Origin of the sequence: Streptomyces uncialis, assembly GCF_036250755.1 — a bacterium.
Lineage (GTDB): Bacteria > Actinomycetota > Actinomycetes > Streptomycetales > Streptomycetaceae > Streptomyces > Streptomyces uncialis.
On the sequence record NZ_CP109583.1, the window covers coordinates 3,506,628 to 3,564,298 of the forward strand.

At 70.5% G+C, this 57,671-nt stretch carries 48 protein-coding genes and 3 pseudogenes (2 of these 51 cut by a window edge); 23 read left to right on the forward strand and 28 right to left on the reverse strand.

Features of this window, described 5'->3' with window-relative positions:
- A protein-coding gene (locus OG711_RS14260; protein WP_073784449.1) for a fibronectin type III domain-containing protein crosses the window boundary here: on the forward strand, nt 1-611 show its final stretch. The gene continues 718 nt to the left of window position 1, outside the view; 611 of the gene's 1,329 nt are visible here — the last part of the coding sequence; the start codon falls outside the window, past its left edge; its stop codon occupies nt 609-611.
- Nucleotides 612-678: 67 nt separating this feature from the next.
- Here OG711_RS14260 and OG711_RS14265 read toward each other — a convergent pair whose 3' ends face one another.
- Complete coding sequence (locus OG711_RS14265; RefSeq protein ID WP_329559399.1) at nt 679-1,638, reverse strand: LysR family transcriptional regulator; 960 nt, start codon at nt 1,636-1,638, stop codon at nt 679-681.
- Between the two features lie 77 nt (nt 1,639-1,715).
- On the reverse strand, nt 1,716-2,141 hold the full coding sequence (locus tag OG711_RS14270; RefSeq protein WP_329559400.1) for an ATP-binding protein: 426 nt from the start codon (nt 2,139-2,141) through the stop codon (nt 1,716-1,718).
- Nucleotides 2,142-2,340: 199 nt separating this feature from the next.
- Here OG711_RS14270 and OG711_RS14275 point away from each other — a divergent pair, with 199 nt between their 5' ends.
- The 4 genes from OG711_RS14275 (at nt 2,341) to OG711_RS14290 (ending at nt 4,903) form a co-directional block, all read left to right on the forward strand.
- Nucleotides 2,341-3,192: a helix-turn-helix domain-containing protein gene (locus tag OG711_RS14275; protein WP_266508340.1), complete on the forward strand. Its 852-nt coding sequence runs from the start codon at nt 2,341-2,343 to the stop codon at nt 3,190-3,192.
- A gap of 7 nt (nt 3,193-3,199) precedes the next feature.
- The gene (locus OG711_RS14280) at nt 3,200-3,421 is read left to right on the forward strand and encodes a DUF397 domain-containing protein (protein WP_266508342.1); all 222 of its coding nucleotides are present in this window, start codon (nt 3,200-3,202) and stop codon (nt 3,419-3,421) included.
- A gap of 28 nt (nt 3,422-3,449) precedes the next feature.
- Nucleotides 3,450-4,235 carry a Mut7-C RNAse domain-containing protein gene (locus OG711_RS14285; protein WP_329559401.1) on the forward strand — a complete coding sequence of 262 codons (786 nt, stop codon included), beginning with the start codon at nt 3,450-3,452 and terminating at the stop codon, nt 4,233-4,235.
- Between the two features lie 62 nt (nt 4,236-4,297).
- Entirely contained in the window at nt 4,298-4,903 is a 606-nt protein-coding gene (locus OG711_RS14290; protein ID WP_266508346.1) for a lipoprotein, read from the forward strand.
- A gap of 78 nt (nt 4,904-4,981) precedes the next feature.
- On the opposite strand, the gene OG711_RS14295 is transcribed toward OG711_RS14290, so the two are convergent.
- The 8 genes and pseudogenes from OG711_RS14295 to OG711_RS14330 form a co-directional block, all read right to left on the reverse strand.
- Nucleotides 4,982-7,471 carry a galactose oxidase-like domain-containing protein gene (locus OG711_RS14295; RefSeq protein WP_405673456.1) on the reverse strand — a complete coding sequence of 830 codons (2,490 nt, stop codon included), beginning with the start codon at nt 7,469-7,471 and terminating at the stop codon, nt 4,982-4,984.
- A gap of 261 nt (nt 7,472-7,732) precedes the next feature.
- Nucleotides 7,733-8,935 (reverse strand): annotated as a pseudogene (locus OG711_RS14300) (glycosyltransferase); the annotation flags it as partial.
- Nucleotides 8,932-10,569, reverse strand: a complete 1,638-nt coding sequence (locus OG711_RS14305; protein ID WP_329559403.1) for an ArnT family glycosyltransferase — start codon at nt 10,567-10,569, stop codon at nt 8,932-8,934. The gene OG711_RS14305 and the pseudogene OG711_RS14300, both read right to left, overlap by 4 nt.
- On the reverse strand, nt 10,566-11,855 hold the full coding sequence (locus tag OG711_RS14310) for a glycosyltransferase (protein ID WP_073784429.1): 1,290 nt from the start codon (nt 11,853-11,855) through the stop codon (nt 10,566-10,568). Before OG711_RS14310 ends, OG711_RS14305 begins: the two co-directional genes overlap by 4 nt.
- 239 nt (nt 11,856-12,094) lie before the next feature.
- Nucleotides 12,095-14,362, reverse strand: a complete 2,268-nt coding sequence (locus OG711_RS14315; RefSeq protein ID WP_329559404.1) for a thioredoxin domain-containing protein — start codon at nt 14,360-14,362, stop codon at nt 12,095-12,097.
- 268 nt (nt 14,363-14,630) lie between these two features.
- Nucleotides 14,631-14,957: a thioredoxin TrxA gene (trxA, locus tag OG711_RS14320; protein WP_329559405.1), complete on the reverse strand. Its 327-nt coding sequence runs from the start codon at nt 14,955-14,957 to the stop codon at nt 14,631-14,633.
- A gap of 197 nt (nt 14,958-15,154) precedes the next feature.
- Nucleotides 15,155-15,757, reverse strand: coding sequence for a hypothetical protein (locus OG711_RS14325; RefSeq protein ID WP_329559406.1), 603 nt, complete (start codon nt 15,755-15,757; stop codon nt 15,155-15,157).
- On the reverse strand, nt 15,754-16,698 hold the full coding sequence (locus tag OG711_RS14330) for a YVTN family beta-propeller repeat protein (RefSeq protein ID WP_329559407.1): 945 nt from the start codon (nt 16,696-16,698) through the stop codon (nt 15,754-15,756). Before OG711_RS14330 ends, OG711_RS14325 begins: the two co-directional genes overlap by 4 nt.
- A gap of 1,505 nt (nt 16,699-18,203) precedes the next feature.
- Between OG711_RS14330 and OG711_RS14335 the strand changes: the two genes are divergently transcribed.
- Nucleotides 18,204-18,452, forward strand: coding sequence for a hypothetical protein (locus OG711_RS14335; protein ID WP_329559408.1), 249 nt, complete (start codon nt 18,204-18,206; stop codon nt 18,450-18,452).
- Nucleotides 18,453-19,115: 663 nt separating this feature from the next.
- On the opposite strand, the gene OG711_RS14340 is transcribed toward OG711_RS14335, so the two are convergent.
- Nucleotides 19,116-21,206, reverse strand: a complete 2,091-nt coding sequence (locus OG711_RS14340) for a SpoIIE family protein phosphatase (RefSeq protein WP_329559409.1) — start codon at nt 21,204-21,206, stop codon at nt 19,116-19,118.
- 642 nt (nt 21,207-21,848) lie between these two features.
- Between OG711_RS14340 and OG711_RS14345 the strand changes: the two genes are divergently transcribed.
- Nucleotides 21,849-23,234 (forward strand): beta-propeller fold lactonase family protein, encoded by a 1,386-nt coding sequence (locus tag OG711_RS14345; RefSeq protein ID WP_329559410.1) that lies wholly within the window; start codon nt 21,849-21,851, stop codon nt 23,232-23,234.
- A 504-nt stretch (nt 23,235-23,738) separates the two neighbouring features.
- On the opposite strand, the pseudogene OG711_RS14350 reads toward OG711_RS14345, so the two are convergent.
- Nucleotides 23,739-23,894 (reverse strand): annotated as a pseudogene (locus OG711_RS14350) (DUF255 domain-containing protein); the annotation flags it as partial.
- 119 nt (nt 23,895-24,013) lie between these two features.
- Here OG711_RS14350 and OG711_RS14355 point away from each other — a divergent pair.
- The 3 genes from OG711_RS14355 to OG711_RS14365 all read left to right on the forward strand — a co-directional run bounded on the left by OG711_RS14355 (nt 24,014) and on the right by OG711_RS14365 (nt 26,837).
- Complete coding sequence (locus OG711_RS14355) at nt 24,014-25,234, forward strand: acyl-CoA dehydrogenase family protein (RefSeq protein ID WP_329559411.1); 1,221 nt, start codon at nt 24,014-24,016, stop codon at nt 25,232-25,234.
- Nucleotides 25,235-25,631: 397 nt separating this feature from the next.
- Nucleotides 25,632-25,934 (forward strand): thioredoxin domain-containing protein, encoded by a 303-nt coding sequence (locus OG711_RS14360; protein WP_073784401.1) that lies wholly within the window; start codon nt 25,632-25,634, stop codon nt 25,932-25,934.
- A gap of 582 nt (nt 25,935-26,516) precedes the next feature.
- Nucleotides 26,517-26,837, forward strand: a complete 321-nt coding sequence (locus tag OG711_RS14365) for a hypothetical protein (protein ID WP_329559412.1) — start codon at nt 26,517-26,519, stop codon at nt 26,835-26,837.
- Between the two features lie 470 nt (nt 26,838-27,307).
- On the opposite strand, the gene OG711_RS14370 is transcribed toward OG711_RS14365, so the two are convergent.
- Nucleotides 27,308-28,117, reverse strand: coding sequence for a transposase family protein (locus OG711_RS14370; RefSeq protein WP_266510418.1), 810 nt, complete (start codon nt 28,115-28,117; stop codon nt 27,308-27,310).
- A gap of 247 nt (nt 28,118-28,364) precedes the next feature.
- Here OG711_RS14370 and OG711_RS14375 point away from each other — a divergent pair, with 247 nt between their 5' ends.
- The gene (locus OG711_RS14375) at nt 28,365-29,420 is read left to right on the forward strand and encodes an IS630 family transposase (protein ID WP_329559413.1); all 1,056 of its coding nucleotides are present in this window, start codon (nt 28,365-28,367) and stop codon (nt 29,418-29,420) included.
- 118 nt (nt 29,421-29,538) lie between these two features.
- Here OG711_RS14375 and OG711_RS14380 read toward each other — a convergent pair whose 3' ends face one another.
- Nucleotides 29,539-29,769 carry a hypothetical protein gene (locus OG711_RS14380; protein ID WP_143201183.1) on the reverse strand — a complete coding sequence of 77 codons (231 nt, stop codon included), beginning with the start codon at nt 29,767-29,769 and terminating at the stop codon, nt 29,539-29,541.
- Nucleotides 29,770-30,202: 433 nt separating this feature from the next.
- Here OG711_RS14380 and OG711_RS39125 point away from each other — a divergent pair, with 433 nt between their 5' ends.
- Complete coding sequence (locus tag OG711_RS39125; protein WP_405673463.1) at nt 30,203-30,859, forward strand: hypothetical protein; 657 nt, start codon at nt 30,203-30,205, stop codon at nt 30,857-30,859.
- A 55-nt stretch (nt 30,860-30,914) separates the two neighbouring features.
- On the forward strand, nt 30,915-33,449 hold the full coding sequence (locus OG711_RS39130; RefSeq protein WP_405673466.1) for a DNRLRE domain-containing protein: 2,535 nt from the start codon (nt 30,915-30,917) through the stop codon (nt 33,447-33,449).
- Nucleotides 33,450-34,601: 1,152 nt separating this feature from the next.
- On the opposite strand, the pseudogene OG711_RS14390 reads toward OG711_RS39130, so the two are convergent.
- The 3 genes and pseudogenes from OG711_RS14390 to OG711_RS14395 form a co-directional block, all read right to left on the reverse strand.
- Nucleotides 34,602-35,354 (reverse strand): annotated as a pseudogene (locus tag OG711_RS14390) (transposase family protein).
- A gap of 44 nt (nt 35,355-35,398) precedes the next feature.
- Nucleotides 35,399-35,611, reverse strand: coding sequence for a transposase (locus OG711_RS39135; protein ID WP_399505299.1), 213 nt, complete (start codon nt 35,609-35,611; stop codon nt 35,399-35,401).
- Nucleotides 35,612-35,665: 54 nt separating this feature from the next.
- A complete protein-coding gene (locus OG711_RS14395; RefSeq protein ID WP_073784395.1) occupies nt 35,666-36,073 on the reverse strand; it encodes a RidA family protein in 408 nt (135 codons plus the stop codon).
- Nucleotides 36,074-36,153: 80 nt separating this feature from the next.
- Here OG711_RS14395 and OG711_RS14400 point away from each other — a divergent pair, with 80 nt between their 5' ends.
- From OG711_RS14400 to OG711_RS14415, 4 genes are all read left to right on the forward strand, one after another.
- Complete coding sequence (locus OG711_RS14400; protein WP_329559414.1) at nt 36,154-36,804, forward strand: TetR/AcrR family transcriptional regulator; 651 nt, start codon at nt 36,154-36,156, stop codon at nt 36,802-36,804.
- Between the two features lie 131 nt (nt 36,805-36,935).
- On the forward strand, nt 36,936-37,241 hold the full coding sequence (locus tag OG711_RS14405) for a hypothetical protein (protein ID WP_329559415.1): 306 nt from the start codon (nt 36,936-36,938) through the stop codon (nt 37,239-37,241).
- 21 nt (nt 37,242-37,262) lie between these two features.
- Nucleotides 37,263-37,487 carry a hypothetical protein gene (locus tag OG711_RS14410; protein ID WP_329559416.1) on the forward strand — a complete coding sequence of 75 codons (225 nt, stop codon included), beginning with the start codon at nt 37,263-37,265 and terminating at the stop codon, nt 37,485-37,487.
- 218 nt (nt 37,488-37,705) lie between these two features.
- Nucleotides 37,706-37,957 carry a hypothetical protein gene (locus OG711_RS14415; RefSeq protein ID WP_329559417.1) on the forward strand — a complete coding sequence of 84 codons (252 nt, stop codon included), beginning with the start codon at nt 37,706-37,708 and terminating at the stop codon, nt 37,955-37,957.
- A 60-nt stretch (nt 37,958-38,017) separates the two neighbouring features.
- Here the strand turns inward: OG711_RS14415 and OG711_RS14420 are convergent, their stop codons facing one another.
- The 3 genes from OG711_RS14420 to OG711_RS14430 form a co-directional block, all read right to left on the reverse strand.
- On the reverse strand, nt 38,018-38,332 hold the full coding sequence (locus OG711_RS14420; RefSeq protein WP_073784386.1) for a hypothetical protein: 315 nt from the start codon (nt 38,330-38,332) through the stop codon (nt 38,018-38,020).
- Nucleotides 38,333-38,567: 235 nt separating this feature from the next.
- On the reverse strand, nt 38,568-39,050 hold the full coding sequence (locus OG711_RS14425; protein ID WP_073784384.1) for an SAM-dependent methyltransferase: 483 nt from the start codon (nt 39,048-39,050) through the stop codon (nt 38,568-38,570).
- A 75-nt stretch (nt 39,051-39,125) separates the two neighbouring features.
- Nucleotides 39,126-40,514 carry a Tat pathway signal protein gene (locus OG711_RS14430; protein WP_329559419.1) on the reverse strand — a complete coding sequence of 463 codons (1,389 nt, stop codon included), beginning with the start codon at nt 40,512-40,514 and terminating at the stop codon, nt 39,126-39,128.
- 266 nt (nt 40,515-40,780) lie between these two features.
- Between OG711_RS14430 and OG711_RS14435 the strand changes: the two genes are divergently transcribed.
- Complete coding sequence (locus OG711_RS14435; protein ID WP_329559420.1) at nt 40,781-42,046, forward strand: ATP-binding protein; 1,266 nt, start codon at nt 40,781-40,783, stop codon at nt 42,044-42,046.
- Nucleotides 42,047-42,195: 149 nt separating this feature from the next.
- On the opposite strand, the gene OG711_RS14440 is transcribed toward OG711_RS14435, so the two are convergent.
- Both OG711_RS14440 and purB read right to left on the reverse strand, forming a co-directional pair.
- Complete coding sequence (locus OG711_RS14440; RefSeq protein WP_073785523.1) at nt 42,196-42,591, reverse strand: GNAT family N-acetyltransferase; 396 nt, start codon at nt 42,589-42,591, stop codon at nt 42,196-42,198.
- Nucleotides 42,575-43,861 (reverse strand): adenylosuccinate lyase, encoded by a 1,287-nt coding sequence (purB, locus tag OG711_RS14445; RefSeq protein ID WP_329559421.1) that lies wholly within the window; start codon nt 43,859-43,861, stop codon nt 42,575-42,577. Before purB ends, OG711_RS14440 begins: the two co-directional genes overlap by 17 nt.
- A gap of 249 nt (nt 43,862-44,110) precedes the next feature.
- On the opposite strand from purB, the gene OG711_RS14450 reads away from it, so the two are divergent.
- From OG711_RS14450 to OG711_RS14470, 5 genes are all read left to right on the forward strand, one after another.
- Nucleotides 44,111-45,532 (forward strand): amidase, encoded by a 1,422-nt coding sequence (locus OG711_RS14450; protein WP_329559423.1) that lies wholly within the window; start codon nt 44,111-44,113, stop codon nt 45,530-45,532.
- On the forward strand, nt 45,532-47,034 hold the full coding sequence (locus OG711_RS14455; RefSeq protein WP_329559425.1) for a glutamine synthetase family protein: 1,503 nt from the start codon (nt 45,532-45,534) through the stop codon (nt 47,032-47,034). The genes OG711_RS14450 and OG711_RS14455 overlap by 1 nt, the downstream gene beginning before the upstream one ends.
- Before the next feature lie 183 nt (nt 47,035-47,217).
- A complete protein-coding gene (locus OG711_RS14460; protein ID WP_073784376.1) occupies nt 47,218-48,012 on the forward strand; it encodes a DUF3050 domain-containing protein in 795 nt (264 codons plus the stop codon).
- A gap of 73 nt (nt 48,013-48,085) precedes the next feature.
- Nucleotides 48,086-48,421 (forward strand): 4Fe-4S dicluster domain-containing protein, encoded by a 336-nt coding sequence (locus OG711_RS14465; protein ID WP_073784374.1) that lies wholly within the window; start codon nt 48,086-48,088, stop codon nt 48,419-48,421.
- On the forward strand, nt 48,418-50,397 hold the full coding sequence (locus tag OG711_RS14470; RefSeq protein WP_329559426.1) for a hypothetical protein: 1,980 nt from the start codon (nt 48,418-48,420) through the stop codon (nt 50,395-50,397). Before OG711_RS14465 ends, OG711_RS14470 begins: the two co-directional genes overlap by 4 nt.
- Nucleotides 50,398-50,476: 79 nt before the next feature.
- Here OG711_RS14470 and OG711_RS14475 read toward each other — a convergent pair whose 3' ends face one another.
- The 6 genes from OG711_RS14475 to OG711_RS14500 all read right to left on the reverse strand — a co-directional run.
- On the reverse strand, nt 50,477-51,214 hold the full coding sequence (locus OG711_RS14475; protein WP_073784369.1) for an antibiotic biosynthesis monooxygenase family protein: 738 nt from the start codon (nt 51,212-51,214) through the stop codon (nt 50,477-50,479).
- A 68-nt stretch (nt 51,215-51,282) separates the two neighbouring features.
- Nucleotides 51,283-52,809, reverse strand: coding sequence for an FAD-dependent monooxygenase (locus OG711_RS14480; RefSeq protein ID WP_266508416.1), 1,527 nt, complete (start codon nt 52,807-52,809; stop codon nt 51,283-51,285).
- Nucleotides 52,796-54,292, reverse strand: coding sequence for an FAD-dependent monooxygenase (locus OG711_RS14485; RefSeq protein WP_329559427.1), 1,497 nt, complete (start codon nt 54,290-54,292; stop codon nt 52,796-52,798). The genes OG711_RS14480 and OG711_RS14485 overlap by 14 nt, the downstream gene beginning before the upstream one ends.
- A complete protein-coding gene (locus OG711_RS14490; RefSeq protein ID WP_329559428.1) occupies nt 54,289-55,248 on the reverse strand; it encodes an aromatase/cyclase in 960 nt (319 codons plus the stop codon). Before OG711_RS14490 ends, OG711_RS14485 begins: the two co-directional genes overlap by 4 nt.
- 28 nt (nt 55,249-55,276) lie before the next feature.
- Entirely contained in the window at nt 55,277-56,836 is a 1,560-nt protein-coding gene (locus tag OG711_RS14495) for an FAD-dependent monooxygenase (protein WP_329563810.1), read from the reverse strand.
- A 166-nt stretch (nt 56,837-57,002) separates the two neighbouring features.
- Nucleotides 57,003-57,671: the 3' portion of a methyltransferase gene (locus tag OG711_RS14500; RefSeq protein ID WP_073784362.1), read on the reverse strand. Its footprint extends 360 nt past the window's final position; 669 of the gene's 1,029 nt are visible here — the last part of the coding sequence; its start codon lies beyond the right edge, outside the window; its stop codon occupies nt 57,003-57,005.

Here is a 57,671-nt window from a genome sequence, read left to right on the forward strand (position 1 = left end):
CACCCACCACGCTGAAGGCCGCGCCGCACCCGACCGGCATCAAGCTGACATGGAAAGCGCCGACTTCGCCGATCGCGTACGACCTGTCGAAGTACCTGATCCACCGGAACGGCCGACTCGTCGACGAGGTCTCCGTCCGTCAGACATCCTTCATCGACACCGGGGTCAAGCACGGCACCTCGTACACGTACACGATGACCACCGTGGACCGTGCGGGCCACCCGTCCGCCCCGTCGGCTCCTGCCCCGGGTACCGCGCCGTCCACCGGGCTGGCCCCGGCGGCCGTCGAGGAACTGACGGGGGTGATGGACGGCTACGAGATCCTGCTGTACTGGGCACGGAGCCCGGAGGACGATGTCAGCCACTACAGCGTCTACCGCGGTCTGCTCGTGGACGGGGTGTGGCAGTACGAACGGTGGAGCGATGTCGGCCACTACGCGTGGGACGACGATCCGTACCGCGGCTACCACCAGGAGGTCTACGATCCCCAGGGCGGGCCCGTCCGCTGGGCCGTGGTCGCGGTGGACGAAGCGGGCAACTCCCGTTTCGACAGCGGCGAGACGTTCTCCCACGTCGACGTGATCGAACCGCCGCCGCTGCCCGAGGAGTGAGGCGGACCCGCTCCGCACGGTCCCGGCCGGCCCGCGGCCGTCCCTTCCCAGCGGGGACGGTGGGCCGTCAGGGCCGGGGAGTCTCCTCGTCGCGGCGTGGCGCCCGGGCCCAGGACGGTAGCCACGCCGGTTCGGGGAGGGGTGACAGGGTCGCGAAGTGCTCGATGACCGGGCGGAGTCCGGGGTGGGGGTTCGCCCGCAGGTGCATGAACGAGAGCGGGTAGACGAGCGCCGGGTTCACGATCGGGATACGTCGCAGGTCGTGGCCGGGCGGCCAGAGGTAGCGGTCACGCGAGCCCACGAAGGTGGCCACGTCCGAGGAGTCAGCGAGGATGTCGAGAAGCACCTCGTTGCCGAAGTTCGGTCCCGCGGCGTCGATCCGGAGATCGAACTCCGTGGCGAGCTGGTCGTAGAAGTCCGACCACTCGCTGCGCGGCACGATGCCCGGTACCCAGATCCGGTGCTTGCGCAACTGCGCCGGGGTCAGGGTGCGCGCGGCGGCGAGCGGGTGGCGCGGGCCGACCAGGAGTTCCAGCGGGGAGCCGAACGCGTGGATCATCCGCACCTCGCGCGGCAGCGCGGCCGGGTCGGTGACCGAGCGGAACGCGGCGTCGAGCTCGCCCGCCTCGACGGCGGCGACCACCACACGCGGATCGTCGGCCCTGAGCGTCACCACGTCGAGGTCGGTCCCGGGGTGTGACCGCCAGTAGTCGTGCAGGACGACGGCCTGCGCGGACCGCAGGCCGAGCACGTCGATCCGCAGGGCCCGCGAGCCCGGTCTGATCGCGGTGACGGCACGATCGGCACCCGTGACGATGTTCCGGGCGTGCGGGAGGAAGACCTGGCCGTCCAGTGTCGGCTCGACCCCCCGGGCGGTCCGGTCGAAGAGCCGCACATCGAGTTCGCGTTCAAGGGCCGCGATCCGTTTCGACGCGGCCTGCTGGGTGACGCCGAGCTCGTCCGCCGCGTGCCGCAGCTGTCCGAGTTCGGCCGCGCGGACGAACGTCCGTACTGCCTCGGTATCCATCGCCCGAGCGTAGGGGCGCCCAACCGGTGGTTGTGGCTCGCCCGGGAGCCGGTTGTCCGGCCCCGCGACGGCTCCGGTCAGCCCTTGCCGTTCAGCGCGAACCACACGGACTTGCTGACAGGGTCGAACCCCTCGTTCACACTGACCCCCCACCGGTCGGCCAGGCAGTCCACGAGCATGAGCCCCCGCCCGCCCTCGGCCGCGTCCCCGGGAAATGACCGGGGCGGCACGGGCCGCCGTCCCGGTTCCCGGTCGGTCACCCGCACGGTCACCGCCTCCGGGGTGATCGTCGCGTCCAAGGTCAGCAGCGCGGCACCGGTGTGCTGGAGCACATTGGTCACCACCTCGGAGACGAGCAGCCGCACGGTGTCGGTGAGCTCCCCGTGCCCGTTCGTCACGAGCAGCGCCCCGACCAGGTCCCGGGTGACCTTCACGGTCGTCCCGGTGTTGGGAGCGGTGAAGCGGTAGCTGTGGCGTGGGGGGTCGAGGGGTGGTGCGGACATGCGTTCTCCCGGTGATCGTTCACGGCCGACTCGGGCCCACCGACGGACACTTCCCCATGAGACGGGACATCCGGCGGGCACCACGGACAGTAGGACTCACTAGTGATACGGCACAATAGTGAGCCCACGATTGCCCACGGAGGAGTGACACGGGCAGAGTTGGAACCCGGACCATGACCACGAGAGACGAGGGAACAGGGTGCCGCCGAGAGGCCAGCCAACGGCACGTCAGACGCGGATCGGCGCGGAACTGCGCAAGCTGCGTGAGGCATCGGGCATGACGAGCGCCCAGGCCGCCGCGTCCCTCGGCTGGGAGAGACCGCGCGTCAGCCACATCGAGTCGGGCCGCCACGGCGTCAGCGGCGAACGGGTACGGCACCTGGCGGCCCACTACTCGGCCCGGGACACCGCGTACGTCGACGCCCTCGCGAAGATGGCCGACGACCACACCAAGGGCTGGTGGACCGCGTTCCGCGACGAACTGTCCGCCAGCGCCCTGGACCTGGCCGAGTTCGAGCACCACGCCGTGTCCCTGCGCACGGTGGAACTGCTGATCGTCCCCGGCCTGCTCCAGACCGAGGAGTACGCGCACGCCGTGTTCAGCGGTGCGATCACGAAACGGCCACCGGCGGCGATCGACGCCGCGGTCAAGCACCGGATGCAGCGCCAGCAGATCCTCGACCGGCCTGAACCACCGGAGCTTGAGGTGTTGCTCCATGAGGTGGGGCTGCGCATCCGGTACGCGGACAGCCATGTCATGCGCCGCCAGCTGCGAGCACTTCTGGATTCCGCCGACCGCGACAGAGTGATCGTGCGCGTCATTCCCTTGTCCGCAGCCGATGTCACGGCGTCGGTCCAGCCATTCACGCTCGCGGGCGGACCCGTGCCGCAGCTGGACTCGGTTCTGGTCAACAGCTCGTTCGCCGGACAGTATCTGGACGCCGGCGCCCAGGTCGGGAAGTACCGCGCGCTGCTCGATAGCATGCGGCACATGGCGCTCGACGTCGATTCGTCCCGACACCTGATTCACGCGGCCACGAAGGAAATCTGAATCCATCATGGAACACACAGAAATCCACTGGCAGAAGTCCTCGCACTCCAGCGGGGGCGACGAAGGTCAGTGCATCGAGATAGCCACCGAGGGCGACACCGTCCTCCTCCGTGAGAGCGACACCCCCGGCACCGTCGTCACCACCACCCCCGAGAAGCTCCGCGCCTTCCTGCTCGGGATCAAGGCGGGCGAGTTCGACCACTTCACCGAGGCGCCCCCCGAGGGGTGAGTCGTCGGGCCGGTGAGATCCTGGCCCCGTGAACGCGCACCCCGGCTCCGCCGAGATCACCGTCCAGGTCGCCCCCGGGCTGGCCCTGTTCGTGCCGCACAAGCGGCGGGGCGGGGCCACCGGGCTCAAGGTGGACGGGACGTCCAGCCTCGGGCATGTCGTGGAGTCGCTCGGGGTGCCGCTGACCGAGGTGGGTTCGCTCGTCGTCGGGGGGCGGGACGTGGACGTGTCGTACGTGCCGCGGGGCAGGGAGTCCGTCGAGGTGCGGGGCGTCGTCCGGCCGCAGGACGTACCGGGGGCGCCGCTGCGGTTCCTGCTGGACGTGCACCTCGGGACGCTGGCGCGGCGGATGCGCGTGCTCGGGGTCGACACCGTGTACGAGGCCGTCGACATCGGGGACCCGGCGCTCGCCACCCGGTCGGCCGCCGAGCGGCGGGTGCTGCTCAGCCGGGACCGGGGACTGCTGCGCCGCCGGGAGCTGTGGGCGGGCGCCTATGTGTACAGCGACCGGCCGGACGAGCAACTGCGCGATGTGCTGGGCCGGTTCGCGCCCCGGCTGCGGCCGTGGACCCGGTGCACCGCGTGCAACGGAACCCTCCGGGCGGCGACCAGGGACGAGGTCGCGGACCGGCTCGAAGGCGGCACCCAGCGGTCGTACGACGTGTTCGCGCAGTGCGCCGACTGCGGCAACGTCTACTGGCGGGGCGCCCATCACAGCCAGTTGGAGCGGATGGTGGCCGACGCGCTCGCCGAGTTCGGGCCGGACGGGGCCGGGCGGACCACGACCGGAACCGAACCGCTCCCGCACGGCTGAGCGTCCTTGTCCACGATCGACCACGATCACCTCATCCGTACGCGTACCAGGGGGACCTTCCGATGGCCAAGGCAGCGAGACGCTTCGTCCGGGGCACGGCTCCACTCGCCCTGCTGACCGTGCTGCTCGCGGGCTGCGGCGGCGCGTCGGACGCGGAGAAGTCCTCCGGGAACGAGGCCACCGGCGGGAAGGCCACGGTCGGGGGCGCGGGCTCCCCCTGCGCGCTGCCGGTCTCGTTCGAGCTGGTGAAGGACTGGGAGGCGGGCGCCACCGACGCCGCTTCGGCGGCTCCGAACCCGCGGGGAACCGTATCCCTCGTCTGCGAGATCGGCGGCAACGCGGCCGGGACCCCGGGGCTGTTGCGCGTCTGGGCGGGCGGGACGGAGAAGGACCCGGAACGCGCGCTGAAGGAGTTCGTGGACGGGTTCACCCTCCGGCCGGTGACGGCCGACCACAGTGGCTTCGCGGCCGGTGGGCTCCAGGGGGCGGAGGTCGTGTACGCGGAGAAGAGCGGGACGGAGAAGGCCATGGCGAACCGGTCGCGGGCGTTCGCCGTGGGCACGGGGAAGGGCGTCGTCATCGTCCACCTCTGGGGGAGCGCCGACGCCGAGGCGGGGCTGCGCACCGCGTACGAGCTGGCGAAGCGGACCGTGCGTCCGTCGGGGTGAGCCGCCGGGTCGTGTGCGCGACGAGGGGGGCCGTGTCCGCGACACGGCCCCCCTCACCCTCAGCGCGACACGTTCCGGTCAGCGGCCCGCACGGGGCCTGCGGAGGTCCGCCTTTCCGCAGGCGACGCCGTCACGGCTGGGGTCGAGCCGCAGCGGGTCGTCCTTGCCGTTGACGCGCAGCCGCCCGTAGTCGTGGCGGGCGAGCCACTCGCAGCGGGACACGGTCGTCCGCTTGACCTCCGGCGGGAAGTTGGTCGGCACACAGACGTTGGCGGAGCCGTAGTGCCGGTCGCAGCCGGACACCGTCGGGCCCACGTCGTGCGAGGAGCGCTTCTTGCCGGGGCCGCGCGGCTTCGCCTTGAGCTCGTCCGCGAACTCGTGGACGTGCGCGGACGGACCGCCGTCGGACGCCCCCTGGCGCGCGGTGGAGCTCATCGCCGCCGGGCCGTCCAGCCGGACCCACTTCGCGACCGACGGAACGCCGTTCGCGTCGACGCCGAACAGCATGTACCAGCCGGGCGGCGCGAGGTTCGGGTTGCTCGTGACGTTCAGGTCGATGTTGTTGCCGTCGACGGTCAGGGGCAGGTCCACGAACCGCTGGTTGGGGTCGGAGGAGTGGGTGACCGCCGCCGGGCGGATCAGCTCGGCCTTGACGATCGGACGGTCCACGGTGATCCGCTGGGTGTCCCCGTAGTTCCACTCGGTGTCGATGACCGACGTGATCTGCGGGCGCGGGCCCTTCAGGAGGTACGGCGGGGTGTAGATCGACACGTTGTGGTTGTAGCTGTTGTTGCCGGGGTTGTCGCCGGTCGACATCACCCGGCCGTCGGGCAGCAGGAACGACGACGAGTGGTAGCCCCGGGCCTGCGGGTCGGTCGCGACCTTGTCGAAGGTCTCCGTCGCCGGGTCGAAGATCGACGCCGAGTACACGGGGTCCGCCCGGTTGTGCAGGGAGCCGCCGGTCTCCAGGACCTTGCCGTCCGGGAGGAGGACCGCCGACAGATACATCTTGCCCTGGTCACCGGTCTGCGGGACCTGTCCGGCGCCCCGGTCGACGGTGCCCTGCGGCAGCGGCGGCCCGGCGACATAACGGGGGTTCGGGTCCTTGAGGTCGATGATGTCGGTGAGCCGGTTGGCGTCCGGGTTGGAGTCGATGTTGCCGCCGCCGAGGGTGAGGACCTTCTGGTCCTGCGCGGGCGGCAGCAGCACGCTCGCCGACTGGTCGCGCTGGTCCTTGTTCTGGAGACCCGGCACATCGGTGACGGTATTGGCGTCGTAGTCGTAGACCGACGCGCCGGTGCCGGGGGTGCCGTTGCCGAAGACATGGCTGCCGGAGTAGAAGAGACGGCCGTCCTGCATCAGGATCATCGACGGGTACAGGCCCCAGTACGACCAGGTCTGGTTGACCTGCCAGGTGGGCAGCCAGCGGTTCTGGGCGGCCGACCAGCGCTCGGCGGTCACCGAACCGGTGGAGTCCTCCTTGAGCCCGCCGAAGGAGAGCACGTCGCCGTTGCCGAGGGCGGTCGCGGACGGGTACCAGTGGCCGTCGTTCATGTCGTTGGTCTTCACGTACGACTCGGTCGCCGGGTCGAAGACGTAGCTGTCCTTGTAGCCCTTGTACCCGTGGGAACCGTCCGCCGCCGGATAGGCCATGTTGCCGCTCATGATGAGGACCCGGCCGTCCCTGAGCTGGACGTGGCCCGCGCAGAACATGTCCTTGGGCGTGGGGATCGTGGTGTACGTACCCGCCTGCGGGTCGTACAGCGCCGAGGTGAACGTCCCCGCCTCGAACATCTCCTCGCTGTTGCCCGAACCGGCGATCAGCAGCACCTTGCCGTTGTGCAGGACCACGGAGTGCATGGAGCGCACCGGGTTCTGCGTCGGCAGCACCTCCCACTTGCCGTCCGCGCACTCCTGCGCGGTCCCGGTGCACTCCGGGTCCGGCGGGGTGACGGTGACATCCCGCATCGTGTAGTCGTCGGTGGTGACGGAGCCCGTGCCGTACACGGACACGCCCCAGGTGATCTGGTCGGTGCCCGGCGGGATCTCCGGGGTGCGTACCTCGGCGTGCTCGTACCCGGCGGCCACCGGCAGGGTCCGCAGATCCGTCCAGTACTGCCAGCCGGCGGTGGCGTCCCGGCGGAACAGCGTCACCGAGGTGTCCGGGGTCGTCGACTTGTACCAGAAGCCCAGGTCGTACTGCTTGCCCGGCTGGACGTTCGGGGCGCAGGCGGCGTTCTCGGTGATCATCGCCTTGCGGTCGCCGTCGGCGCGGCGGGTCAGTTCGACCTTCATCGCCTTGGTGCCGGTGTGCGCGTCCGCGACGGTCTCGAACGTGAAGTCGTTGTCGCCCCATCCGGACTTCGCCCAGCAGTGCGGCATGTCGGAACCCGCCGCGCCCGCGGTCTCGAAGCCGGGGTTGGTGAGGAGGTTCGCGGCGGACGCGGGCGGGGGCGCGGCGAGCAGGAGCCCGCCGACTATGGCGGCCACCCCGATGAGCGCGGTTCTTCGCCGTCTCGGGGAGCGGGCGCGTCCGGCTGGCCTCAGGCGCGCGGGGATGAGGGTCATGGGCTACTGCCTTCCGTGCTGGGCCGGGCGGCTCGTTCCGTGGGGGTGGGGGGCGTCCTCGGTGGGGGCGATGCCTTCGGTGCCGGTGGTGTTCTCGGTGCCGGTGGTGCCTTCGGTGCCGGTGACGGTGGTGCCTTCGGGACCGGTGGTGGTGCCGGTGGTGGTGGCATGGCCGTCGCGGCTGTCGTGTCCCGTGGGGCCCGTGCGTCCCGTACGACCAGCGCGTCCCGTACGACCAGCGCCTCCCGTGCGCCCGGCGCGTCCCGTACGACCAGCGCCTCCCGTACGACCGGCGCGTCCCGTGCGGTCGCGGGCGGGCAGGTAGATCAGGGCCTCCGTACCGGCGAAGCGCAGCACGAACGTGGTGACCAGGGCCAGTGCGGTGGCGGGCAGCACCGCCATGTGCCACTGGCCGACGAGCAGCGCGATCAGCGGGATACGGAGCACGAGGTCGGCGTTGGCTATCAGCGCGAAGCGGGCCGTGCGGTCCGCCCAGTGGCGGTGGCCGCGGCGGTCGCGGAACAGCAGCAGCTCGATGAGGAGGAAGTTCCAGGCCACCCCGGCCTGGTTGGCGACGATCTCGGCGGGCAGGTAGTGCATCCCGGCGGTGGTGAGGCCGTGCAGGGCGAGCAGATTCGGCAGGAACCCGGTCAGTCCGATCAGCCCGAAGACGATCATCCGGGCGAGCCGCGAGGAGGTCCGCAGGGCGAGGAGGTGGCGCAGGAAGCGCAGTCCCTCCCTGGCCGTCGACTTGGACTCGCCCGCGTAGCGGTCCTGGAACTCGAAGGGCACCTCGGTGACCCCCGGCGGGCGGAGGCGGACCGCGAGCTCCAGCAGGATCTTGTAGCCGAGGGGCTGGAGCGCGTCGGCGGTGACCGCGGTGCGGCGGATCGCGAAGAAGCCGCTCATCGGGTCGCTGATACCGCGCAGTCCGCGCGGGAAAAGGCCCTTGGTGAGCCAGGTCGACAGCCGGGACACGGCGATCCGGTAGCCGCCCGCGAGTCCCGCGCGGCTGCCGCCCTCGATGTAGCGGCTGGCGACGACGAGGGTGGCGCGGGAGCGTTCCCCGGCGGCGACGAGTTCGGGGACGAGGGCGGGCGGATGCTGGAGGTCGCCGTCCATGACGACGACCCACGGCGAGGTGGCGGCCCTGATGCCCTCGACGACCGCGCCGCCGAGGCCGCCGGTGGGCCGCTCCCGGTGGATGAGCGTGACGGGGAACGGACAGTCCTGCGCCGCCTCGGTGATCACCTCCGGGGTGTCATCGGTGGAGTCGTCGACGAAGACGACCTCGCAGGGCAGCGCGGCCGGTACCGAGTCGGTGACGCGGCGCAGCAGTTCACGGATGTTCGCGGACTCGTTGAAGGTGGGGACGACGATGGTCACGGCACCTGGTTCGGGCCCGGGGTCGTCCTCCAGCCGGGCGTCCAGGTCGCCCGGGACCGTGCCCTCGTGGCCGTTCATCGTGTGCCTCCCGCGATCTTCCGGATCTCGACACGGTCCTCGCCCGCGCCGAAGACCTTGACGAGTGCGGAGTGCTCCAGCGCCGCTTTCACGTTGGGCAGGTTCACCGCGTCCCGCCGTACCGTCGGGGACGACACGACGTAGTCGAGGTCCCGCCAGCCGCGCGGCATCGTCTTCGTCACGGCCGGGTCGAGATCCGCTTTGTAGAACCAGACGGCTCCCAGGCCCGGTTGGTATCCGGCGTGCACAAGATCCAGCCACAGCGCGTCGTCCACGAGGACGCGGGTGCGGGCGGGGTCGGGGACCTCGTTCGCCATCCAGTGCGCGGCCTGCCGGTAGGGGGCGTTGGCGTCGGTGGTGAGGGCGATGCGGTTGCCCTCGTACCAGCGCGGGAGGACGAACGCGACGGCGGACGCGGTGAGCACGGCGGCGGTGGTGAGCCGCAGTCCCCGTACGCCCTGCTTCTCGCCGGGGCGGCGCCAGGTGCGCAGCAGCGCGTGGGCGACGCTCGCCGCGCCCCCGGCGAGCACCAGGGCCAGGAACGGCAGGGCCTGGACGACGTACATGGCGGGGAGGTAGCCGGAGGGCCGCATGGCGACCAGGGCGAGGATCGCGACGGACGCGGCGGGTCCGGCGAGGGCCCGGGCGGTGACCGACCAGGGGTAGGTGACGAGCAGCAGCAGCGCGCCCGCGAGTCCGCCGACCGGCAGGACGCGGTCGTAGTAGAGCCAGGACCGCAGGACGCCGTGCGAGCCGGAGCCCTCGTCGAGGATGAAGCCGGAGCCGGGGCGGCTCATCTGGTAGGTGATGCCGTCCCAGAGGGAGACATGGCCCGGACCGGGCAGCAACTCGCCCTTCAGCAGGGCGAACAGCGGGTACGACAGGCCGATCAGGGCGCACGCGGTGATGGCGCCGGTGAAGGCGAACTTACGGGTGTCGCGGTGGCTGTAGCGCCACATGGTGAACATCAGCGCGGGCAGCAGCAGGAGCATCGTCTCCTTGCTGAGCACGCCGATCGCGGCGGCGATCCCGGCGGCGAAGTGGTGCCACAGATGGCGGCTGGGGGACGCGGCGAGACAGAACGCGAGGAGTATCCACAGGACGGCGATGTTGTCGAGGTACATCTGCCGCTGGAGGATCACGGACAGCGGGGACAGCCCGAACAGCGCCATCGCGAGCGCGGCGGACCAGCGCGGCAGCCACAGTCGGCGGGCGAGGACGTACAGCAGGACGGAGCTGGCGGCGCTGATCAGGAGCATCGCGAGCCGCATCACGCCGACGGTCATCGACTCGGGGGCGATCTGCGCGGGCAGCCAGGTCAGCGCGGCTATCTGGAGCCAGCCGACGGGCGGATGGTCGTACCAGTAGGTGTAGTGGGCGAGGCCCTCGCCCTGCTGGACGGCCCACGCCTGCGCGAGATAGGTGCCCTCGTCGTCGCTGAACGACGGGTACTGGGCGATGTTCCAGCCCTGGACCAGGACGATCAGCGCCAGCAGCGCCGCGCACACGGCGAGGTCGGTGCGTGAACTCCGGAACCGGACGACGGGCCGGTAGGTCATGACGGGGCGCCGGGGCGCGCGCAGGCGTCGCGCGGGGACAGGGGCAGTGTCCACCGCGGTGAGGGTGGAGGTCACGCGTGGGCGTCCTCTCGGGGATCGGCGTGGCGGGGGTCGGTGGCCGGGCCGGTCGCGAGATGGGCGCCGACATGGCTGGTCAGCTCCCAGTCGTGACGGCCGCGCTGCTCGCGCCAGACCGCGCGGATCGCGGCGCCCGCGAGGAGGACCTGGTAGAACGGCCCGCCGACGATGAGCTTGATGTAGTGCGTGACGCGGACCCGCAGCCCGTACTGCTTGCCGAAGTCGTGGAGTCCGACGACCTCGAAGACAAAGGTGACCAGGGCGGTCACGGCGGGCAGGAAGGTGAGGAACGCGATCCCGACGGGCACGTCGAGGAAGATCGCGACGGCCGCGTTGACGGGGATGACGACCCCGGAGAACGCCTGGAGGAACGGCGTCATCAGGGTGTAGCGGGCGAGCATGCGCTGACCGGCGGTGGGGAGCTGCTTCCAGTCCTTCTTCCGGTAGACCTGGAGGAATCCCTGGTTCCAGCGGGTGCGCTGCTTCAGCAGCGACATCAGGGTGCCGGGGGTCTCCTCACGGGTGACCATGTCGGAGTCGTAGGCGACGACGACCTTCTTGCCGACGCTGGAGAGCCGTACCCCGAGGTCGCAGTCCTCGGCGAGGCATTCGGGGTCCCAGCCGCCCGCTTCGCGCAGCACGGTGGTGCGGACGAAGACGGTGTTCCCGCCGAGCGGGATGAACCCCTTCTGGGCGTGCAGATGCAGCCGGGAGCGGAACCAGAAGAAGTACTCCAGGCAGTTGCGCAGGCTGTACCAGCTCGAATGGAAGTTGATGAGCTGCACACCGCCCTGCACGACGTCCGCGCCGGTCGCGCGGAACGCGTGGTCGACATGGGTGAGCAGTTCGGGGTGGACCTGGTCCTCGGCGTCGAAGACCCCGACGATGTCGCCCCGGCACGTCGGCAGCGCGGTGTTCAGCGCCTTGGGCTTGTTCTTGGCCTCATGGGTGTCGACGACGACCCGGACCCGCGGGTCGCGTTCCTCGGCTCGGCGGGCGACCTCGGTGGTGTCCGGGTCGTCGTGGCCGACGATGACGATGATCTCGAAGTCGGTGTGCCCGGACTCCAGCAACCGCTGGATGGTGTGGTCGAGCACCGCCTGTTCATGGCGGGCCGGCAGCAGCAGCGAGAACGACAGTCCGGCCTCGCCCTCGGGCCTGCCGAAGCTGGTGGCGGCGAGCGTCTCCGGGGTGCGCCACGCGTGCATCTGCCACCAGAGCGTGAACGCCGCCATCCAGAACAGCGCCAGCGAAACGGCGGCGATGAACACGGACGTGAGCAACAGATCCCCCCAGATCCCCCTCGGTCGTACGACACGTCGTCGTACCCCCCAACCGATGTGGAGAGAGTAAGAGGGTTATATGACGATGGGGTGCACGACCGAGGAATGGCCTGAATCCGATGGCCTGGTTCCGTCCTCCGATGTTTGGGGCACAGGAGGGAGGGATTCCGGTCGCGACAAGGAGGACGTGCGCTCAGCGCCGCCCCCGCCGAGGCGGGGGCGGTACGAGGGGGGACTTCTCAAGTTGACCGAATATCACCGTCGTTGACGTCTACACGTACCCCGAGCGCGTCCGCGAGAAGGGTGGGATCGGTGGTGGGCGCGTCACAAGTGAAGTCCCGGCAGACGTACGCCGCCGCACGCCCCCGCACCAGTACCCGATCGGCGAGCAGCGGGAGTTCGACCTCGCGCACATCAACACGCTTACGGGAAGGGGGTTTCGGGCCTTCGGCGACACCTTGAGCGGTCCCGCTGGGGGTGGGGGCGGACTCGGGTGCGGGTCCGGGTGCGGGTCCGGGCTCGGACGTGGTCGGGGGCTCGGGCTCGGTTGCGGGCGGTGCGGGCTCGGTCGCGGACTCGGGCCCGGACGTGGTTGCGGGCTCGGGTGCGGACGGTACGGGCTCGCCGACCGCGACGACGGCGCCGGGTGCGGTGCCGAGCAGCGCCGTACGGTGCAGCAGCTCCCGCAGCGGATCACCCTCCGCGCCGACCACGGCCACCTCGCGCGGCCCGTCGAGCGCGGCTTCCGCGACGGCGAGGCCCCAGCCGACGAACCGGGGCACCTTCGGACCGAGCGCCTTGACGACCCCGAGGGCCCGTTCGGCGGCGGTGCGGTGCGGTTCGGAGCCGGTCTGCGCCGCGTACGACAGCAGGGCACCGGCCGCCGCGGTCCAGCCCGAGGGCGTGGCGTTGTCGGTGGGGTCCTGGGGGCGCCGGATCAGCTGCTCGGCGTCCGACGCGGTGTCGTACAGCGCGCCGCCCTCCCCCGTGAACCGGGCGAGCACATGGTCCAGCAGGAAGCCCGCGAATTCCAGCCACACACCTTCGCCGGTCACCGACGCCAGCGTGAGGAACCCTTCGGCGACATCGGCGTAGTCCTCCAGGACACCCGCGTTGGAGCCGGGCCGGCCGTCCTTGGAGGTGCGCAGCAGCCGCGCCGCGTCGTCCATGTGCAGCCGTACGAGGACATCGGCCGCGCGGACCGCGGCCTCCACCAGGTCGGGGCGGTCGAAGTAGGCGCCGGTCTCCGCGAGCGCGGCGATGGCGAGCCCGTTCCAGGCGGCGACCACCTTGTCGTCACGGGCGGGGGCGGGGCGCCGCGAGCGGGCGTCGAGCAGCCGCTCCCGTACGGAGGCGACGCGCTCGGCGTCGACCACCGTCTCGGTGAGGGGCAGTTGCAGGACGGACGCGCCTTCCTCGAAGGTGCCCTCCTCGGTGACGCCGTAGTACGTGGCGGCGAGCTCGGCGTCCTGCTCCCCGAGCACCTCGCGGAGTTCGGCGGGGGTCCATACGTAGTAGGCGCCCTCGACGTGCCGGCCCTCGGCGTCCTCGCTGTCCGCGTCGAGCGCGGAGGCGAACGCGCCGTGTTCGGTGCCCAGTTCGCGGACCATGAAGTCGGCGGTCTCCAGGGCGACCCGCCGGGCCGACTCCGAGCCGGTGGACCGCCACAGATGGGCGTACACACGGCACAGCAGTGCGTTGTCGTACAGCATCTTCTCGAAGTGGGGGACGACCCACTCGCGGTCCACGGAGTAGCGGGCGAAGCCGCCGCCGAGCTGGTCGTAGATCCCGCCGCGCGCCATCCGCTCGGCGGTGTCGAGCGCCATCTGGAGCGCGCCCTCCGCGCCGGTGCGGGCGTGATGGCGCAGCAGGAACTCCAGCACCATGGACGGCGGGAACTTCGGGGCGCCCCCGAATCCGCCGTACCGCTCGTCGTACTCCCGGGTCAGCCCCAGCAGGGCCTGCGCCTGCTCCTGCTCCCCGGGCCGCTCGCCGTCGCCGAGCCCGATCTCGCGTTCCCCGAGGTCCCGGGCGATCTTCGCGGCGACCTCGGCGACCTCACCGCGCCTGCCCTCCCACGCCTGGCGCACCCCGTCGAGCACCTGCCGGAACGACGGCATGCCGTGCCGGGGCTCGGGCGGGAAGTACGTACCGAAGTAGAACGGCTCCGCGTCCGGCGTCAGGAACACGGTCATCGGCCAGCCGCCCTGCCCGGTCGCGGCCTGCACCGCCTCCATATAGACGGCGTCGACGTCCGGGCGCTCCTCCCGGTCCACCTTCACACTCACGAAGTGCTCGTTGAGCAGCGCGGCGGTGGCCTCGTCCTCGAACGACTCGTGCGCCATCACATGGCACCAGTGGCACGCGGAGTAGCCGACCGACAGCAGTACGGGTACATCACGCCGCCGGGCTTCCTCGAAAGCCTCCGTCGTCCAGGGCCACCAGTCCACCGGATTGGAGACGTGCTGGAGCAGGTAGGGCGACTGCTCGTCGGCCAGTCGGTTCATACCGGCATCGTCGCATGATCCGGACCCTCCGGCCGAGCTTTGCGGGGCCAGGGTCGCCGGGTCGGTTCGCTGTGGGAAGGCGACTGGCCGAGAACGAACGGATCGGTCGTCAGGGTCCGCCGTACATGCCTTCGAGCCCGCAGAGGGGCGCGGGGTGTGGGCGGGCCGCCGGGACTCCCGGTCCGGTAGTGGTCGATCGACTCGAAGGCTCCCCGACGTGACGGCGCCTGCGGATCATCGCCGCCGGCACTTCTTCCCTGTGCTGCTGTCAGAGGTTCGCGTCGATGAACTCTGTGAGCTGGGACTTCGACATGGCGCCGGCCTTGGTCGCGGTCACGATGCCGTTCTTGAAGACGAGAAGGGCCGGGATGGCCCTCACGTCGTACTGAGGTGCGGTGGCCGGATTCTGGTCGATGTTCAGCTTGGCGACGGTGAGCCTGCCGGTGTACTCGGCGGCGATCTCGTCGAGGATGGGCGCCAGTATCTTGCACGGCCCGCACCATTCGGCCCAGAACTCGACCAGCACGGGCCCTTCGGCCCGCAGCACGCGCTCCTCGAAGGAATGGTCGGTCAGTTCGGTGACGGTACCGCTCATCAGACCTCATCTCGTCGTTTCCTGGAGTACCCGCCCCTCCGGGGGGCGCGGCCCGCGCACTGCGCGGGGCGGTTCCGTAGTCGGGAATCGTTCACCGAGGGGCCGGGCGGTGCCGTGGTGCTCTGCCCGGCCCCTCGGCCGTTCCGCACCTGGATTCATCACGATGGGCGCGGGGGTGGCACGTGGTGTTGGGGTGGTCAGGTGCAGTTGATGATGAGGGAGGTGGTGGCGGTGCAGGTGCGGGTGGCGGTGTCGTTGGCGGGGTTGGGGTCGGTGGGTGCGGAGGCGGTGCGGGTGGCGGTGACGGTGTAGGGGCGGCCGAGGGTGAGGAGGGCGACGGGGAGGGTGAAGTGGCGGGTGACGCTGTCACCGGCGGGGAGATTGGTGAGGGTGCAGGTGACCTTGCCCGCGGTGGGGGTGCAGTCCGGGCTGGTCGCGGTCAAGGAGCCGGGCAGGGTGGCGGTGACCGTCGCCGAGGTAAGAGTGGCGGGCCCGTCGTTGGTGAGCGTGAGGGTGTAGTTCACACGTCCGTTGAGGAGGCCGGGGACCGGGGTCGCGGCCAGGGCGACGGCGAGGTCGGCGTCGGGGGCCGGGAGTGCGCCGACGGCGATCGCCACAGGGCCCTGGCCGACGGTGACGGTTGCGGTGACGGTGTTCGTACCGGTGTCGATCACCGAGACCGTGCCGGCGTATGCGTTGGCGGTGTAGGCGCGGGAGTCGTCCGGGGTCAGGGCGACTGACTGGGATCCGTTCCCGACAGGGACGGTGGCGGTGATGGTCCGGGTGCCGGTGTCGATCACCGACACCGTGTCGTCGACGAGGTTGGCGGTGTAGGCGCGGGCCCGTCCCGGGACAAGGTCACCGAGCGGGGCAGATTCCCGGTCGGGATCGTGCCGGTGACGGTATGGGTCGCCGTGTCGATCACCGACAGCGAGTCGCCGTAGGAGTTGGCGGCGTACACGGTGGAGCTGTCCGGGGACACCACCACCGATGCCGGGCTCCTGCCGACGGAGACCGTGCCGGTGACGGTGTTCGTGGCGGTGTCGATCACCGACACCTGGTTGGCGTCGGAGTCGGCGGTGTAGGCGCGGGTCCCGTCCGGGGACACCGCGACCGACTGGGGTGCGTTCCCGACCGGGACGGTGGCGGTGACGGTGTTCGTCGCGGTGTCGATCACCGACACCGAATCACCGATGTAGTTGACGGCGTACAGGCGGGAGTTGTCCGGCGAGACCTTCACCGATGCCGGGCTCCTGCCGACGGAGACCGTGTCGGTGACGGTGTTCGTGGCGGTGTCGATCACCGACACCGTGTCGTCCAGGTAGTTGGCGGTGTAGACACGGGTCCCGTCCGGGGACAGGGTGACCGACTGGGGTGCGTTCCCGACCGGGACGGTGGCGGTGAACGCGTTCGTGGCCGTATCGATCACCGACCCCGAACCAGCGTTGATATCGGCCGTGTAGGCGTACACCGGCGGCGCGGCGGCCCGCACCGGGGCCGACGCGGCGGACGCTGTCAGGGGGCAAGGCAGCCTGCGGCGACCGTCAGTACGACGGCGAGACGGGACAGCTTCCGGACGGCAGGGGCTGAGACGGGAGTGGCAGGCAACAGGGAACTCCTCGTTGATACGGACGGCCCCACCGCCCCGGGGCCTGGGCGGTGGCGACGCGGATGGTCGGCCGGACGGCAACGGGGCCCCGTCCGAGCCCGGACATACGGCTGGGCGGGTACGCGTCATCATTGGGGGAACCGACAGCCCGCACGGCACCGTGCACAGAATCCCGTCGAGACTTCTGCGACGTCCCCGTCCCTGCAAGGGCGCTCACGCCGATCCCGCACGCCCCCCTGACGCACCAGACGCCTGCGCACGGCCGAGGTCACCGGGGTCTGTTCCGCGCCCAGGGCACCGGCGCCGGCAGGGTGCGGAATCCCGGCTGATCCATGGTTCGCAGCGCGTCGCCGTACCCCGGACCGCCGGCGTCGCCGAAGGCAACGGCGGTGCTGGTCATGGTCACATCGAGGTCGGCCTTGCAGGCCCGGAACTCGTTCGCGCGGGACAGGAAGCACTGCTTGACATGCTCGAACCCGGGAGAGCGGTTCCGCTCAGCTCGCGCACAATCGCGCCCATGCCGTGCTCCTCTCGTCTGCCCCGGAGGCGCCCCTTCCGGGACACCGGAACAACCTAGCCGCGCCCCTGGCAGGAACAGAGGGCGGAAGAGGCCAGGAGGAGAAGGCGCGGAACGCCCTCTTGCCACAGAGCCCGCAGGGGCCGCTCGCGGCCGGATGAGATCCCCTCTATGAGGGCGGTGGGACACGGGAGAAGCATGGGGCACGGACGCTCAGGCCACGTCCCCTGTCACCCGACCAGGAGCAGTATCCCGCTCCGCGAGATCGCGACCTTATCGGCCATCGCGTCCCACGGCTCACCCGCAGGCCATGGCCAGGAGTGCCCCCAGAACGGCAGTGCGAACACAGGCCCGTCCACCGCTCCAGCGATGCAAACGCTCTGCCGGATGAGCACACGAGTTGATGACTCCCCGGAGCGGACCGGGGGTCGGGCCTACGGGAGACCGAGCCGTCGGCGCAGCTCAACCTGATCCCCCTCGGCTCCCTGCCCGCCGGCGCCGTCCGCACCAGTAGCAGCCCCGCCGGTCCCGACCCCGCCGACGACAGCGGCGTCGCCAACTGCACCGTGCTCACCGGCCTGATCACCAACGTCTGCCCCACCCGCACGTCCCCGGCGTCCGCTCTCCCCACCACGGGAGAGCGGACGCCGTCGCATCCTCCGCAAGAACCCGGACTTCAGCGCACGAACGGTCAGCCCGCACAGAAACCACTGAGGGGCCGACAGCACAGTCCCGCCCCCACAGCGGACACCACGGGAACCAACTCGGGGCTCCCTGGGACAGCGGAGACGTACGGGCAAGGCGGCACCTCCGGAAATCGAATGCCTCCGGGATCGAATGCCTCCGGGAATCGAATGAAGGCGAATGAATGTTCTATCGGGGTTTCTGTGTTCCGTTACGGGAACGCATCCACCGCTTATGCACATCAAGGTGGTCCCGATCAAGACTGCGTGGAGAGACAGGAGATGTGCCTTTGGGTCAGATGTGCTCCCCGTGAGCACGTGGCGGACTCGGGGTGGGTACGTTCCGGTGGTCAGAGAATTAAAGGCCGTTTCACGGTCCTGGATAAGGAGCAGCGATGAGTACAAGTCCCCCTCCGGTCCTGCCTGGCCTTCACAGTGTGCAGAAGCTCGACTGGCCGAGGGTAAACGGAACGACCTTCCTGAGTTACAGCAGTGACCAGATTCGGGCCACGTCACGTGTTTTCGTATCGGCATTCGAAGTCGCGGCGGGGAAGCCGCACACGGGCGCCTCGGGGGGCTTCATCGTGGAGCAGGTGACCCCGTTCGACGGTGGCGTCCGAATCAAGATTCGCGTCGACCATGCGAACGCCCTCCCGATCGGCACCAACATCTTGGTGCTCAACTAGGAGGACTTTCCGGATAATTGCATTCCGGACAGTTCCCTTCGAGGAGTGGCCGCATTGAAGGGTGATCACCCACGTCGCCTATCCATCTCGCGGCACCTGTGTTCTGGGCGGGATCGACACAGACATAGGGGTGCTCCCCAAGGGCCGGAAACTCTCCTGGGAGTTTCCGGCCCTCTTCACGCGAGGGCACCGATCCCGGGGCCGCACGACACCGGGCTGAGTGGTCGTCGGTGTCGTGCGGAGTTCGGCAGGCCCGGGGTGCCGCTGCGCCGCCGACATCGCCGGGTGGGTACGACACGCGCTGGTGCCCGTGCCGCACTCGCCTTTCGAGGGCCCGCACGGCCCCCGCAGCCTTCCCCTGGGACCGGCGTCCTCCGGTCCCAGGGGACACCCTGGACGGTCGCCAACCAACCGCACGCCCGCGCTCCCTCACCGTCCAGGCCCCTCCACGAGGGCGCCCACGCCCTGGTCCGCGACCCCAAGCGGAACTCCCACCCTTGGGCGAAGGCCCTGCCGACGGTGTGCCACCGCAGGAACGTCGCTGGCCTCCACGACGCCCTGACCGGCCTCGCCACCGAACCGCAGCGACGCCGTGACCCCGCTGTCGCACCCGGTGCACCGCGTCAGGTGTCCCGCACCGACCGGGACGGGAACCGCTGACCGCTACCGTGCCGGTCCGGCGCCGCTTTCAGCGTGGGGTGGGCTCTTCGTGGGGTTCCGGTCCTGCGGTGGTGGGGATCGGCTGTCGGCGCGGAACGCGAGGACGGCGATGTCGTCGGCTCGGTCGTGGGGCGGGGGGAGCAGCGTGTTGACGAGTTCGGTGAGGGGTAGGTCGGGGTCGCGGGCGAGGGTGGCCTGGTCGGCGAGGTGTCGCAGGCCGTCGGAGATGTCGGCGCCTGCCACTTCGACCAGTCCGTCGGTGTAGAGCAGCAGGGTGTCGCCGTCGGTGAGTTCGTGGGTCGAGTGCCGGCGCTTCACATCCGGTGCGACGCACAGGGGCGGATCCGGTGCGGGCGAGCCGTGCAGGTAGTTCGGCGGGCCGTGGGCCGGGATCAGGAGTGGTGGGGGGTGTCCCGCGTTGGACAGGGTGACGCTCCAGGCGTGGTTCGCGGTGGGGCGGAGCACGAGGTGCAGGGCGGTGATGAGAGGGGCGGTGCTGACGCCTTGCAGTACGTGGTCGAGGCGGCTGAGTGTGTGTGCGGGTCCGGCCGGGCCGTCTGCGTAGGCCAGTGCTCTGAGCATGCTGCTGGCCTTGGTCATCTGGGTCGCCGCGTCGAGGTCGTGTCCGGCGACGTCGCCGATGGAGAGGGCGATGGCGCCGTCCGGGAGGACGATCGCGTCGTACCAGTCGCCGCCGATCTCCGCCGTCGTGCTGGCGGGCTGGTAGACGGCGGCCAGTTCCGCGCCGTCGACGGGGGGCGGGGTGGTGAGGAAGGACCGCTGGAGGACCAGGGCGGTGTGGCGGACGCTCTGGAGTTCCAGGGTGCGGCGCAACGGGTCGCGGACGCTGCGGAGGACTTCTTCGAGCAGGCCGAGTTCGGCTTCGTCGGGCGGCGGGTTGCCGAGGCAGGTGGCGGCCGCGGCCAGCGCCACGGTCTGTTCGTCGAGGACGACGGGCACGATGGCCAGGCTGGTGGCGCGGGCCTGGGCCATCCAGTCGGCGGACGGCCCTGACACCAGGGCTCTGGGCGGTTCGCCGGGTGGGAAGGTCACCAGCTTCGTCCGCCGGCTGTCGACCACGGTCTTTGCCAGCGGGCCGAGCGTGAAGTCGTCGGCGAGCGGCGGGAGGGGCGGTACGCCGGGGGCGAGCGCCCTGCGCGCCCTGGTGGCGTGGAGGGCTTCGGTTCCGGGCCGGGCGTGTTCGGGGTACCTCAGTTGGAAGACGACGAAGGCGTCGACGAGATCGGGGACCACGGCATGGGCGGTGGTGGCGAACGCTTCGCGCAGGTCATGGGCGGAGGCGGCTGCCGAGGCGCGCTTGAGGAGACGGTCCCGGGTCTGCTGGCGCCACTGGTCCTCGGCGTCCGCCACGGTGCCGATCCACTCGCGGAGCTCGCCGTGGCGCAGGACGGGCACGGCGATGATCCTTATGTGCCGGTAGCGGACGGGGTCCCCGGCCTGCCGGATCCGCGCCACGGCGTCGAGGAGTGCGTCGCCGCGGGCCGTGGCGGCCCACTGCCCGGCGAACCAGTCGCGGTCCTTGGGGTGGACGGCGTCCATCCAGGCGGGACCGGGCTGACGGGGGTGCCACAGGCCGCCCCCGGTGTCCCCGAGGCTTCCCACCAGGGCCGAGACCTCGCCCTGCGGGGTCATCCGCCAGACCACCTGCGGCACGGCGGAGTGCAGGGCCTCGTACCGGGCCAGGTCCGCGCCGTGCTCCGCTGAGGCCGTCGCGACCACGGCGGTGCTGCCCGGCTCCTGCGGCACCTTGAGCGCGAGCAGCAGTACGGACGGCCCGTGCCGGGAGGTCACCGGCAGGCAGCTCACCGCCCAGAAACGATGCCCCGGCGGCCCGTGGGCCGTGACCCCGGCCGCGTCGAGCAGCGCCGGGGAGCGGTCGGTCCCGGCCCGGTGCAGTGCCCGCAGCACCGGGCGCAGCCCGGCGCCGGCCAGGGCGACACCGGCCTCCTGACCGTTGCGCCAGAGACCGAACAGTTCCCGAAAGGCCCGGTTGCGCTGCACCAGCCGGTACCGGGGGCCGGTCAGGAGCGCGGCGGCGACGTCAGCCTCCTCGAAGCTCTCGAACTCGAACATCGGCTCGCCCTTCCCGACCCGCTGACCGCCCCACAACGATGATCCCCCGGCACCGCGCCCCGGGCATGTGCGGATCAGCTGATCCGCGCCCCGCGGCTACCGGCCGGAGAGTCGCGGCTCCGGTGGCCGCCCCGTCCGGCCGTCTTCGCTGCGGCTGCCCGGCAGCACCGCCGAAGCGCCCCCTGCCCAGCCAGGCCCCCCTCCGTACCCGGCGTCACTGTGCGTGGCCATCCGGCTCTCCTGGCCGGGGCCGGGGCGTCGGTCCCGCGCTCGTGGGCCAGGTCGTCGGCGTGGGGCCGGTCCCGGAGCCGCCCACTCCGGACCGGCACGCTGGGGGGCGGGCAGCCCTGCTGTGCGCGCGGGTGCACGCCAGGGGCGCGTGGGGGCAGATCAGCGCCCTTGTGGCGGCTGGTGTGTCGGGGGAGCCTCGGAGGAGGCCGCGCTCCTTGCCGGTCTCCCGGTCCCCGGGGGCGAGGGACAGCTCTGTGCCGGCTCCGGCCGTCCGTCCCCGTGCCGGACCGGGCTGTCACCAGCCGGCCCGCACCTGCCTCACCGGGGAGTCCGGTCCTCGGGAGACGGACGCGGGGGCGCACGATCGAGGAGAGGTCCTTGCTGTTACGTTCCACTTTCCCTGTCCGCGAAATGTCCCGGTTCGCCGTCGCGCTGACGGTGGCCGCAGGATGCCTGATTCCCCTGTCGGCGTCCGCCGCTCCAGCACCGGCTTCCGCTCCGGGGCGGGCGGCCGCAGGGCCGGTCCACGCCTACGTCGCGAACACCGCCGGCGATTCGGTTTCCGTGATCGACACGGCCTCGAACACGGTCACCGCCACAGTTCCGGTCGGGGACGGACCCCGGTCGGTCGCGCTGTCCCCGGACGGGACACGGGTCTACGCCGCCAACGACTACTCCGACTCGGTCTCCGTGATCGACACGGCCTCGAACACGGTCACCGCTACAGTTCCGGTCGGGGACGGGCCGTTCTCGGTGGCGGTGTCCCCCGACGGTGACCGCGCATACACCGCCGACTTCCAGGCAAATACGGTGTCGGTGATCGACACGGCGACGAATACGGTGACCGCGACGGTCCGGGTCGCGAGGAGTCCGCAGGCGGTGACGGTCTCCCCCGACGGAGCCCGCGTCTACACCGCCAACTTCGGCGCGAACTCGGTCTCCGTGATCAACACCGCGACCAACACGGTCACGGACACCGTCAGGGTCGGAAACGGTCCGGCGTCGGTGGCGGTGTCCCGGGACGGGGCCCGCGTCTACACCGCCAACTCCTTCTCCAATTCGGTCTCCGTAGTCGACACCGCGTCCAACACCGTCACCGGCACGGTCGCCGTCGGGGAGGGGCCCCGGGCCGTGGCCGTTTCCCCCGACGGGACCCACGCCTACGCCGGCAACACCCTCGGCAAGACGGTGTCGGTGATCGACACCGCCGCCAACACGGCCACCGGCACAGTCACCGTAGGTGATGGCCCTCGGGGCGTGGCCCTGTCCCCGGACGGCGCCCGCGCCTACGTCGCCAGTTCCTTCCCCAACACGGTCTCCGTGATCGACACCGCGACCGACGCCGTCACGGACACCGTTGCCGTCGGACGCTCGCCCTCGTCGATCGCGGTCGGCGCTCTGCCGCCCCCGGTCGCGGACCTGGCCGTCGCACTCACCGCGACCCCGGTCCCCGGCCTCCTCAACGCCCGTATCGACTACACCCTCGACCTCACGAACAACGGACCCGATCCGCTGGACGAAGCCACGGTCACCGCCACCCTGCCCGGCTCCGTGACGGCAACCAGCCCGGACTGCACCCCCACCGCGGGCAAGGTCACCTGCACCCTCACCGGCCTCGCCCCCGGCGCCAGCGCCACCCGTGCCTTCACCATCCGCGTCGCCGCCCTCAGCCTCGGCCGCCCCTACACCGTCACCGCCACCCGCACCGCCTCCGCACCCACCGACCCCAACCCCGCCAACGACACCGCCACCCGCACCTGCACCGCCACCACCAGCCTCAACATCACCTGCACCTGACCACCCGCTCAGCCGGGCCCGTACGCACCCGACGGCGCGTACGGGCCACCGGGCGTCCACGGGGTGACGCACGACAAGCCACCCCTCGGAAAACCCCGTTCAGCACAGCCGACAGCGGCAGAACCCGCGACACTCCGTCGGCACCGGGCTCGGGGGTCTCCGGCCATCACCAGGTGCGCCTCTCACGGGCGGCGGCGTCGAGGCCGCGAACAACCTGGATGCGCGGCCGTGAGCCGAAGCCGCAGACGACCGGGGCCGGGATGCCGCGCGGCGAGCCGGCTCTCGCGTCGAAGAGGACGTGCCCCCGTCGGCAAGGTCACCTCCGACGGCACACACTCCGAGGAGACGATCGGCTGGATCGCCGCCTACGCCTGACCAGATTCCCGCGTCGGGCTGCGGACGGTGGCCGTTCGCAGCCCAGCCGGGGCCCCTCTCGCACTCACGAGGCACGGGACCAAAATTCGAGATGTCCGCGGACTTGTGCATTAGTGACATGCATTGTCACCAGTGGCACGCGGAGTAGCCGACGCTGAGCAGCACAAGCACATTGCGCCGCCGCCGCGCCTCCTCGAAGGCGTCGGGTGCCCACGGCCACCAGTCGACGGGGTTGTCGGCGTGCTGGAGGAGGTAGGGCGACTGGCAGTCCGCCAGGCGATTCATATCGGCATCGTCGCACGGCGCGTACCCGGATCGGACGATGGCGGCGCTGTCGCCGGACCGGCGTGGGCCGGGCATGGGTCCGGGCCGCGGTGGCGGTCGGGTCGGAGGGGGCGCGGGACGTGCGTGCGACAATCGGGCACAGCCGCGACGAGGGGGATTCCATGGGCGACGAGGGCCGGCTGAATGTCAGTGCGGAACTGGCCGGGGTGCTGGAGCGGATCGACGCGCTCGGGGCGAGGCTCGACGAACGGGCGCCCTCCGCCGAGGAGTTGGGGCGGCTCCCCGAGGACACGGCACGCGCGCTGCTCGACACGGGGATCGTGCGGGCCGAGCTGCCGCTGGGCCTCGGTGGGTACGAGTTCGCGCCCCGGCAGCTGATCCAGGCGGCGGAGCGGGTGAGCTACCACGACGCCGCGGCCGGATGGACCATGGTCGCGCTCCAGATGATCACCGGGACCACCGCGGCGTACCTCGCCGCGGACACCGCGGCCGAGCTGTTCCCGGACATACCGAACGGCAAGCACGCGCTGCTGGCCGGGCACGGTACGCGACCCGGCCGGGCCGTGCCCGTGGAGGGCGGCTACCGGGTCAGCGGTCAGTGGCAGTTCGCCTCCGGGGTGGCGCACGCCACCCACATCCACAGCGCGTTCCAGGTCGAGGGCACCGGTGAGCAGCGGGTCCTCACGATGCCGAAGTCCCAGGTCACCCTGGACGGCAACTGGGATGTGCTCGGGCTGCGCGCGACGCACAGCGTCGACTACCACTGCACCGACGTGTACGTCCCGCACGAGTACACCTACGCCGCGACCACGGACACCCCGCTCAACGGTGGCGCCCTCTACCGCCTCGGCCTGGTCAACCTGTCGGCGATCGGGCACACGGGGTGGACCCTCGGCGTCGGCCGGCGCCTTCTGGACGAGATGAAGCGGGTCGCGGCGGCGCGGACCGGTTCGCGGGGCGCGGCGGTCGACACCTCCCAGTTCCACGCCGAGTACGCGACGGCCGAAGCCGGGCTGCGGGCCGCCCGCGCCTGGGCGAACGACGTATGGCGGGACGTCGAACGGACGCTGGACAAGGGTGAGCTGCCGAGCACGGAGCAGGACACCCTGATCCGTCTCGCGCTCAATCACACGACCTCGACCGTGTCCGGCGTGGGCCGCACCGTGCACCGCTGGGCCGGTTCGGCGGCGATCCGCCGCGGCCCGCTCGACCGCTTCCTGCGCGACCTCGGCACGGGCGCGCAGCACATCACGTCGAGCCCGGTCGTACTCCAGAACTGCGGCAAGTGGCTGAGCGGCGCCGCACCGGACGCCCGCTGGAGCTTCCTCGACCTGACGTGACGCGGCCTGGCCACCCGGGTCCGACCCGCACCCGGTCAGAGGCCGACCGACACCGGGCGCCCCTCCTGCCATCAGCGGGGGGCCGGAACCTGTGACGCCCGGAAGCTCCCGGACCGGAAGGCCGAGTACCGGTCCCGGGATCCTCGGGGTCTCTTCACGCTGCGTCGGCCAGGGATCTGCTTCCGTACCGGCAGGTGTGTGTCCGCCGGTACGGAAGCAGATCCCGACGGGTGACGCAGCCCTATGAAGATTGACCACCCTGAAGGGTGGAAATTCCGCTAAACCGGAGATCGCCCGGGCAGCCTCCTCGCGGCGCCCCACAAGAGGCGTCAGACATCCAGCACCGCCGGGCTGTTCAAATCCTCAAGCGGTGACTGATCGTTGAGAGGTGGATGCCGTGAGCGCGATCCAGACGGGCAAGCTCCAGCTGAACTCCACACGCCCTGTGGCCACGACGGGCGGCGATACGTCGACCTTCACCCAGGTCACCTTCCCCGCCCCGTTCCCCGCCGGTTCCACGGTGATCGTGACCCCCTTCGTCCAGACGTTCAACGGCCCCGACACACCGGGACTGCGGATCGCGGACGTCACCCCGACGGGATTCAAGATCCGTATCAACGAACTCCACGCCAGCGGCAAGGTCACCGCCGACGGCACGCACACCGAGGAGACCGTCGGCTGGATCGCCGCTACCGTGTAGGCCCACCCGGACCCGCCGGGGCCCTCGACGGGTGAACCGCACCAGCGCGACGCTCCCCCGTGAACACCACACCTCCGGGGAGGCGGGCAGAGCGTCCTCGCGCCCACGGGGACAACCCCGGCAGGTGAACAGGGCGCCAGCCGTGTGGGCCGTTCAGCGCCCGGTGCGGATGCCTTGGTGTGCTGGCCCGAGTCCGCAGCGGCCGGCCGAGACCGGGGCGGTGTCCCGGTCTCGGCCTCTGGTCCGGCACGGGCCATGCGTGCGGTTCGGCTCCCCGGGTGGGCCGGGACGGCAACCTCACTGTTCAGCCCTGTCCAGCACGGTGAGGCCCTGGGAGTGGTCCGGGGGCGTGTTCGTCCCAGAGAGCGCCCCCCACAGGTGAAGAGCTGGACCAGGCGGACAGGACGTATGCCTGATCAGCGACGCACCGCGGTGGCCCTACCGCCGACCGGGTGACGCGAGGGCAGCCCGGCCGACCGGGTGACGGCGGGGGCAGCCCGGCCAGGACGAGCCACGGCGCGGGCGGGCCCGCCACCAGACTGCGAGGGACCCGACCGCCACCGCGCACACCGGAGCCCGCCCATGCCCCAGCCCGACACCTTCCTGGCCGTGTGCGGCAATACGCACCTCTACCCCGGTGCCCGCTGCCGCCTCCAGGGACTGCCCGACCCCCAGACGTTCGCCGACCGGCCACGGCCGGTCGATGTGCTCCTGCACTTCTCGGACTCGGTCACCACCGACGCGGAGCTACGCACCGACGGCCCGGCCGACGCCGTATTCGCCGTCCCCGCGTACACCACCAGGGCCGGCAGGCAGATCGAGGGCCGTACCTGGCTGGTCCGGGATTTCGTCCGCACGGGGGACGAGGTGGAGCTGACGATCGGCGGGGTCGGCCTGGGTTGAGAGCCCGATTCCGCCGCGGCCCGGGACGCCGCGTGAGGCTCCGGGGCTCTCGGGCTGGCCGGTCAGCGGGGGGAGGGTCCGGTGATCGTTGCCGCCGGGATGCCGGGCGAACCGGAGCCGCCGAAAACAGAGGGGGCGACGCCCACACGAAGCAGGAGTCCGCATTGCCTCACTTCTCCTGTTACGCGGCGAAACCCACCCCAGATTCTCCGCCGGGCAGAGCCTGCGGCGATCGGGAGTCGCCAGACACTTCACATCGGCGTGTCACATGCTCGGAAGCAGCCGACTCGGCGACGCCCGAACCGGTCCAGCCGGGTCCCACGGCGGCAGCTGCTTCCGTGGCAGCGAAACGCGCCGACCGCAACAGCTCATGCGACGCAAGTAATTCGACGCCGCACCTCCGCTGGAGGGCAAGGTTCGAAAGGATTTGACACGCACCACGGCGCCTAGTGAGGTTTTCTCAGCGATGATCATTTCCAGATTCCGTTGAGGACGAGGGCGGCTCGGGTGATGTCGCCGACCCGGCTGGGGCTGAGCGTGATGTGCTGCAAGGTGCGCCATCGCTGTTTGAGCTCGGCGACGGTGCGCTCGCCGAGGGCTCGGAGGTGTCGGATCAGGGTGTTTGTCATGCGGGTGTCGATGTGAAGTGCGCGCTCGGAGCGGCCTTTTGGGCGGCGGACGGGAACGCGGATGCCGATGCCCGCGCCGATGTAGCCCTTGTCGGCCAGGGTCGGCAGGCCGGCGGTGGCCGCCTTGTACAGCGCGGGCAGCACGTGGATGCGGGCGGCGGTGATGTCGGGGACGCTGCCGGGCTCGACGTCGGAGACCCACAATGGGGTGCCGTCCGGGGCGGACAGGAACTGGATGTTGCCGCCGAATGCCTTGTGTTTCTGGCTGAACCACAGGTCGTTGCCGTTCTCGCGGACACCGGCCACGCGGTCGCATTCGATGAGCGTCCCGTCCAGGACCACGTGTGTCATGCCTTCGCGTCGACAGCGGGCGAGGACCTCGTGCAGGTCCGGGGCATGCTCGGCAAGGACGTCGATGCCTTCGTGCAGGTAGCGGTAGCCGGTGGCCTGGGAGATGTTGGCGTCGCGGGCCAGGCAGTGCACGCAGCCGCGCTCGCGGAACCAGCGCAGGACCAGCACGGCCTGGCGGAACGGGCCCAGGGCCCGGCTGCCGCGCGGGGTACCGATGTGCCGTCGGTGTGCTGCGAGCAGGCGGGACAGGTAGTCCACGACGTGGCGTGGGACGTCGAGCGTGGCAACATAGGTGACCAACGTGAAGCCTCTGGTGGTTACGGACATGATCTTGTGGTGAGACCTGTCCTACCAGGGGCTTCACGTCTGTTCGGAGCCGGGGCTGTCCAGCCCAATCCACCCGGGTGTACCGATCAACCCGCTCCGCGAAGATCATTTCACTGAGAAAACCTCAGTGACTCGTGATCTGGTTCGTGTCACCTGAAGCTCTTTGACTCGTTGGACACTTGTGAATCTCTCTTCGGAACAGACAGCAGAATTGCGAACGTTGACGGCGGACCGGCATGTGACAGCGGATGTGGCCCTGCGGGCCCGCATCGTGTTGTGGGCCGGCGAGGGCCGCCGCCGCAAGGACATCGCCGAACTCGCGGCGGTGTCCGCCCGGACGGTGGACCGCACCAGGACCCGGTACGCGGAGCACGGAGTTGCGGGCCTGGTGGAAAGGAAGCGCGGTGGCGGAAAGGAGCAGGTGCCGCCGAAGACCCGCGGCCGGGTGATCGCGCTGACGAGGATGACTCCGCCGCCGGAATCGGGCCTGTCGCACTGGTCGACGCGCACGCTGGCTAATCATCTGAAGCGGCGCGAGGGCATCAAGGTCTCGTTCCACTATGTCGCCCGCATCTGGCGGGAGGAGAATCTGAAGCCGCACCGGTCGGGCACCTTCAAACTGTCGAAAGACCCGGCGTTCGCGGAGAAGGTCGCCGATGTCGTCGGGTTGTATCTGCACCCGCCCGGTGGCGCTGTCATCCTGTCGGTCGACGAGAAGACGCAGGTACAGGCGCTGGACCGGACCCAGCCGGTCCTGCCCGTGGCCTTCGCAGCCACGGAGAAGCGCACCCACGACTACGTACGGCACGGCACCACGAACCTGTTCGCCGCACTGAATATCGCCACCGGCGAGGTGACCGGCGAATGCAAGCCGAACCGGAACGGCGCGAACTTTCTGGCCTTCCTGAAGAAGGCGGTGAAGCAGCATGCCGGCAAGGAGATCCATATCGTGCTGGACAACCTGTCCACGCACACCACCCCGGAGGTGAAGGCATGGCTGGGGAAGAATCCTCACGTGCACTTCCATTTCACCCCCGTCGGATCCTCGTGGCTGAACCAGATCGAGATCTGGTTCGGGATCATCACCCGGCAGTCGATCCGTCGCGGCACGTTCTCCAGCGTCCACGTCCTGATCAAGCAGATCCGCGACTACATCGACTCCTGGAACCAGAACCCGAAACCCTTCACCTGGACCGCTACCACCAACGAGATCCTCGCCAAGGTCCGACTCGTCCAGACCAACGTGAAGAAGCTCGTCAATAACAACTTGAACTGACACGAACCGGATCACGAGACACTAGCTGCATACAGATCCACCTTGGATCTTCGGCAACAGCCGGGCCCCCTCGCCGTGCAGCGCACAACTATGTACCCGAAACAAGCATCCGGAATGCTCACGAAATCGGCGAGATCATTCGCTCGCGAAATAAAACTCTCAGCCGCGATTCATTCAGCCACTCTCGCAAATCACCAAAATGCCCGATGTAAGCCTTGCGCTCTTCCTTTCCGCTCTCGGCAGCACACAAGCGGCCCTTGAAGGTCCATTTGTTCCCGCGTAGCCAGTTCGCGTAGTCGGCACCCCGGATAAGCGGAGCACCATCACACACGGGTGTGCGATGCGTCATTTTCACCTTCTCGCACCCTTCGTAGACCGGTACGAGCATAAAGCGTTTAACACGAGCGCACGACCGATCAAGGGCAGGCGACCCCAGCACAGCGAGCACTGCCGGGCACCACAAGACAAATAGCAATGGACACGCACATCGCTACCTCTTCCCGAGACTGGCCGCACTGTGATCCATCTGACGTTTGGCATACGTGTTCACCTACACCGATGCCGTCTGACGTCCGAAAAGCCTGACCAATTGCATGCGTCCTGAAATCAGCTCCCAAAAGTGCTGACCCGTCTGCCTAAGGTACTGACGCCCGTGCGGTCTTCGCGCAGGCAGCCTGTTCAGTCCAGCAGGAAGGGAACGGCATTTTATGAGCTTACCCACCCATGCGGCTTCAAACGGACAAAGAATACGTAGCCGAATTGCGGCGGCTACCATACTGGCGGTGATCGCCGAGGTCTGCGTCGTCGGCGCCGGTCAGGCAGCGGCAGCTCCCGAACCGGAGCGCGGTCAAGAGTCGCTCGGCATTTCGGCAGAGTCTTCTCGGCCCACAGCATCCAAGACCTCGCCGACCGGCGCAAAGCAAGCGCCCCGGTACTCCAAAGGCTCCAAAGCGTGGGCGGTCCTGGAGGCGCGGGAGACCGGCAAAGCGGTCGTCGCCCAGGACGAGACGACAGCAACCTCCTACACGGTGGCCAATCCGGATGGCACCCTCACCACGGACCTGACCTCCGGTCCCGAACGAGTGTGGCGGGCCGGCAAGTGGCGCAAGGTCGATGCCACCTTGACCAGGTCCGGCGACGGCACCGTCAAGGCCAAGGAGCATGCCCACGGCCTGCGCCTCGCAGGCGACGGCGGCACGGTGCCGCGCTCGCTGGCCGACGCCCAGAACGCCGCCCCTCGTGACCTCGTCACCCTCGGTACCGGTGACCAAGCGGTGACGCTCCAGTGGAAAGGTGGTCTTCCCGCTCCGGAGCTCACCGGCACCACCGCCCGCTATCGGGAGGCAGTCCCCGGGGCCGATGTCATCGTCGAAGCGACCCGGACCGGCTTCGAACAGTTCGTGGAGATCGGCAAGAGGCCCTCCGGCGCATACTCCTAACATCCTGCCGATCAAGGCCAAGGGGCTGAAGGCCAAGGCGAACAAAGACGGATCGGTGACGTTCAGCGACACCGAGACCGGAGAGCGGCGAGCGGTGATGCCCGCTCCAGTCATGTGGGACGCCTCGGTGGACAAACCGTCCGGCGAACACACTCGTCGTGTCCGCGTCGGCATGAAGGTAGTGGACAAGGGCACCGGCCGCATCGACCTGGTCGTCACACCCAGCGCGGAATTCCTCGCCGACCCCAGAACCCGATACCCAGTCACGGTCGACCCTTCGACTTCCGGTCTTGCCTCAACGTTCGACACGTATGTGCAGCGCGGCGAAGCCGTCGATCTGTCCACCGACACCGAACTCGACTTCGGCGACCCTGGCACCAAGAACCCGGACGGCACCACCCGGCTCGCCCGGTCCTTCATCCACTGGAACACCACGCCCATTCAGGACGCGTTGATCATCGACACGAACCTGGCGCTGTGGAACTTCCACTCCGGCAACACCGACTGCACCAACCAACAATGGACGGTGTGGGACACCACGCAGGCGTCCACCTCTTCCAGGTGGACCAGCCAGCCCACCTGGCACCAGCAGTACCACGCCTCAGCACAGACTCGCGGCAACCCCGGCTGCACAGCCGCGCAGCCCGACGGCTGGATCAACGCCGACGTGGACGTCCTTGTCCAGACCTGGGCCTCGGCGAAGGCGACCCGCGGCTACATGGGCCTGCGCGCTGCCGCAGCGGACACCCGAGGCTGGAAGCGTGTCAACTCAGGCAACGCGACGGCGAACCAGCCAAAGCTGACCGTGACCTACAACTACCGTCCCTCCGACGGAACGGCTCAGCAAGCAGGGCCGCCCTTTCGGACCCACAACCAGGTCTGGGGTGTCAATACCCTCACACCGACGCTGCGGGACAAGTTCACGGACGCGAACGGCGACAAGGTCAACGGCAGCTTCCAGGTCTACGACGCGGAAACCAACACGCCCATCACCACTCCTGCCGGGGACGGCGTGATCGTCTCCGCCTTCGTCACCCCGGGCACGTGGGCGACCGTCCAGGTGCCGGGCGGGCAGCTCGTGGACGGCAAGATGTACAAGTTCCGCACCAACGCCTACGACGGCACCCACTACAACCTGGGCTGGTCCCCTTGGCGGACGTTCGTCGCGGAGACCGCCGCCGCAGGCGTTCCCACCTCTCTCCAACCCGGCGACGCCTACACGATCAACGATCCCGCTCTGATCGCCAACCCCGCCCAGGTCGATCAAATCCTCAACAGGGACGGGAATCTGGAAGCACTGGGGCTCAAACCGCGCACACGCCCCGCCATGGGCCAGACCACACCGACGTCCGTCGGGCCGAAGGCTGTCTGGGAACGCACCTACACCGTTCCCAGTCACCGGTTCAACCGGGGCCGCAAGCCGGAGAACAACGGCCAGCACCCGTACGAGTACATCGCGAGCACCAACGAGTGCCGAAACGCTGACGACGCGGACAACGCGTCGGGGTGGCTCAAGAACCGCTTCTCGTACTGCCAGGAGACCATGACGGTCATGCCAGCGGTCAAGTGCGGTTTGTGGCCCCCCGGCTGCTACCTACAGGGCACATTCATTTCTACCAACACCCTGATCGGTAGAGGTCAGATCGGCGGCTTGAACGGAAGCACGCTGACTCGTTTCGCCGAATTCGACTTCAATGTGGACGTCTTCCTCTCCAGCGGCGACTTCAACAAAGCCGGCGCCAAGCTGGAAGCACGACTGGAATGCAAGGGGGACTGGGCCATAGGAGTGCCGGGAAGCCCCACCGCACAGGACGCCTGCCAGCCTGGTATCCACGTCGGACGAACTGATTCACCCAGCCAGTGGAAGCACAACGGCGACACCACATTCGACCTGTGGTCCCTCGCCCCCAAGCTGCCCGACCTCGCCAACGGCGATCAGATCGCCACAGGTCAGTTCACACCGATCCTCAAATTCACCCTCCCCGGATACTCCCAAGTCATACCCGCTGGGGGTGAAAAGGGAGAAATCCGCTTCGACAGCGCTGCCTACAACCAGCGAGCGCAAGCAGGTTCCGTCTTCCCCGACGCTACGCCCGCCCTCCGCTACGACCGGAGCGACAAGTCCGTTCCTACTGCTCCCGTGGAGCCCTACTACGGGGTAGCGGCCGTCGCGGACCACATCGGCGACGCTCTCAACAACCCGGGCGGCACGTATCCGACGAAAGCCAGCAAGAAGCTTCCCGGCGGAAGCCCCCTGAACCCGATGCATCGGCTCGTGCCCGGATTCGGCGCGAATGAGAAGGCGCGTTACGACGCCAATCGCTCCGTCGTCACCTCTACGTGCAACAATCCCGCCGTTCCAGGCCAGCCGCCGGCCGGAGTGCAGCTCGACTGCGACGAATTCCCCTTCGCCTCCAGCTATCAGGGTGCCGCGCGCCATCAGTACGAAGGCGAGCCGTACCGCGACGACTTCTCCGTCCGCTACATCGACCCCATCGAGAATCAGGAAGCCGGGCGACGTCTCGGCGCATGGTACGACAACGACCGCATCTTGAGCTACGACCCGTTCATCATCACGGTCGGCAACTGAGCCGTCGCCGCTGTCGGGTAATGCCATCAAGAGGGGCCGGCCCACAGGGCCGGCCCCTCGCGTTCATTCTGCCTCTTCGCTGGCTTCGATGCGCCAGATCCGGACAAGGCAGTACTGATCCGCACCACGCAAATCCTCTTCTCGCCCGGGCACCATGAGCAGGGCGGACCTATGGTCCGCCAGCGGCGAGGTGAAGGGCCCACGCTGGTGGTTGAATATCCAATGCCAACGCATTCCGTACAATCCAGGCGACGGGAGGACAAGTGGTACTTGCGTCTGGCCTCCGTCGATGGTTTCCAATGCAAGTTCCCCACAAGGCAGTTGCACCTCCACGTCCGCGATACCACACCACTGCGCATCGTCCCCGGGCGGCGTTGTCGACCAGCTTTCCAACCGTACGGACGCACGGATGACCTGGGGTGGAACCTGCAAGTAGACCATCCCCGGGGCAGAGAGGATCCAGTTCGCGCGATCCGTGTGGGGCGAATAGGTATCCACACTCGTATCAACCAACCCGAAGATCCGGTAACTCGGTGATACCTCGGTCTCGTATGAATCCAGCAGCCTACTCAAGGGCACCTCACACGTGGACAGTTGAGTCGCCAACAGCATAGTTCGCTCGACAGGGAGCAGGAGCGAGCGCCGGCCCGCCCGCCCGCCCGCCCGCCACAACGGACGTCGCACGGACGGACTTTGCCATCGTCGTCCGACACGCGCCGTCCCGGCAAACCGCTCCTGTACCGCCCGGGATCGCTCTCCGGCTCAGGACCATCGGCATCGCCGCCCACAGCGGCTCCCAATCCGTTAAGGGTCCCCCATTCACGCCGGATGCAGGTGATTCCCAGGACCGGACTCGCCGTATCTCGGATGCTCGGTGCTCTCCGGCGCTTGCTGTGTTGTTCGGTTGGCATGCGCATCGCCTGGCGCCATCCGGGGGCATTACGGTTCCGCACGGTTCTGCCGGAAACTTCTCCGTCGAAGAAGTGTTCCTAGGTGTATCGAGCAAGTAAGGGTGGGACGCTTCCATCCGTGCAGTGTGAAGGTGGTCGTCCTCGGGGTAGGAAGCGACTGCCTTACCGGCGCGCGGCGATGTCTCCATGTCGCCGCCCCGATCGTTTCCCGGTCCCCCACACAAGGAGCCTTTTTGCAACCTCATGTTGAGGTGTGGTGGAGGACGAGGATGGCCTTCACGATGTCGGTGATCCGGTTGGTGCTGCAGCGGAGCTTCCGCAGGAGGCGCCAACCCTTCAGCACGGCCATGGCCTGCTCGCCGACGCAGCGGATCTTGGCGTGACTACTGTTATGCCGTCGCTTCCAGCGCTTGAGCCGGCGGCCCCGGAGGGGGACTCGAATGTGCCGGCCGGCGCCTTGGTAGGCCTTGTCCGCCCAGCACTTCAGTCCCGTGGCCGCGAGTGCGTCGACGATGCCATGGCTTCGGGCCGCGGTCAGGTCGTGAGTGGCTCCGGGCAGGGCCGGGGAAGCCTAGAGCAGTCGGCCGAACGGGTCGGTGAGGACCTGGACGTTCAAGCCGTGACGCTTGTGTCTTCCCGAGTAGTAGGGGGTGTCGGCGGCGATCCGGTCGATCGGCAGCGTGCCGTCCAGGATCACGAACGCCTTCTTCCGGGCCGTCTCTATCGCCTCAGCCAGGGTCGGTGCGCCAGCGGCCAGGACTTCGACGGCCTCGTGTACGTACCGGTAGACGGTCGCGATGCCGATTCCGAAGCCAGCGACAAGCCGGGCGTAGGTGTCGCCGCACCGCAGATAGGCCAGGGCGAGCAGGGCCTGCCGGCCGGCTGGCAGCCGTCGCCACCGCGTACCGGTCTCCCGTCGCCGGACTGCAAGCTGCCCGGCCGGGTGCCGCAAGGTCTTGCTGGACAGGTCGATCGACGATGGGTAGACAAGCACGCGAAACGCCTGGCGGACACGGGTGATCTTGGTCGAGAACCCATCTACCAGGAGCTCCATCGTTTCGTACAGCCCGCCCCGACCAACACCACAGCCCCACGGTCAGGTTGAAAAGGACTCAGTTCCCGCCACTGCACCCCGGTGCCCAGCGGGTGGATGATCCCGTTGATCACCTGCCGGTGATCGCGCCAACAGCCGCACCGGTTGTTGCCCACCGGCAAAGACGGCTCCAGCACTGCCCACTCGCCGCCCGTCAGATCCCCCGACTCAGCATGGGCAGGCCCAGAGTCTCCCTGTTCGCAGAGGTACGGCTATTCGATGACCGCGGTGGCTTCGACCTCGACCAGGAGGTCAGGTTCCCCCAGCGCCGCGACGCCCAGCAGGGTGATCGGCTTGACCGGATCGATGCCCAGTTTCGCTGCCGCCCGGCCCACGCCCTCACCCAGCAGCGGCATCTTCTCGGGACTCCAGTCGACGACGTAGACGGTCAGCTTCGCCACGTCGTCGAAGGAGCCGCCGATCGAGGCCAGAGCGGTGCTGATGTTGAGATAGCACTGCTCGACCTGAGCGGCGAAGTCCCCTTGGCCCACGGGCCGGCCGTCAGCGTCGCGGGCGACCTGTCCCGCGAGGAACACCAGCTTCGATCCGGTGGCGACCGACATCTGCCGGTAGACCTCGGGCTTCGGCAATCCCTCGGGATTGAGCAGCGTCACAGACATGAACGGCCTCTTCCTCGTGGCGTGGGGAACAGCAAGATCAGCACTCATCAAAGCATAACGACGCTATGTATTGTGAGGCCATGGCAAGGACGAAAGATCCAGCGGTCCGCTCCCTGCTTCTCGGACGGGCCGCACAGATGCTGCGGACGAGGCAACCGGTCACGCTGCGCACCCTGGTCGCCGGAACCGGCGTATCAACGATGGCCGTCTACACATACTTCGGCGGTATGGACGGCCTCTGGAAGGCACTGCGACAAGAAGGCTTCACCCGCCTGGCCGCCCGACTTGCGGCCGTCAGGATGTCCGCGGACCCGGTACGAGACCTCGCCGCCCTGGGCGGCGCCTACCTGGCCAACGCCCTGGATAACCCTGACCTCTACCGCGTCATGTTCGACGCGGGCTTCGACCTCGAAGACGCCGGCACCGCGGATGAAACCCTGCACCGTCTCGTCGAGGCCATCGAGCGGGCCATGGCGAGCGGCCGCTTCCGCGACGAGGTCGACCCGCAGGAACTGGCGACACAGAGCTGGACCATCGGCCACGGACTCGCGTCCCTCGTCGCCACAGGCCCCCTGCCGCACCAGACCCTTGCGCACGGCGCACCCATGCTGACCGCACTGTTCACCAGTGCAGGAGACGAACCCGCCCGATGCCGCCGGTCGGTTGAGCACGGCTGGGGCCGGCCGGCCCCAGCCCGGCCCAACTCTCCCGATCGGAGAGACAGGCCCTAGCCTCACGCGCCCCCCAGCAATCACACGCGCCTCCTCGGGGGCAGTCCGCTGCCGGGCCGAACGGCCTACGCTGGGCGCCATTCTGCGTCCTGCGGGTGCCACGCGCCCACGTGCTCGGAGGGGGTCCCGGGATGAGCGATGACAGTGGGCGTGAGCCACTGACGATGTATATGACGGGCGGCCCGGTGACAGTGCCGTCGACCATCCGGGGTGTCCGTGAGGCGTTGCCCGAGTCCGAACGGGCCGAGTTCACGGCGGAGATCGAGAACGTGTCCGCCGATGAGCTCCAGATGACCCTGATGCGGTGGGTGATGCGGATTCCCACCCCGCACGATGAGGCGGAGGAAGCCCTGGCGGAGAGGCTGGCCGCTGGTGATCTGACGGGGGTGACGTTCGCCGACGAACTGGGCGACGACGAGTACCGGAGCGCCCCATGAGCCACCGGATCGCCTACACCGATGAGGCGAAGGCGGGACGCGGCGACTCTTGACCCCAAGCGGCGGAAGGACTTCGACACGGGCGTCGCGGTGCTCGCCCGAGCCCCCTATGGGTGCGGATCGCGGGCGGTGAAGGGGGACAGGGACCGCAGGGACGCCACGATCGGCTGCGTCGCGGTCATCCGGTACGAGGTGAGCAGCGGGGTGCTGACGATCACCGTGCTCCGGGTCGTCCCCGCGCCCTGACCGCCGTCATGGCGGGCTCCCTGGCGGCAGCAGGCGGACTGATCTCTTCAACGCGTCAAGGCGGCATTGTTCCGGCCCAGCGACTTCGGCCCCGGACGTACCACCTTCCATGGCGGCACAGGTGTCCGGCACAACGACGACGACAAGGATGAGAAGAACGGTGTCCGAGAGCTACGGAATGACCTTCAGCACCTACCTTGAGCGGGGGCGACCTGGTCATGTTGTCCGCGACCCTCAAGGACATCCGGGAGGCCCTTCCCAGCGCCGAGCGAGCGGCCTTCACCGAGGCTGTCGAGAACGCGGGCGCGGAGGATCTGTTGGAACTCCTCGCCACCTGGGCGGAACGGACCCGGCCGGACCTGATCGCTGACAAGGAGGCCGCGTTCCGGCGGATCGCGGAGGGCGACTTCACGGGGACCGTGTCCGAGGACGAGGTCGCTGTCCTGTTCAATCCGGGTGGACGACGGTGACGGTCATCTTCCGGAGGGCGTCCGCTGCCTGGTTCGAGTACTGGACGAGGTAGGAGCCGCTCACCAGGGTCCCTGCGAGTCGTGTCCGAGGAGGGCGCGCATCTCTTCGGCGGGGATGAAGCCGCTGTCGTCGCCGCGCTCCAACCGCTCGAACACGGAGTACTGGAAGGCGCGGAGCTCGGGACTGGTCTCCTGGGCCCAGTACTGGAGCACGGCGAGCAGTTCTTCCGCGTGGGTGGTGCCCACGGCGGTTTCGAAAGCGGCGTGACGCTCCGGGGGGAGGGCGGCGCGAATGCCGTCGATGGTGGCGGGCAGGACCACCAGCTCGCCGTCACCGATGTAGGTCGTGAAGGTCGGTTCGGCTCGGTCCGCCATCAGGTTCTGCCTCCGCCCGGCTCGGTGGGTCCCCACACTATGGACCGGCGGCCCCCGCCGTCCGGAACTGACGCAAAGGGGCAGGTGTCCTGGGGCGCGGCCCGGGCGCCCGGCAGTCGGGATGCGCTCCCCACGCACGTGCTGTGCGCCCGGCGACGGATCCGCGTGGTGCTGCGACCCCCGGTCGAGCAGGGCCCGGCCCTGGTGGCCCTCGTCGGTCGGGCCCGGGCCGGGCTCAGCGTTCGTCGGACCGGCGCCAGTAGTCGGGGAGCATGTCGTCCACCCAGGACGGCACGCGCACCTCGCCGCGTGGGCCCATGGACGGGAACCAGGGTGCCAGGTCGAGGACCGGTGTTCCGTCGACCGCGTCGAGATCGGTGACGCGGATGTCGCGGCCGTCGACGCCGAGGATACGGGGGAACGAGGTCGCGAGCTGGTTGGGGCGGCGGTGGTTGCGGTGGACGAAGGTGCCGGTCGCGGGCCAGGCCGGGTTGCCGCGCGGGCTGCGCACATGGAGGGCCACGTCATCGGGGCGCGCGAGGTGGAAGTGCCAGGTGACGACCAGATGGGAGAACTCGGCCAGCCCTTGGAGGGTTTCGGCCGGGAAGTCGTCCCGGAGCCGGATGAGCGCTTCCATGCCGCCCTGATAGTCGTCGGCGACCCCGGTGTGGCCACCGACGACGGTGGCTACGGGCGTGGACTCGTAGGTGTCCGGCACGGTTCTCCCTCGGCTCGTTCGTGGGCGCCCGGGTGACGTCCCGGGCTGCGTCGCCGGTGTCCCGGCATGGGCCTGTCAGCCTGTGCGGCGCAACAGGGTGCGCGCCCGGTCGTCGAGCGCGCCGGCGGCCTGGTTGCCGCGATGGCGGAAGGGGCTGAGTGCGCGGCGCATCTGGACGACGGTCTCCGTGGCACGGCCGGAGTGGACGCCTTCCATCGCGTCGAGGGCTTCGGTCCAGGTGCCGATCGCGGCGTCAAGGGCGCCCTGTTTGACCTGGACGGCGCCGAGGTATCCGAGGGTGACGGAGTGGGTGCGGCGGAAGGTCTGTGCGCGGCGGGTGCGGACGCTGCGGGTGAACTGCCGTCCGGCGCCGTCCAGATCACCGAGTGCGGTCAGGGTGTGGGCGGTCTGCGAGGCGAGGGACGCCTCGCCGAAGAAGAAGACCCTCTGCGGTTCGGCACCGGCGGCGGGGTCGGCGGCGGTGAGGTCGTCCTCGGCCCTCCTCAGCGCGGCGACGGCTGCACGCCGCTGACCGTCAGCGGCGAGGGCACGGGCGTGGACGACCCCGATGAGGGCCCGTTCACGGGGACCTGCCGCGGTGTAGCGCTTGCGCTCGACGGAGGCGGAGGCGAGGTTCACGGCATCGCGGCTGTGGCCGAGATCGGCGGCCTGGTGGGACATGGCACGCAGGATGTGTCCGGCGAGGGGCGCGTCGTCGGCTTCGGCGGCCATACGCAGTGCGAGTCGGAAGTAGTGCTGGGCCCGACCGTGCTCGGCGCTGTCGAAGCTCATCCAGCCCACGAGGTAGGCGAGTTCACCGGCTCCTGACATGAGGTCCTTGCGGAGCTGTTCGGAGGGGATGCGGGCGGCCAGGTAGTCGGCGACGTCCGTGTGGAGGTAGGCGGTCAGCGCGCTCCTGCCCGCACGCCCGCCGAGCAGCTGATCGCCGCGCGAGTAGTGGGCGTGGGCGTCGCGCACCGCTTCGACGTGCGCGCCGGTGACCCGGTCCCGCGAGAGGGGTTGGCGGGCCTGGGCGTCGGTGAGGGCCTGGTCCCACCAGGTGTCGGGGGGAAGTGCCGTGCCGACGGCCGAGTAGGCGGATGTCTTGAGGAGCCGCCTGCGGGCTATGTCCATCTGGGTACCCCCGAGTTCGGATAGCGCGGTCAACGTGCCGATGTCCCAGCTGCCGGTTCGCTGCTCTTCCTCGACCGGAGCGAGACCGATCTGTGCGGGTGTGACGACGCGTCCCAGCTTCCGCGAGAACGTCTCGCACAAGACTGCCACGGCCCGCCCTTCGGGTCGTGTCCCGCCGACCCACATGGAGACGTGGGAGCGGGACACCGTCAGGAGTTCGTCCGCTCCGGCTTCGGCGGCCACGCGTAAGAAGTGCGTCGCCACCTGGGTCTGCGGCCAGCCGGTCTCCCGGATCACTTCCGCGAGCCGGGTGTTGCGTGTGCGCGCCATCGTGCGTCCCTCGGTTCCGAAATGATCTTTGGCGGCCTTGGCGACTTCCGGGCCGCCCCGGGGGTGCCCGCACACCACCCAGGACGGTTTCCTCTGTGTCACCACGATATTCCGCACCGTCACGATCGGTAGGGATATCGACGGAGAGGACCGGAACGCGCACCGCTCCGGTCCCGGCCGGAACGCGGCGCCCTCCCGGCCGACGCCGCGTCCGCCCGTACGTCCGGTCCAGCCGTCGTCACTCCTGCGCCAGTCGGAGGTCCCCCATGTCCAACAGCACCGTGAGAACGGCCTTCGTCTACACGTGCCGTCCCGACGTCGGCGCGGCGATGACCGCGCTGTCCGACCTGACCGGCTTCGCCGAGGAACGGCGGTACGAGGTCCGCGCGGCGGTGTGCGACGCCGTCGGGACGGACCTGGCGCTGGGGTGCCGTCCGGGGTGGCGGTTCCTGAGCCGTCTGATCCCCGACGGGGGACCGGCCGTCCTGGTGGTGCGTTCCACCGATGAACTCGCCGTCGGCACCGCCGGGCGCAAGGCGGCTCTTGAGGTACTGGCGGCCGATCAGGTCAGGGTCGAGGCGGTACGGCCCGCCGCGTGGGAGGTGTCGCCGTGGAAGCTGTTCCGGGGCCGCCCCGGCCCGCTCCCCCGCACCTCGCCCTCCGGCGGGGAGGGGCAGCGGACGCGTGCGTGTCATGCCGTCTTCCCGGCGCGGCCCGAGCACGCCCGTGCCGTACGGAGGTTGATCGCGGGCGTCATGGACACCTGGGGTGCCGGACTGTCCCAGGACGCGGACCTGGTCACCGCGGCGGCGAACGAACTCGTCGTCAACGCGATCGTCCATGGATCGCTCCCCGGTGATCCGGTAGCGGTGACCGTGGAGCTCGGCGCCGGAGCGCTGCGCGTCAGCGTGGGGGACCGGTCCCCCGTGGCTCCGCTGCGGCGCCACCCCGGCCACGACGGGACGGACGGTCGCGGCCTGGAGATGGTGCAGAGCATCGCCGACGCGTGGGGAACCACCCACACCGTCGACACAGGTACCCCGGGCAAATCGGTCTGGATGAGACTGCGCACTTCCCGGGAGGAGCCCTGCCCGGCGAACGCCACGTCCGCTCCCACCGCGGCGGACCTCGCGGAGGAGCCTCGGAGCGGGGCAGCGCACGCGACGGGCGCCCCGGTCGCCGACGAGCCCCGTCGCGTGTCGCTCTACGCCCTGTACCCCACCGAGGAGGGCGGGGCGGCGGTGCCGGCCGTACTGCGGCGGCACGCCGAACGCGCGGGGCACGTGGTCGTCGGTGAGCACCAGGACATCGCGGGGCACGACGCTCCCGAGTACCCCGCCTGGCGGTCCGCCTGGGCGAGTGTGGCGGCCGGGGACTCGGACGAGGTGACCGGTGGCGACCACCATCTGCTCGTGCCGGTGGGGGACGACGACCCCGAGTGCCGTGAGGGGTACGAGCGGCCGGCGATCGCCATGTTCCGGTTGCCCGGCCGCACCCACCCCGTTCGGGGCGGGGCATCGTCCCGGTGGTGACGCCCCGTCCCGCTCACGACCGCCTCGCACCCCGCACCCCGTCCCGCTCACGACCGCCTCGCACCCCGACCCCCGACCCCCGACCCCCGACCCCGACCCGAAGGATTCACCGCCCCGGAACCCCAGAACTCCGGCTCACGCCTCACGCCTCACGGGTTCAGCAGCCAAGCCGATCCGTGCCGGGTGAAACCGATGTGCGGGTAGTAGTCCGCCGCGGCGGGGGCCGAGAGCAGGACGAGTTTGGCTGTCGGGGCCTCCTTGCGGGTGGCGTCGATGAGGGCCTTTCCGATGCCCGCGCGCTGGTGTTCGCGGCTCACGGCGATATCGGAGAGGTAGGTGACATAGGAGAGGTCCGAGACGCTGCGGGCGATGCCCACGAGTGCGCCGTCGATCCGGCAGGTGATCACCAAATTGGCGTTCCGGACCATCGCCGCCATACGCGCGGTGTCGTCGACCGGGCGGCGTTCGCCGAGGCCCGACGAGCGGTAGACCGCCAGCACCTCGTCCAGGTCGAGATCGGCGCCGTTCTCACGCTTGATGTCCACGGAGGGTTTCCAATCGCTTGAGGAGTACGTCGTGATGGACCAGGAAGCGTTCCGGACCGAGCGGTCCGGTGTCGATGCCCTCGGCCCCGAGCAGCGCGGCGAAGTCACCGCCGGTGGTGATGACGCCGTTCGCGGCGGACTGGACGGCCCGGTAGGCGTGTTCCCGTTCGGTGCCGCCCTCCAGCAGCTCGGCCAGCACCGCCGAGCTGTACACCAGGCCGCCCGTGGCGTCGATCGCCGCGCGCATCCGCTCCGGGGAGACCTCAAGTCCGGCGATCAGGTCCGCCGCGGCGGTCGCCTGGTAGTGGGCGACGGTCAGCGCGTCCGGCACGGCGATCCGCTCGACCGACGAGTGGGACAGGTCCCGCTCGTGCCACAGGGCGACGTTCTCCACGGCCATGCCCGCGTAGCCGCGCAGCAGCCGGGCGAGGCCGGTCAGCCGCTCGCCCGTCGTCGGGTTGCGTTTGTGCGGCATCGCGCTGGAGCCCTGGTAGCCGGCCGTCCGGGGTTCCTCCACCTCGCGGACCTCGGTGCGTGACAACAGCCGTACCTCGACGGCGATCTGCTCGACGCAGGCGCCGAGTGTCGCCACCGCCTGAAGCAGTTGCGCGTGCCGGTCGCGGGAGACGACCTGGCTCGGCACCTCCTCGACGCCGAGGCCCAGTTCGGCGCACACGTACTCCTCGACGTACGGGTCGATCAGCGCGTACGTGCCGACGGAGCCGGAGACCGTGCCGACCGCTACCTCCGCGCGGGCGGTCTCCAGCCGCCGTACGCAGCGGTCGGCGGCGAAGGCGAAGCCGGCGAGTTTGTGGCCGAACGTCGTGGGTTCCGCGTGCATGCCGTGGGTGCGGCCGATGCAGGGGGTGTCCCAGTGCTCGACGGCCCTGTCCACCAGGACGCCGCGCAGCCGGGTCACCGCGGTGAGCAGTACGTCGCAGGCGCGGGCGAGGGTGTGGCCGAAGGCCGTGTCCACCAGGTCGTAGCTCGTCATACCGAGGTGCACCCAGCGGGCGGAGTCGTCGGGGATGTCCTCGCAGTAGGCGGCGAGGAAGGCCAGGATCTCGTGATCGCGCTCGCGCTCGATCTCGGCCACCCGGGCGGCGGCCGGCACCCGGGCCCGCCGGATGTCCGCGAGCGCGCTCGCGGGGACCCGGCCGAGCCGGGACTGCGCCTCGGTCGCCAGGACCTCCACCTTCGTCCAGGTGGTGTACCTGGCCTGGTCGGTCCAGAGTTCCGCCATCTCGGGCAGCGAATAACGGGAAATCATCACCGGAGTCCCTTCGCAGGCATTCTTGCCAGCCGCAGGATACTTATTCAAGTGGCGGGGTATGGCAGTCTGATGCCGTGACCACCTGCGGAATTCTCCGTGGTTGCCGTCGTTCAACTGCGTTTTCCTCACGGTTGAACGGAAGAATCCGGCCGTCGCGCACGGAATTTCTCCGGGATTGCTCTCCGGAACTCTTTTCCTGTCGTACCTCGGTTGCCGGACATTCGGTCCCTGCCTTGTAGTGGTGCCGTGCCAGTCACCACTACCGAGATCACGAGACAGCCGGCCGCCCCTTCCCTCCATGAATCCAGGAACTCCCTTCTCCGGGGCCGCACCACGGTCACCGGGCAGGTGCGCTCCGTCCTCGCCGCCATCCGCGAGACGGACCCCGCCCTCGGTGCCTTCGTGGCGGTCGCCGACGACCGGGCGATCGCCGAGGCGGAAGCCGCCGACGGGGTCCTCGCCCGGCTCGGCGAGGACGCGTTCCGCGAACTGCCGCTGCTCGGCGTCACGGTGGCGGTGAAGGACCTCGTCCAGACCCGGGACCTGCCCACCACGCGGGGCTCGCTGCTGCCCAACCGCCGCCCCGACGCGGACCCGCCGGCCGTGGCCCGGCTGCGCGCGGCCGGTGCGGTCGTGGTGGGGAAGACCGCCACGTCGGAGTACGGATGGAGCGCGAGCACGGTCAGCAGGGTGGCCGCCCCCACCCGTAACCCCTGGGCACCCGACCGGACCGCCGGGGGCTCCAGCGGGGGTTCCGCCGCGGCGGTGTCGGCGGGGCTGTGCACCGCGGCGGTCGGCACCGACGGGGCGGGCTCGATCCGTATCCCGGCGGCGTTCTGCGGGGTGGTCGGGTTCAAACCGTCCTTCGGCCGCGTCCCCTACGTACCGCCCGGCGCCGACCGGCTGGCCCATGTCGGGCCGCTCACGCGGAGCGTGGCCGACGCCGCCGTGCTGACCGCGGTGATGACGGGCCCCGACCCCCGCGACCCGGACTCGCTGCACGCCCCCACCGGCCGTACGGGCGAGCCCGCGCGACTGCGCGTCGGATGGATCGAGTTCCCCCGGACGTCCGACGAGGTCCGCGCGGTCACCGAGGCGGCCCTGCCGGTGCTGGCCGCGCAGGGCCACCGGGTCGAGCGGATCGACGTCCCGTTCCCCGACCCGTACGGCGCGCTGGTGGACGTCCTCGCGGCGGCGGAGGCGGCCGGCACGGCGCCGGAGGACGAGCGGTGGTGCGACGAGGGGCGCCTCGCGCTGGTGCGGTACGGGCACTCGCTGAGCGGCGCGGCGGTGACGCGCGCCGAGGAGACCCGTATGGCGCTGCGGGCGCGGCTGGCCGCCGTGATGGAGGACTACGACCTGCTGGCCATGGCCACCGTCCCCACCGAGCCGTTCGCCGCCGACGCGATCGCCCCGCCCTGGGCCACCGACCCGGACGACCTGCTGTGGCTCGCCTGGTCGCCCGCCACCTACCCGTTCAACCTCACCGGCCAGCCCGCCCTGTCGCTGCCCGCCGGTCTCACGTCCCGCGGGCTCCCGGTCGGCCTCCAGCTGGTCGGCCGGGTGGGGGACGACGAGCTGGTGCTCACGGCCGCCGCCCGGGTCGAGGCCGGGCTGGGCCTCGCGATGGTGCCGCCCGGCCGGGAAACGAAAGGAGAACGAGCGTGATGCCGAGACCATGGTCCCCGACCGGCGAGGAGAGCGGGGTCGGACGCCCCTCGTTCGTCGCGGAGTTCGGGCTCTGGGACGAACGCCGGATCGCGGCGGCCGAACGGATCGCGGCCGAGCTGGACGACATCGACCTCGTCCGGGTCGTCTTCTGCGACCCGCACGGGCTGGCCCGCTCCAAGACGGTGCCCGCGGAGGTCTTCCGCACGGTGCTGCGCAACGGCATGGACTTCAGCGCCGGACCGTTCCTCTTCGACACCGGGCACGCCGTCGCCGTCGACTTCCTCACCGACCCCGGTGTGGGCGTGGACGAACTGCGCGGCGCGGGGGACTTCGTACTCGTCCCCGACCCGTGCACGTTCCAGGTGCTGCCCGGCACCGGGACGCGGACCGCGTGGGTGCAGGGCGACGAGTACCTGCGCGACGGCACGCCGCATCCGCTCTCCCCCCGCGGTGTGCTGCGCCGGGTGCTGGCCGCGTACGCCGAGCGGGATCTGGCGCCGGTCGTCGGGCTGGAGGTCGAGTGGTACCTCACCCGGCTGCTGGGCGGGCCGCCCGGGAACACGGACAACGGCTTCGGCCGGCAGGGCGCCGCCCCGGCGGTGGAGGCAGTGAACCCCGGCTACCAGTTCAACCTCGACGCGTCGTACGACTCGGTGGCCCATATCGCGGACCCGCTCGCCCTGACGCTGATGTCGCTCGGACTGCCGCTGCGCACGATGGAGCACGAGTCGGGACCCGGGCAGCTGGAGACGACGTTCGCCCCGATGGCCGCCCTGGAAGCGGCGGACGCGATGCTGCTGCTGCGCACCCAGATCAAACGCTTCTGCCGCAGCCGCGGCCACCACGCCTCGTTCATGACGCTGCCGCGCCTGGACGCTTTCGACTCCAGCGGCTGGCATCTGCACCAGTCCGTGGCGAGCACGAAGACGGACGCCAATGTGTTCGCGGCGGGCGAGGGACCGGACACGATCTCCCCGGCGGGCGCCGCGTATGTCGAGGGACTGCTGTCCCGGGCCCGGGAGTTCTGTCTGCTGTCCGTGCCGACGGTGAACGGCTACCGGCGCCTCGCACCGGAGTTCACGCTCTCCCCCACCTCGGTCGACTGGGCCTACGAGGACCGCAGCGTGATGGTCCGGGTGCTCAGCGGCGGCAGCTCGACGCACGCCGAGAACCGGATCGGGGAACCGTGCGCCAACCCCTATCTGACCATGGCCGCCCAGCTGCACGCGGGCCTGGCGGGGATGGACGCCGGGATCGTGGCGGGCCCGGCCGCGCACCGGCCCGCGTACCCGGCGCTGCCGGTGTCGCTGGGCGAGGCGCTGGACGCGTTCCGCGCGAGCGACCGCGCGACCGAGCTGCTCGGCGCACCGCTCAAGACCTGTCTGACGAAGCTGAAGGAGAGCGAGCTCGCGCGGTTCGACGCGTGGTGCGAGGCGCAGCGCCCGCCCCCCGGCGACGTCACCGAGTGGGAGCACCGCGAGTACTTCGACGCCTTCTGACCACCCAGGCCACCCACCCCGGGCCCATCCCGGTCCTGTCCCGGCGCCCACCCCGGCCCCACCTCAGGACCACCTTCAGAACCACCCCGGCACCACCGCACGGCACCACCCCAGCACCACCGCACCCAAGGCACCACCACCGCACCACCGCACAGCACTGTCCGGACGAGAGGGAGAACAGCAATGTCACGGTACGAATGGGGCGAGACGAACCCCGGCATCGACAGGCTCAAGCAGGCCATCGCGCCCGCCCGGCAGAAGGTGATCGGCCACCCGGTCTACCACCAGCTGAACACCAAGGAAGCCGTCGTCACGTTCATGGAGCACCACATCTTCGCGGTGTGGGACTTCATGTCGCTGCTGAAGTCCCTCCAGCGCAGCCTGACCTGTGTCGAGGTGCCGTGGGTGCCGGACGGGCCCACCGGGAGCCGCCGGCTCATCAACGACATCGTCCTCGTCGAGGAGAGCGACGAGCTCGGCGACGGCTTCATCAGCCACTTCGAGCTGTATCTCGACGGTATGCGGCAGGCGGGCGCCGACACCGCGCGCGTCGACTCCTTCATCGCGCTGCTGCGCGAGGGGCGGCCGGTGCTGCCGTCGCTGAAGGAGGCGGGCGTGCCGGAACCCTCCGCGGAGTTCGTCGCCACGACCTGGGAGTTCATCGAGAACGCGCCCACGCACCGGCAGGCCGCGGCCTTCGCGTTCAGCCGCGAGGACCTGATCCCCGACATGTTCGACCAGGTCGCCGCGCTGGGCGCGGAGCACGCCGAGCTGTCGACGTTCGTCGACTACCTCCGCCGCCATATCCAGGTGGACGCCGAGGAGCACACCCCGATGGCGATGCAGATGCTCGCCGATCTGTGCGGCGACGACGAGCGCAAGTGGGCGGAGTGCGAGGAGACCATCAACGTCGCGCTCGCGGCCCGGATCCGGCTGTGGGACGGCATTCTCGGGGCGTTCCCCGAGGGCTCCCGCTGACCGGACCTGATTCGACGCGTCCCGGGCCCGTGGCGGCACGGGCCCGGGACGCCAGGAAGCTGAGGAGCACGACATGCCGAGGGACAAGGACACATCCACAGCGGGCACCGGGCGCGCCGAGCGGATCGCGGAGCGCTCCCGCGGTGACAACTGGAAGAAGGCGCCACGTCGTATCGAGGCGTCGGAGTGCATCACCTGCGACCTGTGCCTGCGCAACTGCCCGCCGGAGTTCGGGGCGATCTTCGACAGCGGACTCGATGTCGTGATCGTCCCCGAGCTGTGCTCCGGCTGCCCCGCGTGCGTGCTGGTCTGCCCCGTCGACTGCATCTATGTGGACGAGGAGTGGTCGCCCACCGGGGACCGGATGTGGGACCACATCGAGCTGACCGCCGAAGGAGCTGCGCCATGACCCTGCCCACCGAGCGGGACGCGGGACTGTCCCGCAAGGCCGCGATGGCGAAGGCCCGGCAGAGCCGGCGGCCCAGCCGGCTCGGCCGGCGGGCGGGGTCGGCGCCCGAGCCGGACTACGTGGTGGCCGACGACGCCGGGTTCCCGGGGCTGCTGAAGCGGACCTGGGAGCGGGCGTCGGCCGCGGCGGACCTGCCTTCGGCGGTGGAGGTGCTGCTCACGCTCGACGGGCATGTGCCCGCGGACGTCCAGCTGCGGGCGCTGCCCGCGCCCGAGGAGTGCGCGCTGGACGTCCTGCTCGGGCGGACGTGGCGGGCGGCGGGGCACGGAGGCGGGGAGGGTGCCGGTGGCGGCTCGCGTACTGGCTCCGGCTCCGCGGTCCGTACAGGTCCGGCGGACGGCACCGGCACCGGCACCGGCACCGGCACCGGGGAGGAGCATCCCGCGGGTACGGCGTTCCTCGGGGAGATCGGGCTGAACACCAGCGGCCGGGTCGTGGTGCGGGTCCCGTCGAAGGAGCCGCTGGCCGGTCGGGAGGAACTGGTCGGCGGTGTGCTGCGCGTGCCGTGGTCCGGGCGCGATCTCGCGGAGTACCGGGCCGCTTCGCTGCGTGGCGCCGAGCGGCTGGGCGAGTCGGACGCCGACTGCCGGAAGTGGCTGGCGCAGGCGGGGCCGGAGGGCCGTCGCGAGATGCTGGAGCGGCTGAAGGAGGCGGCCCTGCGGACGGCGCCCTTCGTGCTGTACTCCGGGGACCGGCAGTACACCAACTTCCGGGACCAGAACACGCTGACGGGCAAGACGCTGTGGCCGGGGCATCCCGACTGCGCGCTCAGCAGTCTGGCGCCGGTCCCGCTCGACCTGTGGTCGGACAGCGATGTGCGGATGGTGGTGTGCCTGACGCTGCTGGTGCGTTCGGCCGGGTTCGCCCGGATCGAGGAGGCCAACGGCACCCAGCTCACCACCGACCATGTGGCCCACCTCCTGGAGCACACCCGCCGGGCGTACGAGGGCGTGCCGGGCGGGACCCGGGTGGCGCCCGCGGCCTCGGCCGGGGCGGCGGACCTGGCCGGGCTGGCGGAGGCGCTCGGGCGGCGGCGCCGGGAGGTCACGGCCGGTGTCCAGCTCTACCGCGAGATCCACGGCCCGCTGATGCACAAGGTCGAACGGGTCGCCGGCGCTCCCGGTGAGGGTGCGCGGCGGCTGGAGGCGGAGCTGTGCGCGCGGCTGCGCGAGCGGCTGCCGGTCGGTGACGGTGACACGTTCGACGGGCTGGCCGCCGGTGCCGGGGCGGCGCCCGGCTGGCTGGCCGAGCCGCACGGGGGCTACGGGAGCGGCCTGGAGTCCCTGGTGCACGAGACGGTGTCCGCGGCGACGGAGGTGTTCGCCGCCGACTTCGCGATGAGCCGCGGTATGCGGTCGCTGACGGCGCTGGTCGCGGCGCTGCGGGCCGAGGAGTGGCCGAGGATCGCGGAGTGGGACACCCCGCACTTCTTCTGCTGTGTCGTGCCCGCGCCCGGGGCCCGGCGGTACTTCGGGGACTCGTCGGCGCATCTGGCCGACATGGCGTGGTCGATGTCGGCGCGGATGCAGTACAACTCGTGGCACTTCCTGGTCGGCAATCTGCCGAAGGTGCCCGAGGTCGAGGCCCGGGACTACTTCGTGCCGCCCACGCTGCCGGACATCGCGTACCACTCCGACCAGCACCATCACGGGCATGTCGCGGCCAAGGTGCGTTTCAGCATCCGCAGTCCGCAGGCGGTCGAGGTGCTGGGCCGGACGTTCGGGGGGTTCGTCGATCTGCGGCTGCTGCGCTGCGAGGGGAAGCCGTTCGACGAGCAGGACCTGCTGGCCGCGCACCGCGCCTCGGGGTTCGTCGCGAAGGCCACGAGCCTGGCCGCGGCGCTGGTCGCGGACGGCGCGGACGTCGAGATCGGGACGTTCGACAGCCAGTGGCACTGGGACCGGATCGCCGGGTAGCGCCCGGCCGGGGCATACGCCAGGGGCCCGCCGACCACAACGGTCGGCGGGCCCCTGGCGTATGCCCCGGGTGAGGTGGTCAGACCCCGGCGGGCTGCGGCGCGGACCGGGTGTGGACGACGCGGTAGGCGTTCCAGTCGGCCGCGGTCGTCAGCGAGTCGCGCTTGGCCCGGTTCCTGCGGCGCGCGTCGGGCTGCTTGTCCTCGGTCATGGTGCGGAACGTCTCGTAGGACTCCCGGCCGTCCCACTGGGAGTAGACGACCACGAAGTCGTCGTCCTTGCCGAAGGCCGTCAGGGCGCCGTCCAGGGTGCCCCGGGAGCGGATGCCGCGCAGCACGTTCTGCGAGCGGTAGCCCGGCACGTCCACCAGCCAGTCGTGGGCCGAGCCGAGGGTGCTGATCAGCGCGCGCTGGTCGGCGGACGCGACGCCGAGGACCTCGATGACCGTGTAGTCGTCGCGGTCGGGCGATATCTCGGTGACGTCGCCGAGCGAGGGGTGGCGCTGGGCGACCTCCACCTCGGTCTGCATCAGCCGGATGAACGTCGAGATCTCATGGAAGACCGGCACCGTGCGGTGCTTGAACTCGTCGTCCTGGTAGCGCGACTCCAGGTCCTGCGTGCCGCGCCACTGGATGAAGTTCGCGGTCCCCATCTTCTGCTGGCCCCGGTGGACGGTGCTGGAGACCCAGCCGGGGAAGGCCGCGGTGTCGACGATCGACCGCATCTCGCCGACGAGGGTGTCCACCCGTTCCGGCAGGTCGGTCTTGAACAGGTTGATGACGGTCAGATACCCGTTCTCGGGGTTGATGAAGGGCATGCTCTCCTCGCATCCTCTGGTTTCGGTCGCTACCGGTCGCGGGCCGGGCGGGAAGGGGCGGACCCGGTCTACGGGCGGGCGCCCGCCGCGGCGGGGGCCTGGGTCCGGTCGTGGTCGCCCGGCGCGCCGAACCAGCGGCCGAGGGCGTCCGTCAGTCCTGCCGTCCCGGAGCCGCCGGAGCCGATCCAGGCGAGGTAGCCGTCGGGGCGTACCAGCGCCGCCTCGACGTCCGCGAGGGCGCCCTGGGGGCGGGACTTGGGGGTGACGACGTCGATCCGGCCGGTCCACGGCGCGGCGGCGGCGCGCAGTTCCTCGTCGTCGCGCAGGTCGAGCAGGAAGCCGCGTCCGGCGTGCAGCAGCTGGAAGGCGTTCGCCGTGCCGGACGGGGCGAAGTCGCCGGTCAGTTCGGTGTCCGGGAGCCGGCGGCCGAGCAGCGGGTGGCCGCCCGCCCCGACGTCGTAGCGGATGTCGAGGCCGGTGACCATGCCGACGAGCAGCTTCTGGACCTCCTCGTAGGCCAGCAGCTCGGTCATGACCTCGCGCATCGGGTCCAGTTCGTCGCCGCTGAGGTAGAGGATGCGCTGGGCGAGGGTGTTGGCGAGGATGCGGGCCCCGACGGGGTGCCGCTCGCCGTGGTAGGTGTCGAGGAGTTCCGTGGTGGCGTCGCCGCGCAGCGCGGCGGCGAGCTTCCAGCCGAGGTTCATGGCGTCACCGATGCCCGCGCTCATGCCCTGGGCGCCGACCGGCAGATGGATGTGCGCGGCGTCACCGAGCAGGAACACCCGGCCCTTGCGGTACTCGGCGGCCTGGCGGCTCGCGTCGGTGGTGTAGCTGGTCCACAGGGGCTTGCCGCCGCTGATGTCCTCGCCGGTGAGCCGGTTCCACGCGGCGGCGACCTCCTCGAAGGACGGCGGGCCGTCGCCCTGCCGCTCGCCGCCGCGCTCATGGACGACGACCCGGTTCATCTCGGGGCCCATCGGCAGCACCATGACCATCCCGCCCGGTACCCGCTCGCCGGAGAACCGGGGCCGCAGCTGGAGGCCGGCCACATCGGCGAACCACAGTTCGAGGGTCGGGTCGGTGCCGGGGAAGTCGACCCCGGCCAGGTTGCGGACCTTGCTCCGGCCGCCGTCGCAGCCCGCGGCGTAGCGGGCCCGCAGCCGCTTGGTGCCGTCCGGGGTGACGACGTCCAGGGTGACGCCGTCCTCGTCCTGGGTGAGCCCGGTGACCTCGTGCTCCCGGTAGACCTCGGCGCCGAGCCCGGTGGCCCATCCGTTGAGCACACCCTCGGTGAGGGACTGGGGCTTGCCCCGCGCGCCGTAGGAACCGCCCTCCACCACCCGGAAGTCGATGGGCAGCCCGCCGAAGTGGCCGACGGGTATGGTCGCCAGCTCACCGAAGCCGGGCAGCAGCCCGCGCTGGTCGAACTCCTCGATGGTGCGGGCGGAGAAGCCGAGGGCGCGCGACTGCCTCATCGGCTCGGCCAGCCGGTCGAGCACGAGGGTCCGTACTCCGGCCAGGCGCAGTTCACCGGCGAGCATGAGCCCGGTGGGGCCTGCCCCCACCACGATGACATCGGCATCAAAGCCTTGCATTTCGCTTCCTCACTTCCGGATGCAGCAGTTTCCCGAGGGCTTGGTCCAGGTCTTCCTCGCTGTCGTCGGCCCAGGCGACATAGCCGTCGGGCCGCAGGAGGACGGTGGTGATGCCGGGGAGCGACCCCGACTCGTCGATGACACGCAGCACCGGGACGGGGAACCGGCCGGGGCCGGCCGCCCCGGGCGCGAGCGTCAGGAGGACGGGCCCGGGGCCCGTCGCGAGCAGCGGGCCCGTGGCTGTCCGCAGCCGCAGCCCCGCGACGCGCCGCCCGGTGAGCCCGGGTCCTGGCGGGCCGTAGCGGTCGCCGAGGTTCGACGCGGCGGCGGCCAGATGGGTGCGGACCCGGTCCAGGCCGGTCAGCTCGGTGAGGACCGCGCGCAGCGGTTCGGCCCCGGAGCCGCCGAGCAGCAGGAGTTCCTGGGCGGTCACATGGGCGAGGACCCGCGCGGCGACCGGGTGCCGTTCGTCGTGGTAGGTGTCCAGCAGTCCGGGGGCCGCCAGGCCGCGCGCCGTCGCGGCGAGCTTCCAGCCGAGGTTGACGGCGTCCTGGAGGCCGGTGTTGAGGGCCTGGCCGCCGATCGGCAGATGGTGGTGGGCGGCGTCACCGGCCAGCAGCACCCGGCCCCGGCGGTAGGCGGTGGCGTGCGCGGTGGAGTTGTCGAAGGCGTCCAGCCAGACGGCCCGACCGCCGGAGATGTCCTCGCCGGTGACCCGCTCCCACCGGGCCGCGATCTCGGCGAACTCCGGGGGCCCGGTGCGTGCCGTGACGGCCCGGCCGGTGGCGTGGACCATGACGCGGGTGACACCGTCGCGGGTCGAGGCGACCGCGAACCCGCCGGGCAGCCGCTCGAAGCGCCGGTCGCGGACGGCCAGGCCGGTCACGTCGGCGCGCAGCAGTTCCCTGGTCGGCGCGGTGGCCGTGACGGCGAACCCGGCGAGCCTGCGTACGGCGCCGTTGGCGCCGTCGCAGCCGACCACGTACCGCGCCTCGATCCGGCGGGGGCCCGCGGGGCCGTGGACCTCGCACAGGACGTGGTCCGGGCCCTCGGTCAGTCCGGTGAGTTCGGTCGAGCGCAGCACGGTCGCGCCGAGTTCCGCGGCGCGTTGTCCCAGGGACGCCTCGGTGCGGTACTGGGGCACCTTCCAGTTGCCCGCGTACGGGCTGTCCAGGGCGGACAGGTCGTACCCCAGCCCGCCGAAGTGCGCCCGTGGTTCGTGGGCGGCCTCGGCGAGCAGCGCGTCGAACCCGCGCTCGTGCAGCAGTTCGGCGGTCAGCGCGGTGAGCTGGCTCGCGCGGGACTCCGTCATCGGCTCCGCCAGCCGTTCCACGACGACGACCGGCACCCCGGCCGTCCGCAGTTCGCAGGCCAGCAGCAGTCCGACCGGTCCCGCGCCCACGACGACGACCGGGGCGGGCGGTACGGGCGGTACGGGCGATGGGGCCGGTGCGACGGGTGGGGTCGCCGGGGGGCGGGTCACGGCCCTGTGCGCCCGCCGGCGGCGCCCTCGGCGAAGGCCTTCGCGGCGAGCAGCGTGACCATGCTGTTGCCGCTGAGGGCCTTCTGGACCAGCTCCCGCGCGGTACGCACGTCCGCGTCCTGGCCGAGCACCTCATGAACGCGTTCGGTGTTGATCCGCACCGTGTGGCGCGAGGTGACGGACACGCCCGCTCCGGCACGCTCCTCGATCAGCCAGCGGCCGGTGTGCAGGGTCATCAGCGCGGGCAGGACATGCTGTTTGTAGACGATGGCGCGGTGCGGGCTGCACACGCGTACGGACCGGGTGGTGTGCACCGAGCCGTCCTTGGTGCTGGTGTCCATCTCCAGCGTCTGGAGCCCGGGGGTGTCCTCCGTGAGCTCCACCCGGGCGACGTGCGGCAGCCGGTCCGCCCACCGCTGGGCCTCGTTGAGGAAGTCGTAGACGTCCTTGGCGCTGCCGTCGACGGTCACCGAGTCCTCGAAGGTGATCAGCTGGTCCGGGCCGCCGAGTTCCGCGCGGGTCTTGAGCGCGGCCAGCTCGGAGCCGCTGTTGCGGTCGACGGCCCGGCTGATCCAGTCGAGGTCGGCGGGGTCGTCGGTCGCCGCGAAGAAGTCGTGCAGCAGCCGGACCCGGCACGCGGTCGCGGAGACCGGCTCCACCACCCATTCCCCGCCCATGCCGCCGACCGGGTGCTGGGAGCGTTCCTGGCGGAACGTGATGCTCCGGCGCTCCGGGTCGTGCTCGCGCCGGGACGTCCAGGTCTTGGCGGTGCCGTTGGCGGTCGCCCAGAGCCGGATCACCTCCGCGTTCCCGGTCCGCTCGACGCACTCGGCGTGCACGGTCGGGGGGAAGACCTCCGGCCACCCGCCGACGTCCTCGATCAACGCGTACACCTGGTCGGCGGGGGCCGCGACGTCCACGGTGTGCTCCGTGGCACGGACCGCGCTCGTAGTCACGATTCTTCTCCTCTGCGTCACGGAACGGCTAACCGGCGGAAGTCAGTTGCTGGGGACCGGAGGCGGTGCCGGTATCGGGCGCGGTGTCGGAGGTGCCGGGTGCGGCCTCGGTGCCGGGGGTTCTGCCTGCCGGGCCGAACCAGCGCTCCAGCGCCTCGGTGAGGCGGCCCCCGCCGGGCGCGGCCCAGGCGACGTGTCCGTCGGGGCGGAGCAGCACCGACTCCGTCGCGGCCGGTCCTTCCTCGGGTCCGGCCGGGAAGCTCTTCACCCGCACCACGTCGACGCGGTCGGCCCAGGCTTCGGCGGTCCGGCCGGTCCCCCCGGAGCCGTCGGCGGTGATCAGGACGCCGCGCGCCGGGTGCAGCAGCCGCGCGATCCGGTCGGTGCCGCCGTCGGCGAGTTCCAGCTCACGGTCGGCCATCCGGGCACCGGCCAGCGGGTGGCCCCGCTCCCCCACGTCGTAGCGGATGTCGAACCCGCTGACCATGCCGGACAGATGCCGGGCCACCGCCGGGAGCGCGATCAGCTCGGACATCACGTCCCGCAGCGGTGCGGCCGGGGTGCCGCTGAGGTTGAGCGTGCCCTGGGCTCGGGTGTTGCGCAGGACCCGCTCACCGACGGGGTGCCGCTCGCTGTGGTAGGTGTCGAGCAGGGCCTCGGGGGCCCGGCCGGTAACCGTCGCGGCCAGCTTCCAGCCGAGGTTGACCGCGTCCTGCACCCCGATGCTCAGCCCCTGGCCGCCGGCCGGGAGATGGATATGGGCGGCGTCCCCGGCGAGCAGCACCCGGCCGCGCCGGTACTCGGCGGCCTGCCGGGTCGCGTCGGTGAAGCTGCTCACCCAGCGGGCCTGTCCGCCGTGGATCGACTCGCCGGTGAGCCGCTGCCACGCGTCCGCCACATCGGCGAAGCCGGCCTGCCGGTCCTTGTCCGGCGGGGTGCCGTTCTCGCACACGATGATGCGGAAGAAGCCCTCCTCCAGACCGGCCGCCATCACCATGCCGTTCGGCAGCAGTTCACCGATCGGCCGGGGCCGGATACGGCAGCCGCTGACGTCGGCCAGATACATCTCGCGGGTGGCGTCGGAGCCGGGGAAGCCGAAGCCCGCGAGTTTCCTGACGGTGCTCCGGCCGCCGTCGCAGCCCACCAGATAGCGGGCCGCGTACTCGGCACGGCCGTCGGGCCCCTCCACGGTCGCGGTGACGCCGTCCCCGGTGTCGGCCAGCCCGGTCACCCGGAATCCGCGGTGCACGGACACCCCGAGCTCCAGGGCCCGCTTCTCCAGCATCTCCTCGATCTTGTACTGGGGTGCGCCGCGGACCCCGAAGTGCGAGCCCTCCAGCACCCCGTAGTCGACCGGCAGCCCGCCGAAGTGCCCCTGCCGGGTGATCTCGGTGTTCTCCAGCCGCTCCAGCAGTCCGCGCTGGTGGAACACCTCGGCGGCGCGCGCGGTGAACCCGATCCCGCGCGACTCCCAGCTGCGCTCGGCGAGCCGTTCGACGACGATGACGTCCGCGCCGCCGAGCCGGAGCTCGCTCGCGAGCATCAGCCCCGTGGGCCCGGCGCCGACAACGATCACATCCGTGTCCACTACATCCACTTCCTGTCCTCGGCTTCGAGCGGGGCATGCGCGGGGGCATGCGGGCGGGGCTGACGAGCGGTGGGGTCCGGCGCCGGGTCCCGGGGCCCGGCGCTCAGCACCAGGTACCGGGCGACGGGAGCCGGGCCGTGGGCCCCGGGACCCGGGCCGGCGGGTCTCAGACGGGGACCGCCTCGATGATCGAGACCGGGGAGGTGGTGGCGATCGACCTGGTGACCTTCAGGCCCGCCTTGGCGAACAGCTCGGTGTACTGCGGCAGCGTGCGCTCCTTGGCACCGAGGAGCAGCAGGAGCCAGAGGTCGATGATGTTGCCGTAGTGCCGCTCGTTGTTCTCGTTGAGCACGTACTCGATCACGAGCATCTTCCCGTCGGGGGCGATCGCCTCCCGGACGTTCTTCAGCATCTGGACGCAGTCGGGCTCCGCGAAGTCGTGCAGGATGTGCTTCAGCACATACGCGTCCGCGCCCACCGGCAGCTTGTCGAAGTAGCCGCCGTTCTCGACGGTCACCCGGTCCGCGACACCGGCCGCCGTGAGCACCGCCGGGGCGTCCGCGGTGGCGGCCTCCTGGTCGAACAGGATGCCCTGGGCCCCGGTCGCCTGCCCGAGAATCGTGGACAGCAGGGTGCCGCGCCCCCCGACGACGTCCACGATCCTGCGGAACGGGGTGAAGTCGTACGCCGCGACGACCGGGTCGCATTCCGACTCGGACATGCTGCGCATGCCCCCGAAGAACTCCGCCGCGTACTCCTGGTTCGACATGAGGAATTCGTACGCGCCCTTGCCGCGCAGCTTCGGCAGGTTCGCCTCGCCGGTACGCACGGAGGA

What these genes read in the sequence shown, in the direction of transcription:
- OG711_RS14265 (WP_329559399.1), bottom strand. Translation starts at nt 1,638, where the DNA reads ATGGATACCGAGGCAGTACGGACGTTCGTCCGCGCGGCCGAACTCGGA.
- OG711_RS14270 (WP_329559400.1), bottom strand. Translation starts at nt 2,141, where the DNA reads ATGTCCGCACCACCCCTCGACCCCCCACGCCACAGCTACCGCTTCACC.
- OG711_RS14280 (WP_266508342.1), top strand. Translation starts at nt 3,200, where the DNA reads ATGGAACACACAGAAATCCACTGGCAGAAGTCCTCGCACTCCAGCGGG.
- OG711_RS14290 (WP_266508346.1), top strand. Translation starts at nt 4,298, where the DNA reads ATGGCCAAGGCAGCGAGACGCTTCGTCCGGGGCACGGCTCCACTCGCC.
- OG711_RS14295 (WP_405673456.1), bottom strand. Translation starts at nt 7,471, where the DNA reads ATGACCCTCATCCCCGCGCGCCTGAGGCCAGCCGGACGCGCCCGCTCC.
- OG711_RS14315 (WP_329559404.1), bottom strand. Translation starts at nt 14,362, where the DNA reads ATGAACCGACTGGCCGACGAGCAGTCGCCCTACCTGCTCCAGCACGTC.
- trxA (WP_329559405.1), bottom strand. Translation starts at nt 14,957, where the DNA reads ATGAGCGGTACCGTCACCGAACTGACCGACCATTCCTTCGAGGAGCGC.
- OG711_RS14330 (WP_329559407.1), bottom strand. Translation starts at nt 16,698, where the DNA reads ATGATGACGCGTACCCGCCCAGCCGTATGTCCGGGCTCGGACGGGGCC.
- OG711_RS14340 (WP_329559409.1), bottom strand. Translation starts at nt 21,206, where the DNA reads ATGTTCGAGTTCGAGAGCTTCGAGGAGGCTGACGTCGCCGCCGCGCTC.
- OG711_RS14345 (WP_329559410.1), top strand. Translation starts at nt 21,849, where the DNA reads ATGTCCCGGTTCGCCGTCGCGCTGACGGTGGCCGCAGGATGCCTGATT.
- OG711_RS14365 (WP_329559412.1), top strand. Translation starts at nt 26,517, where the DNA reads ATGCCCCAGCCCGACACCTTCCTGGCCGTGTGCGGCAATACGCACCTC.
- OG711_RS14380 (WP_143201183.1), bottom strand. Translation starts at nt 29,769, where the DNA reads ATGACGCATCGCACACCCGTGTGTGATGGTGCTCCGCTTATCCGGGGT.
- OG711_RS14395 (WP_073784395.1), bottom strand. Translation starts at nt 36,073, where the DNA reads ATGTCTGTGACGCTGCTCAATCCCGAGGGATTGCCGAAGCCCGAGGTC.
- OG711_RS14400 (WP_329559414.1), top strand. Translation starts at nt 36,154, where the DNA reads ATGGCAAGGACGAAAGATCCAGCGGTCCGCTCCCTGCTTCTCGGACGG.
- OG711_RS14405 (WP_329559415.1), top strand. Translation starts at nt 36,936, where the DNA reads ATGAGCGATGACAGTGGGCGTGAGCCACTGACGATGTATATGACGGGC.
- OG711_RS14410 (WP_329559416.1), top strand. Translation starts at nt 37,263, where the DNA reads ATGAGGCGAAGGCGGGACGCGGCGACTCTTGACCCCAAGCGGCGGAAG.
- OG711_RS14415 (WP_329559417.1), top strand. Translation starts at nt 37,706, where the DNA reads ATGTTGTCCGCGACCCTCAAGGACATCCGGGAGGCCCTTCCCAGCGCC.
- OG711_RS14420 (WP_073784386.1), bottom strand. Translation starts at nt 38,332, where the DNA reads ATGGCGGACCGAGCCGAACCGACCTTCACGACCTACATCGGTGACGGC.
- OG711_RS14430 (WP_329559419.1), bottom strand. Translation starts at nt 40,514, where the DNA reads ATGGCGCGCACACGCAACACCCGGCTCGCGGAAGTGATCCGGGAGACC.
- OG711_RS14435 (WP_329559420.1), top strand. Translation starts at nt 40,781, where the DNA reads ATGTCCAACAGCACCGTGAGAACGGCCTTCGTCTACACGTGCCGTCCC.
- purB (WP_329559421.1), bottom strand. Translation starts at nt 43,861, where the DNA reads ATGATTTCCCGTTATTCGCTGCCCGAGATGGCGGAACTCTGGACCGAC.
- OG711_RS14455 (WP_329559425.1), top strand. Translation starts at nt 45,532, where the DNA reads ATGCCGAGACCATGGTCCCCGACCGGCGAGGAGAGCGGGGTCGGACGC.
- OG711_RS14460 (WP_073784376.1), top strand. Translation starts at nt 47,218, where the DNA reads ATGTCACGGTACGAATGGGGCGAGACGAACCCCGGCATCGACAGGCTC.
- OG711_RS14465 (WP_073784374.1), top strand. Translation starts at nt 48,086, where the DNA reads ATGCCGAGGGACAAGGACACATCCACAGCGGGCACCGGGCGCGCCGAG.
- OG711_RS14470 (WP_329559426.1), top strand. Translation starts at nt 48,418, where the DNA reads ATGACCCTGCCCACCGAGCGGGACGCGGGACTGTCCCGCAAGGCCGCG.
- OG711_RS14475 (WP_073784369.1), bottom strand. Translation starts at nt 51,214, where the DNA reads ATGCCCTTCATCAACCCCGAGAACGGGTATCTGACCGTCATCAACCTG.
- OG711_RS14480 (WP_266508416.1), bottom strand. Translation starts at nt 52,809, where the DNA reads ATGCAAGGCTTTGATGCCGATGTCATCGTGGTGGGGGCAGGCCCCACC.